Annotated in this window: 51 protein-coding genes, 1 tRNA gene, 1 other RNA gene and 1 pseudogene (1 of these 54 only partly in view); 28 read left to right on the forward strand and 26 right to left on the reverse strand. The window is 65.3% G+C overall.

Features of this window, described 5'->3' with window-relative positions; translation table 11 throughout:
* From tuf to NZ849_RS03425, 7 genes and pseudogenes are all read left to right on the forward strand, one after another.
* Positions 1-145: pseudogene (gene tuf, locus NZ849_RS03395) on the forward strand (elongation factor Tu); the annotation flags it as partial.
* A gap of 75 nt (positions 146-220) precedes the next feature.
* A complete protein-coding gene (gene rpmG / locus NZ849_RS03400; RefSeq protein ID WP_363319596.1) occupies positions 221-385 on the forward strand; it encodes a 50S ribosomal protein L33 in 165 nt (54 codons plus the stop codon).
* A 10-nt stretch (positions 386-395) separates the two neighbouring features.
* On the forward strand, positions 396-611 hold the full coding sequence (gene secE, locus NZ849_RS03405; protein ID WP_295387157.1) for a preprotein translocase subunit SecE: 216 nt from the start codon (positions 396-398) through the stop codon (positions 609-611).
* A gap of 12 nt (positions 612-623) precedes the next feature.
* A complete protein-coding gene (nusG, locus tag NZ849_RS03410; protein WP_295387161.1) occupies positions 624-1,181 on the forward strand; it encodes a transcription termination/antitermination protein NusG in 558 nt (185 codons plus the stop codon).
* An 84-nt stretch (positions 1,182-1,265) separates the two neighbouring features.
* Positions 1,266-1,700, forward strand: a complete 435-nt coding sequence (rplK, locus tag NZ849_RS03415) for a 50S ribosomal protein L11 (RefSeq protein WP_295387162.1) — start codon at positions 1,266-1,268, stop codon at positions 1,698-1,700.
* Positions 1,693-2,394: a 50S ribosomal protein L1 gene (rplA, locus tag NZ849_RS03420; protein ID WP_295387163.1), complete on the forward strand. Its 702-nt coding sequence runs from the start codon at positions 1,693-1,695 to the stop codon at positions 2,392-2,394. The genes rplK and rplA overlap by 8 nt, the downstream gene beginning before the upstream one ends.
* A 78-nt stretch (positions 2,395-2,472) precedes the next feature.
* Positions 2,473-3,375, forward strand: a complete 903-nt coding sequence (locus NZ849_RS03425; RefSeq protein ID WP_295387165.1) for a cation diffusion facilitator family transporter — start codon at positions 2,473-2,475, stop codon at positions 3,373-3,375.
* A gap of 2 nt (positions 3,376-3,377) precedes the next feature.
* Here NZ849_RS03425 and greA read toward each other — a convergent pair whose 3' ends face one another.
* From greA to NZ849_RS03440, 3 genes are all read right to left on the reverse strand, one after another.
* Positions 3,378-3,857, reverse strand: a complete 480-nt coding sequence (gene greA / locus NZ849_RS03430; protein ID WP_295387166.1) for a transcription elongation factor GreA — start codon at positions 3,855-3,857, stop codon at positions 3,378-3,380.
* A gap of 61 nt (positions 3,858-3,918) precedes the next feature.
* Positions 3,919-4,806, reverse strand: a complete 888-nt coding sequence (gene ribF / locus NZ849_RS03435; protein ID WP_295387168.1) for a riboflavin biosynthesis protein RibF — start codon at positions 4,804-4,806, stop codon at positions 3,919-3,921.
* Positions 4,807-4,813: 7 nt separating this feature from the next.
* The gene (locus NZ849_RS03440) at positions 4,814-5,311 is read right to left on the reverse strand and encodes an NUDIX hydrolase (RefSeq protein ID WP_295387170.1); all 498 of its coding nucleotides are present in this window, start codon (positions 5,309-5,311) and stop codon (positions 4,814-4,816) included.
* A 70-nt stretch (positions 5,312-5,381) separates the two neighbouring features.
* On the opposite strand from NZ849_RS03440, the gene NZ849_RS03445 reads away from it, so the two are divergent.
* Positions 5,382-8,042 (forward strand): phosphoenolpyruvate carboxylase, encoded by a 2,661-nt coding sequence (locus NZ849_RS03445; protein WP_295404176.1) that lies wholly within the window; start codon positions 5,382-5,384, stop codon positions 8,040-8,042.
* On the opposite strand, the gene NZ849_RS03450 is transcribed toward NZ849_RS03445, so the two are convergent.
* Positions 8,039-9,214, reverse strand: a complete 1,176-nt coding sequence (locus tag NZ849_RS03450) for an amidase family protein (protein ID WP_295404178.1) — start codon at positions 9,212-9,214, stop codon at positions 8,039-8,041. The genes NZ849_RS03445 and NZ849_RS03450 overlap by 4 nt on opposite strands.
* 34 nt (positions 9,215-9,248) lie before the next feature.
* Between NZ849_RS03450 and NZ849_RS03455 the strand changes: the two genes are divergently transcribed.
* Together NZ849_RS03455 and NZ849_RS03460 are read left to right on the forward strand one after the other, a co-directional pair.
* Positions 9,249-10,211, forward strand: coding sequence for an alpha/beta hydrolase-fold protein (locus tag NZ849_RS03455; RefSeq protein WP_295404181.1), 963 nt, complete (start codon positions 9,249-9,251; stop codon positions 10,209-10,211).
* 13 nt (positions 10,212-10,224) lie between these two features.
* The gene (locus tag NZ849_RS03460; protein WP_295387181.1) at positions 10,225-10,929 is read left to right on the forward strand and encodes a TerC family protein; all 705 of its coding nucleotides are present in this window, start codon (positions 10,225-10,227) and stop codon (positions 10,927-10,929) included.
* Between the two features lie 208 nt (positions 10,930-11,137).
* On the opposite strand, the gene NZ849_RS03465 is transcribed toward NZ849_RS03460, so the two are convergent.
* Positions 11,138-11,215 (reverse strand) — tRNA-Arg (locus NZ849_RS03465).
* A 90-nt stretch (positions 11,216-11,305) separates the two neighbouring features.
* Here NZ849_RS03465 and NZ849_RS03470 point away from each other — a divergent pair.
* From NZ849_RS03470 to NZ849_RS03480, 3 genes are all read left to right on the forward strand, one after another.
* Positions 11,306-12,973, forward strand: coding sequence for a glycerol-3-phosphate acyltransferase (locus NZ849_RS03470; RefSeq protein ID WP_295404185.1), 1,668 nt, complete (start codon positions 11,306-11,308; stop codon positions 12,971-12,973).
* 151 nt (positions 12,974-13,124) lie between these two features.
* On the forward strand, positions 13,125-13,781 hold the full coding sequence (gene mqnB / locus NZ849_RS03475; protein WP_295387186.1) for a futalosine hydrolase: 657 nt from the start codon (positions 13,125-13,127) through the stop codon (positions 13,779-13,781).
* Entirely contained in the window at positions 13,778-14,380 is a 603-nt protein-coding gene (locus NZ849_RS03480; protein ID WP_295387189.1) for a cyclase family protein, read from the forward strand. The genes mqnB and NZ849_RS03480 overlap by 4 nt, the downstream gene beginning before the upstream one ends.
* Here NZ849_RS03480 and NZ849_RS03485 read toward each other — a convergent pair.
* Positions 14,377-16,953, reverse strand: a complete 2,577-nt coding sequence (locus NZ849_RS03485) for an outer membrane protein assembly factor (protein WP_295387192.1) — start codon at positions 16,951-16,953, stop codon at positions 14,377-14,379. The two genes, NZ849_RS03480 and NZ849_RS03485, sit on opposite strands and share 4 nt — an antisense overlap.
* A gap of 88 nt (positions 16,954-17,041) precedes the next feature.
* Between NZ849_RS03485 and NZ849_RS03490 the strand changes: the two genes are divergently transcribed.
* A complete protein-coding gene (locus tag NZ849_RS03490; RefSeq protein WP_295387194.1) occupies positions 17,042-18,013 on the forward strand; it encodes a hypothetical protein in 972 nt (323 codons plus the stop codon).
* A gap of 43 nt (positions 18,014-18,056) precedes the next feature.
* Here NZ849_RS03490 and NZ849_RS03495 read toward each other — a convergent pair whose 3' ends face one another.
* Positions 18,057-20,009 (reverse strand): PhoX family phosphatase, encoded by a 1,953-nt coding sequence (locus tag NZ849_RS03495; protein WP_295404188.1) that lies wholly within the window; start codon positions 20,007-20,009, stop codon positions 18,057-18,059.
* Positions 20,010-20,193: 184 nt separating this feature from the next.
* Between NZ849_RS03495 and NZ849_RS03500 the strand changes: the two genes are divergently transcribed.
* Positions 20,194-21,699: an alkaline phosphatase gene (locus tag NZ849_RS03500; protein WP_295404191.1), complete on the forward strand. Its 1,506-nt coding sequence runs from the start codon at positions 20,194-20,196 to the stop codon at positions 21,697-21,699.
* A 137-nt stretch (positions 21,700-21,836) separates the two neighbouring features.
* Positions 21,837-22,274, forward strand: a complete 438-nt coding sequence (locus NZ849_RS03505; protein ID WP_295387202.1) for a ubiquinol-cytochrome c reductase iron-sulfur subunit — start codon at positions 21,837-21,839, stop codon at positions 22,272-22,274.
* On the opposite strand, the gene NZ849_RS03510 is transcribed toward NZ849_RS03505, so the two are convergent.
* On the reverse strand, positions 22,271-22,600 hold the full coding sequence (locus tag NZ849_RS03510; protein ID WP_295387205.1) for a DUF309 domain-containing protein: 330 nt from the start codon (positions 22,598-22,600) through the stop codon (positions 22,271-22,273). The genes NZ849_RS03505 and NZ849_RS03510 overlap by 4 nt on opposite strands.
* An 89-nt stretch (positions 22,601-22,689) precedes the next feature.
* Here NZ849_RS03510 and trxA point away from each other — a divergent pair, with 89 nt between their 5' ends.
* From trxA to NZ849_RS03530, 4 genes are read left to right on the forward strand one after another with little or no spacing between them, the layout of a single operon-like run.
* Complete coding sequence (gene trxA / locus NZ849_RS03515) at positions 22,690-23,022, forward strand: thioredoxin (protein WP_295387208.1); 333 nt, start codon at positions 22,690-22,692, stop codon at positions 23,020-23,022.
* Between the two features lie 51 nt (positions 23,023-23,073).
* Entirely contained in the window at positions 23,074-24,300 is a 1,227-nt protein-coding gene (locus tag NZ849_RS03520; protein ID WP_295404194.1) for a cytochrome P450, read from the forward strand.
* Positions 24,301-24,317: 17 nt separating this feature from the next.
* A complete protein-coding gene (plsX, locus tag NZ849_RS03525; RefSeq protein ID WP_295387212.1) occupies positions 24,318-25,310 on the forward strand; it encodes a phosphate acyltransferase PlsX in 993 nt (330 codons plus the stop codon).
* A gap of 30 nt (positions 25,311-25,340) precedes the next feature.
* On the forward strand, positions 25,341-26,393 hold the full coding sequence (locus NZ849_RS03530) for a mechanosensitive ion channel family protein (RefSeq protein WP_295387214.1): 1,053 nt from the start codon (positions 25,341-25,343) through the stop codon (positions 26,391-26,393).
* Here the strand turns inward: NZ849_RS03530 and NZ849_RS03535 are convergent.
* The 4 genes from NZ849_RS03535 to NZ849_RS03550 all read right to left on the reverse strand — a co-directional run bounded on the left by NZ849_RS03535 (position 26,390) and on the right by NZ849_RS03550 (position 30,012).
* The gene (locus NZ849_RS03535) at positions 26,390-27,397 is read right to left on the reverse strand and encodes an asparaginase (RefSeq protein WP_295404197.1); all 1,008 of its coding nucleotides are present in this window, start codon (positions 27,395-27,397) and stop codon (positions 26,390-26,392) included. The two genes, NZ849_RS03530 and NZ849_RS03535, sit on opposite strands and share 4 nt — an antisense overlap.
* 33 nt (positions 27,398-27,430) lie before the next feature.
* A complete protein-coding gene (locus NZ849_RS03540) occupies positions 27,431-28,138 on the reverse strand; it encodes a CHAD domain-containing protein (protein WP_295387220.1) in 708 nt (235 codons plus the stop codon).
* A gap of 10 nt (positions 28,139-28,148) precedes the next feature.
* Positions 28,149-28,691 carry a DUF177 domain-containing protein gene (locus NZ849_RS03545; RefSeq protein ID WP_295387293.1) on the reverse strand — a complete coding sequence of 181 codons (543 nt, stop codon included), beginning with the start codon at positions 28,689-28,691 and terminating at the stop codon, positions 28,149-28,151.
* Between the two features lie 94 nt (positions 28,692-28,785).
* On the reverse strand, positions 28,786-30,012 hold the full coding sequence (locus NZ849_RS03550; protein ID WP_295404200.1) for a PEGA domain-containing protein: 1,227 nt from the start codon (positions 30,010-30,012) through the stop codon (positions 28,786-28,788).
* Between the two features lie 275 nt (positions 30,013-30,287).
* Between NZ849_RS03550 and NZ849_RS03555 the strand changes: the two genes are divergently transcribed.
* Together NZ849_RS03555 and gabT are read left to right on the forward strand one after the other, a co-directional pair.
* A complete protein-coding gene (locus NZ849_RS03555; protein ID WP_295387225.1) occupies positions 30,288-31,931 on the forward strand; it encodes a 30S ribosomal protein S1 in 1,644 nt (547 codons plus the stop codon).
* A gap of 105 nt (positions 31,932-32,036) precedes the next feature.
* Positions 32,037-33,338: a 4-aminobutyrate--2-oxoglutarate transaminase gene (gene gabT / locus NZ849_RS03560; RefSeq protein ID WP_295387227.1), complete on the forward strand. Its 1,302-nt coding sequence runs from the start codon at positions 32,037-32,039 to the stop codon at positions 33,336-33,338.
* Between the two features lie 33 nt (positions 33,339-33,371).
* Here gabT and mfd read toward each other — a convergent pair whose 3' ends face one another.
* Positions 33,372-36,323 (reverse strand): transcription-repair coupling factor, encoded by a 2,952-nt coding sequence (gene mfd, locus NZ849_RS03565; protein WP_295404203.1) that lies wholly within the window; start codon positions 36,321-36,323, stop codon positions 33,372-33,374.
* Between the two features lie 72 nt (positions 36,324-36,395).
* The gene (locus tag NZ849_RS03570; RefSeq protein WP_295387232.1) at positions 36,396-36,827 is read right to left on the reverse strand and encodes an OsmC family protein; all 432 of its coding nucleotides are present in this window, start codon (positions 36,825-36,827) and stop codon (positions 36,396-36,398) included.
* Positions 36,828-36,923: 96 nt separating this feature from the next.
* Here NZ849_RS03570 and NZ849_RS03575 point away from each other — a divergent pair, with 96 nt between their 5' ends.
* Both NZ849_RS03575 and NZ849_RS03580 read left to right on the forward strand, forming a co-directional pair.
* On the forward strand, positions 36,924-37,625 hold the full coding sequence (locus NZ849_RS03575) for an SDR family oxidoreductase (protein WP_295387235.1): 702 nt from the start codon (positions 36,924-36,926) through the stop codon (positions 37,623-37,625).
* A gap of 64 nt (positions 37,626-37,689) precedes the next feature.
* Positions 37,690-38,292, forward strand: a complete 603-nt coding sequence (locus NZ849_RS03580; RefSeq protein WP_295387238.1) for a DedA family protein — start codon at positions 37,690-37,692, stop codon at positions 38,290-38,292.
* On the opposite strand, the gene NZ849_RS03585 is transcribed toward NZ849_RS03580, so the two are convergent.
* From NZ849_RS03585 to ffs, 6 genes are all read right to left on the reverse strand, one after another.
* Positions 38,285-38,689, reverse strand: coding sequence for a VOC family protein (locus NZ849_RS03585; protein WP_295387240.1), 405 nt, complete (start codon positions 38,687-38,689; stop codon positions 38,285-38,287). The two genes, NZ849_RS03580 and NZ849_RS03585, sit on opposite strands and share 8 nt — an antisense overlap.
* A gap of 9 nt (positions 38,690-38,698) precedes the next feature.
* Positions 38,699-39,778 (reverse strand): hypothetical protein, encoded by a 1,080-nt coding sequence (locus NZ849_RS03590; RefSeq protein WP_295387243.1) that lies wholly within the window; start codon positions 39,776-39,778, stop codon positions 38,699-38,701.
* Entirely contained in the window at positions 39,775-42,654 is a 2,880-nt protein-coding gene (locus NZ849_RS03595) for an LPS-assembly protein LptD (protein WP_295387246.1), read from the reverse strand. Before NZ849_RS03595 ends, NZ849_RS03590 begins: the two co-directional genes overlap by 4 nt.
* Entirely contained in the window at positions 42,651-43,691 is a 1,041-nt protein-coding gene (locus NZ849_RS03600) for an LptF/LptG family permease (RefSeq protein ID WP_295387248.1), read from the reverse strand. Before NZ849_RS03600 ends, NZ849_RS03595 begins: the two co-directional genes overlap by 4 nt.
* Positions 43,688-44,704 carry an LptF/LptG family permease gene (locus NZ849_RS03605; protein WP_295387296.1) on the reverse strand — a complete coding sequence of 339 codons (1,017 nt, stop codon included), beginning with the start codon at positions 44,702-44,704 and terminating at the stop codon, positions 43,688-43,690. The genes NZ849_RS03600 and NZ849_RS03605 overlap by 4 nt, the downstream gene beginning before the upstream one ends.
* 58 nt (positions 44,705-44,762) lie before the next feature.
* Positions 44,763-44,862: signal recognition particle sRNA small type (gene ffs, locus NZ849_RS03610), an RNA gene on the reverse strand.
* A 60-nt stretch (positions 44,863-44,922) separates the two neighbouring features.
* On the opposite strand from ffs, the gene NZ849_RS03615 reads away from it, so the two are divergent.
* The 4 genes from NZ849_RS03615 (at position 44,923) to NZ849_RS03630 (ending at position 47,729) form a co-directional block, all read left to right on the forward strand.
* Positions 44,923-45,843, forward strand: a complete 921-nt coding sequence (locus NZ849_RS03615; RefSeq protein ID WP_295387251.1) for an ABC transporter ATP-binding protein — start codon at positions 44,923-44,925, stop codon at positions 45,841-45,843.
* Between the two features lie 29 nt (positions 45,844-45,872).
* The gene (locus tag NZ849_RS03620) at positions 45,873-46,646 is read left to right on the forward strand and encodes an ABC transporter permease (RefSeq protein WP_295387254.1); all 774 of its coding nucleotides are present in this window, start codon (positions 45,873-45,875) and stop codon (positions 46,644-46,646) included.
* A 33-nt stretch (positions 46,647-46,679) separates the two neighbouring features.
* Positions 46,680-47,153, forward strand: coding sequence for a cyclic pyranopterin monophosphate synthase MoaC (moaC, locus tag NZ849_RS03625; protein ID WP_295387256.1), 474 nt, complete (start codon positions 46,680-46,682; stop codon positions 47,151-47,153).
* A 159-nt stretch (positions 47,154-47,312) separates the two neighbouring features.
* Positions 47,313-47,729, forward strand: a complete 417-nt coding sequence (locus NZ849_RS03630; RefSeq protein WP_295404206.1) for a CBS domain-containing protein — start codon at positions 47,313-47,315, stop codon at positions 47,727-47,729.
* Here NZ849_RS03630 and NZ849_RS03635 read toward each other — a convergent pair.
* The 6 genes from NZ849_RS03635 to NZ849_RS03660 all read right to left on the reverse strand — a co-directional run.
* A complete protein-coding gene (locus tag NZ849_RS03635) occupies positions 47,726-49,336 on the reverse strand; it encodes a helix-hairpin-helix domain-containing protein (protein ID WP_295387263.1) in 1,611 nt (536 codons plus the stop codon). The two genes, NZ849_RS03630 and NZ849_RS03635, sit on opposite strands and share 4 nt — an antisense overlap.
* Entirely contained in the window at positions 49,333-50,130 is a 798-nt protein-coding gene (locus NZ849_RS03640) for a histidinol-phosphatase HisJ family protein (protein WP_295387266.1), read from the reverse strand. The genes NZ849_RS03635 and NZ849_RS03640 overlap by 4 nt, the downstream gene beginning before the upstream one ends.
* A 7-nt stretch (positions 50,131-50,137) precedes the next feature.
* Positions 50,138-50,710, reverse strand: a complete 573-nt coding sequence (locus NZ849_RS03645; protein ID WP_295387269.1) for a hypothetical protein — start codon at positions 50,708-50,710, stop codon at positions 50,138-50,140.
* Positions 50,711-50,786: 76 nt separating this feature from the next.
* Entirely contained in the window at positions 50,787-53,525 is a 2,739-nt protein-coding gene (gene acnA / locus NZ849_RS03650) for an aconitate hydratase AcnA (protein ID WP_295387272.1), read from the reverse strand.
* 203 nt (positions 53,526-53,728) lie between these two features.
* A complete protein-coding gene (locus NZ849_RS03655; RefSeq protein WP_295387275.1) occupies positions 53,729-53,938 on the reverse strand; it encodes a heavy-metal-associated domain-containing protein in 210 nt (69 codons plus the stop codon).
* A gap of 10 nt (positions 53,939-53,948) precedes the next feature.
* Positions 53,949-55,206, reverse strand: the 3' portion of a protein-coding gene (locus NZ849_RS03660; RefSeq protein WP_295387278.1) for a VWA domain-containing protein. The gene runs 161 nt beyond the window's last position; the window shows 1,258 of its 1,419 coding nt (coding positions 162-1,419); the start codon falls outside the window, past its right edge — the gene reads right to left on this strand; its stop codon occupies positions 53,949-53,951.

The following is a 55,206-nucleotide window of genomic DNA, read 5'->3' on the forward strand; positions in this document are numbered from 1 at the left end:
TGTGGAGATGGTGATGCCTGGGGACAACGTGACGTTTACGGTGGAGCTGATCAAGCCGATTGCGCTGGAGGAGGGCTTGCGGTTTGCCATCCGGGAGGGTGGTCGCACCGTGGGTGCGGGGGTGGTGTCCAAGATCATCGAATAACGTGATAGACTAAAGCCTTGCTGGCCCGGTCAGGCGACGGGAGCCTGGCTGGGCCGAAGGCTGAAAGAGGAACCTATGGCCAGCGAAATCCGGATCAAGCTGCTCCTGGAGTGTACGGGGTGCAAGCGCCGCAACTACGCCAGCGAAAAGAACAAGCGCAACACCACGGCCAAGCTCGAGCTCAAGAAGTACTGCCCCTGGTGCAACAAGCACCTCCCCCACCGGGAAGTAAAAATCTGAGGGGGGACCCATGGCCCAAGAGAACACCGCCCCTAAGCGCTCCCTTGGCGCCCGAATCATCAACTACTTTCGCGAGGCTCGTGCTGAGCTTTCCCGGGTAACCTGGTCAACTCGCCAGGAGATCATCGAGTCCACTCAGGTTATTCTGGTCTTTGCGGCGGTGGCAATGGTGGTGCTGGGGCTCATCGATACCGTCTTCCGCTTCATCACGGTGCGCCTACCGTGACGGGTATCCGCTATGAGCATTGAATGGTACGCCGTTCACACCTATGTGGGCTACGAGGAAAAGGTCAAGGAGAACCTCGAGCAGCGGGTGAAGGCCCTTGGAATGCAGGACAAAATCTTCCAGGTCCTGATTCCTACCGAAGAGGTGGTGGAGCACCGCGAGGGGGGCAAGAAGGAGGTCATTCGCCGCAAACTCTACCCCGGCTACATCTACGTGTTGGTGGACCTGGGTGATACCCCGGGTGAGGTCAACGAGGCCTGGGAGGTGGTGCGGAACACGCCGGGAGTGACTGGATTTGTGGGCACCGCCACCCGCCCTGTGCCCCTAACCCCCGATGAGGTGCAGCACCTTTTGGAGGTTTCCGGCCTGGCAGGCAAAAAGGAAACCCCAAAGGCTCAGGTGGCTTTCAAGGAGGGCGATGTGGTGCGGGTAATCTCGGGTCCGTTCGCCGACTTTACCGGGGTGGTAGGGGAGGTCAACCTCGAGCGGCAGAAGGTTAAGGTGCTGGTTTCCATCTTTGGCCGGGAAACCCCTGTGGAGCTTGACTTTTCTCAGGTGGTTCGGGCTTAGGCTCTTAGGTGAGAGACCGGTTTTGGGCGGGCGATAACACCACGAAGTTCGTGGGAGCCCAGACAGCAAAAAGGAGGAAGCGAAATGAAAAAGGTTACAGCCGTAGTCAAGCTACAACTCCCAGCAGGAAAAGCAACCCCAGCTCCCCCGGTGGGCCCTGCTTTGGGGCAGCATGGGGCCAACATCATGGAGTTTGTCAAGGCGTTCAATGCGGCCAGCGCCCACATGGGCGACGCCATCGTGCCGGTGGAGATTACCATTTACTCCGACCGCTCCTTTACCTTCGTGACCAAGACCCCGCCGGCCTCCTACCTGATTCGCAAGGCTGCGGGGATTGAGAAGGGTTCGGGTAAGGCTGGTCGGGAAAAGGTGGGCAAGTTGACCTGGGAGCAGTGCCTGGAAATTGCCAAGCAAAAGATGCCCGACATGAACGCAGGCGACCTGGAGGCAGCCGCTCGGCAGATTGCTGGCTCGGCCCGTTCCATGGGTGTGGAAGTCACGGGGGTGCCCAATGCCTAAGCGCGGTAAACGCTATCGGGCCATTGTGGAAAGGGTAGACCTCCAAAAGGTCTACAGCATTGAGGAGGCAGCCGCCCTGATTCCGCAGATCAGAAGCGCCCGTTTTGACGAGACGGTGGAGATTCACGTGAGGCTTGGAATCGACGCCAAGAAGTCGGACCAAAATGTGCGCTCCACCGTGGCCTTGCCCCATGGCACGGGCCGTGCGGTGCGGGTGCTGGCTATTGCCAAAGGGGAGAAGATTGCCGAAGCCCAAGCGGCGGGTGCGGACATCGCGGCGGGTGAGGAGATCATCCAGGAGATTCTGGATGGCCGCTCCGACTTCGATGCGGTGGTGGCAACCCCTGATGTGATGGGCGCAGTGGGCTCCAAGTTGGGCCGCATCCTGGGGCCTAAGGGCCTGCTGCCCAACCCTAAGGCGGGAACCGTGGGCTTTAATATCGGTGAGATCGTACGGGAGATTAAGGCCGGTCGGATTGAATTCCGCAACGACAAAACCGGTGTGGTGCATGCCCCGGTGGGCAAGGCCAGCTTTACCCCCGAGCAGATTGCCGAGAACGTGCGAGCCTTCCTCAAGGCGGTGGAGAGTGCTAAGCCAGAGGGGGCCAAAGGCACCTACCTGCGCTCGGTCTACCTTTCGACCACCATGGGTCCCAGCATCAAGGTAAACCCTGCTAGTGTTAGCAAGGCCTAGAGGTGGTCTGGGCCTAGGCTCTGGCCCCCTTGGGGGGCCTCTTTTTGCTGGCCCAAATTGCGTATGCTAAGCGCTGGCATGACCCCTGCCCAAGCCCTAAGCCTGAGCCTGCTGGTGGCAGGTGTGGTGTTTGGCCTCAAGTGGTTGGCCTACCTGCTTACCGGTTCAGTGGCGTTGTACTCCGATGCGCTGGAGTCGGTGGTGAACATCGTGGCGGCCGCTGTGGCCCTTTTCGCGGTCAGGGTTTCCAGACGCCCAGCCGACCACAACCACCCTTATGGCCACACCAAGGCTGAGTACCTCTCAGCGGTGTTGGAGGGGGTGTTGATTGTCCTGGCGGCTCTGGCCATCGTGCGGGAGGCCTGGCCTCGGCTGCTCGAGCCGGAGGCCGTTGAAGACCTGGGGCTGGGCTTGCTGGTTTCCCTGGCGGCCTCGAGCCTCAACGCCCTCCTGGGGTGGTTTCTAATCGCTAGAGGCAGAAGAACCCGCTCCCCTGCGGTGGTGGCCGACGGGAAGCACGTTTTGACGGATGTGCTGACCTCGGTGGGGGTGATTTTGGGCATGGGGCTGGCTGGCCTGACGGGGTGGTGGCTGCTTGACCCCCTGCTGGCTATTTTTGTGGCAACGAACATCTTATGGGTGGGCTGGCGGCTGGTGCGGGACTCCCTGGGGGGGCTGATGGACGAGGGGCTACCCGAGGTGGAGCTGAGCGAGGTTCGGGAAGCCCTGCGCTATGCCTTAGAAGGCCTGGCTGCCGAGGGGAGGGTGCTGGAGGTGCACGACCTCCGTACCCGTCGGGCTGGACCCCGTACCTTTGTGGAGTTTCACCTGGTGGTGCCGGGAGAGACCACGGTGGAGCAGGCCCACCAAATTTGCGACCGGCTCGAGGGGGCCCTGCAGGCCCGGCTGGAGGGCCTGCAGACCACCATCCATGTGGAGCCGGACCACAAGGCCAAGCACGCCACCTTCAGGATTGGTTGAACCTAAGCGTAGGCCAGGTCCACGATTATGTAGGTCTGGCTGCCCTTGGGGCCTTTGACCTGCACCTCGTCGCCCACCTTTTTGCCCATTAGGGCCTGGCCCAAAGGGGATTCGTTGGAGATTTTTCCGCTGAACACATCGGCCTCATGGCTGCCCACCATGGTTAGGCTCATGCGCTGGCCGCTGGGGGTCTCGAGCTCCACCGTTACCCCGATCTGCACCTCGGTGGGTACCCCGTTGCCCGCCTCCACCACCTGCACCCGGCTGAGGATGTCCTCCAGCTCGGCAATTCGGCTGTTGTTCTCCCACATTGCCCGACGGGCTTCGTCGTATCCCGCGTTTTCCCGAAGGTCGCCCTCGGCGATGGCCCGGCCCATCTCTTCCGCAATCTGGCGCATCCTTTCGGTTTTCAAGTAGGCCAGCTCCTGCTCGAGGCGGGCCTTGCCTTCAGCGGTAAGGTACACTGGCTTCTTGTTGGCCATCAAACAAAACCTCCAAGGGCCTATCCCGGTAGGCCCGGCTTCCAGTATAGTGGGCCCTTGGTCATATGCCCAGCTGCCGACGGGCTGCCTCGGCGTCTTGGGCGAGCTGGGCTTTTAGGGCTTCCAGGCTTTCAAACTTCCGCTCCTCCCTCAGCCGGGCTAGAAATTCCACGCTCACCTCCTGCCCGTACAGGTCGCCGGCAAAACCGAAGAGGTGCACCTCCAGCCGCAGGTGCTGGCCCAAAACCGTCGGCCGGTGGCCCACGTTGGCCATGCCCCCGTAGCGGCCCTGGGGGGTTTGGACGCGCACTGCGAAAACCCCCGGAGGCAGGATTTTGAGTGGGGCCACCCCAACGTTGGCGGTGGGGAAACCCAGCCTTCGCCCCAGCTTGTCGCCCTCCTGGACAATGCCCCTGGCCGAGTAGGGACGGCCCAGAAGGCGCTGGGCCTCCTCCACCGCCCCCGCCCGCAGAAGCTCCCGAATCCGGCTTGACTTAACCGGTCCACCCAGGAGTTCGAGAAGGGGCAGGGTACGGGCAGGGGCCACGCTCTGGAGGTCTTCCAAACCCCCCTTGCGCCCCTGGCCGAAGCGGAAGTCAGCCCCTACATAGAAGCACGCCGCCTCGAGGCGCCTTAGCTCTTGCAGGAATTCCTCTTTGCTGCGCTGGGCAAAGGCTTCGGTAAAGGGCACAACCAGAGCTATTTCCACCCCGAGCCCGCGCAGGAGCTCTACCTTCTCGCTGAGGTCGGTCAGAAACCCCTCGCCCCGCGTGAAGACCTTGCTGGGGGGGTCGAAGGTGTAGAGGAGCAGGGGGATGTGGCGCTGGTGGGCCTCGTTTCGGGCCTGGTGGATGAGGTGTTGGTGGCCCAGGTGGAGCCCGTCAAAGCTGCCAATGGCCACCACCTTGGGGCCAGTCGGGGCGTCCTGAGGGTCGTTGATGAGGAGCATGGCCGAGCTAGACCGGGCGCTGGGCGGTTTCCAGCAGGTAGTAGAGAATTCCGGCCATGGCCGGGGCGGAGATCTGCTCCCTTCCCGCCTGGGCTGCGCGGTAGACCTCCTTGGGGTCGTGCCATTCCACCGAGATCTGCTCATCGGGGTCTGGGGTTCCCCGGGCTGGCCGGAGGTCTTTAGCCCGGAAGAGAAAGACCTTTTCGTTGCAGAAGCCAGGGGATACGTAGAAGCTGTTGAGAAACTCCAACTCCCCGCTGAGCTGGGTTTCCTCAGCTAGCTCGCGCAGGGCCGCCTCCAGGGGGGTTTCACCCCGATGGATGAGGCCGGCAGGGAGCTCGAGGGTGCTACCGCCCACCGCTGGGCGATGCTGCCGCACGAACAGGAGCTTGCCGTCGCATTCAGCCAGTATGGCCACTGCGTGGTCATGCTCCACAACCTCGAAGCCGTTCTCTATGGCCAGGTTCAGGATGCGGCCCCGATACAGGTAGTGTCGCGAGGGCATGAGCTCAAGCTAATGGGTGGGGCCACAAACGTCAAATCGGCCCGGTTCAGGTGGCTTAGACTGGGGCGGGATGGAGGACTTGCTCTTCGCAGAGCTGAAGCGGGAGGTGGACCTGCTGGGGCGGGCCTTGGGGAAGGCCATCCGCACGCTTTCGGGTGAACGGGTGTTTGCCTTGGAGGAGCGGATTCGTGAGCTAACCAAGGCCCTGCGGCACGCCCCCAGCGAGGCCGGTCGTCGGGAACTTTTGGGGTTGATACAGGGTCTGTCCCTCCCGGAGGCCGAGGCGGTGGTTCGGGCTTTTTCCGCCTACTTTCACCTGGTCAACCTGGCCGAAGAGCGCCAGCGGGTGCGGGTTAACCGGGAGCGGGAGAAGAGGAGCACCCCTGAGGCGCCTCGAGGTGAGTCCTTTCTAGCCCTGGTGGGCCAGCTCAAGGCCCAAGGGCTTGGCTACGAGGAGGTGGTAGCGGTTCTCTCCCGCCTGCGGCTGCACCTAACCTTCACGGCCCACCCCACCGAGACCCGCCGCCGCACCCAACGGCACCACCTGGCAGAGGTTCAGAGGCTTTTGGAGCGGCTTGAGCGGGGCGAGCCGGTTCTGGAGGAGCTGGAGGCGCGGGTTACGCTGCTTTGGGGCACCACCGAGTTGCGGAAGGCCCGGCCCAGCGTGGAGGACGAGGTCAAAGGTGGGCTGTTCTACGCCACGGGTGCGCTCTGGCAGGCTGTGCCGAGGCTGGTAGAGGGGTTGGAGCGGGCGGTGGAGGCTCACTACGGCAGGCGGCCCGATTTGACCCCTCCTTTGGTCTTCAGAAGCTGGATTGGGGGAGACCGCGATGGAAACCCCAATGTGACCCCCGAGGTAACCGCCTGGGCCCAGAAGTACGCCCGGGAATTGGCGTTGCGCCAGTTTGTGGATGGGGTGGATGGGCAGATTCGCGACCTTTCCCTGACCGAGGACCGGGTGGCCATCAGCCGCGAGCTGAGGCTGGCCTTGGAGGAGCAGGCCCGTCGCCTCAGCCTGCCTGAGCGCTTTCAAGGGGAGCCATACCGCCGATTCGGTATGGGTTTGCGCCGCCGGCTGCGTTCCTTGCTCGGGGAGATGGGTCCAGGTTACGAGAGCACCCAGGAGTTTGCCGACGACCTGCGCAAGATGGAGGGCAGCCTAGAGCAGCTTGGCCTGGGGAATGTGGCGCGAACCTTTGTGCGACCCCTCCGGTTCAACGCGCTGGCCTTCGGGCTGGACCTGGTGGCCCTGGACCTGCGCGAAGAGTCCCGGGTCCTGTCTGAGGCGGTGGCCGAGCTTTTGAGGGTGGGAGGCCTGCAGGAGAACTACCTGGCCCTGGACCCCGAGGCGCGGGAGGTGCTCCTCACCCAGGAGCTGGCCACTGCCCGTCCCCTGGCCCCGGTGGGCTACCGCCCGCAGAGCCGAGCCCTTCAGACTGCCCTGGAGGCCCTGCGGGTCTGGCGGGCTCGAGGGGCCCACGTGGTCTCCATGACCCACCACCCCAGCGACCTGCTCGAGGTCATGCTGCTGGCCCGGGAGGTGGGGCTTTACCGGCCCGGGCGGGGCCTGCCCTTTGATGTGGTGCCGCTCTTTGAGACCCTGAGCGACCTGCAAAACGCGCCCAGGGTGGTGGCCCGGTTGCTTGAGAATCCGGTGTTTATGGCCCATGTGCAGGGTCGGGGGGGGCTCGAGGTCATGATTGGCTACTCCGACTCCAACAAGGATGCGGGCTTCCTGGCGGCCAACTGGGCGCTCTACCAGGCCCAGGAGGCCATCAGCGCGGTGGCCAAAAGCCGAAACGTGCAGGTCTACTACTTCCACGGCCGGGGCACCTCCACCGCGCGGGGGGGTGGCACCGCCGGGCGGGCCATTGCCAGCCTGCCCCCCGGCACGGTAGGAAGCCGGATGCGCCTGACCGAGCAGGGCGAAGCCCTGGCCGACCGCTACGCCCACCCCGAGCTGGCCTACCGCAACCTCGAGCAGATGCTCTACCACCTGGCCTTGGCCTCGGCCCGCGACCTCTACGGTCAGGCCGAGCCTCTCCCAGAGGCGTGGCGAGAGGCCATGGAACGGGCCGCCCAGCGCTCCACCGAGGCCTACCGGGAGCTGCTCTTGCGCCCGGGGTTCTTTGAGTTCTACGAGCAACTCACCCCCATCCGCGAGATTGGGGCCCTCAACATCGCCAGCCGCCCGGTTTATCGCTCGGGGCGGGTGCGGGAAATCAAAGACCTGAGGGCCATCCCCTGGGTGATGTCCTGGACGCAGGTGCGGCTTTTGCTGCCGGGTTGGTATGGCCTGGCCGAGGGCCTGGAGGAGATTCCCCTAGGCCTGCGGCGGGAGATGTTTGAGGGGTGGCCCTTCTTCGCCACCACCCTGGACAGTGCGGCCATTGCCCTGGCCAAAGCCGACCTGGGCATTGCCCGGGAGTACCTTCGCCTGGTGGAACCCAAGCTGGCCGAGCGTTTCTTTCCCTCCATCGCCCGGTCCTTCGAGAGGAGCAGAGCCTTGCTGGAGGAGACCTTCCAGGGTCCCCTGCTCCGCAACCACCCGGTGCTGGCTCGCCAGACCGAACTCAGAAACCCTTATGTCGACCCCATCTCGCTGGTGCAGGTGGAGCTTCTAGCCCGCTACCGCCGAACCCCCCCGGAGTCGCCTGAGCGGCCCGGCCTCGAGCGGGCCCTAATGCTCTCCATCCTGGGGATTGCGGCTGGCTTGCGCAACGCGGGCTAAGGGCCTCCAAAAGCCCTTCGGGCCAGCGCCAGCAGTCCCAGGTCGCTGCCCCAAGGCCCCACCAGCTGGACGCCGATGGGCTTCGCCTCCGGTTGCCCGGCCGGCACCGAGATCACCGGTGCGCCCAGCAGGCTGGCGTAGCAGGTGAGGCTCAGGGTGCGCCAGCGGAAGGCCAGGGCCCCTTCGGCGTCTTGCAGCTCACTGAGGGGTGGGGCGCTGGTGGGGGTCGCGGGCAACAGCACGAGCGTGCCGGGTAAAAGCCAAGCCCCCATCTCGGCCCGTAGCTGTGCCTGATGGCTCAAGGCCCGCCCAACTTCCCCCGGGGTGAGCCGGGAGGCCATCTCCAGGAGCCTGCGCACATCCTCACCCAGGCGCGGCTGCTGCGCCTCGAGCCACTCCTGGTGAAAACCCCAGGCCTCTGCCCCCTGCAAGACCCGCTGGGTTTCGCGGGCCGCCTCCAGCAAGCCCAGCCGCCTCTCCTTGATGGCGATGCCCTGGGCCTCGAGCCTCTGCGCCGCCCGCTCTACCGCTTGCTGGGCCTCAGGGCTGGAGAGTTCCAGGGCGTCGCTCACGATCACCGCCTGTGCAAAACCCACCGCTGGCAGGGCCTCGGAGAGCAGGACTCGGGCAAAGCGCTCCATCACCCCTGGGTCGGCTGCCAGGAGCCCCACGGTGTCGTAGCTGGGGGCCAGGGGCACCACCCCCTGGGTGGGGATGGCCCCGTGGGTGGGCCGGTAGCCGTAGATACCGCAGAAGGAGGCCGGAATCCGCACCGAGCCCGCGGTGTCGCTACCCAGGGCCACTGGCACCAGACCCGCGGCCACCGCCACTGCCGACCCCGAAGAGGAGCCCCCGGGAATTCCATCCGGTACCCTGGGGTTTTTGGGGGTGCCGAAGTGGGGGTTGATGCCGGTTATGCCGTAGGCCAGCTCGTGGGTGTGGGTCTTGGCCACCAGCCTGGCCCCTGCCCGCTTGAGTGCCGCCACCGCCCAAGCGTCCCGGGTTGGAAGGCCCCAGCGTTCGGCAAATTCGGGGTTGCCCGCCCCGGTGGGTAGCCCGGCCACGTCGAAGATGTCCTTGGCGGCGAAGGTAAGCCCAGTCAGCGGACCGCACCCCTGCTCGGGTCCCTCCACCCAGGCCACCACCGCTCCGCAGTCGTCCCTTAGGTTCACCCCGCTATCTTACGCCCGTAAGATAGGGGCCGGTATGGTTGAGGTGCACCACCGCTCCGTAACCTTTTACCCCCCGGCCCGCGCCAGGTTTCTGGTCGGTGACTTCACCGACTGGGATAGGAGGCCCATCCCCATTGAAGGACCTCTTACCCTCGAGTTTCCCCCTGGGGCCTACATTGAGTACGCCTTTCTAGACGAGGACCGAGAGCCCTTCCCCGACCCCGACAACCCCCGCAAGGCCCAAAACCCCTGGTGGAGCTACCCCAGGGCTATCGAACTGCCCGGCTTTCAGTACGCCACGCCGCACCAGCCCTCCCGCCCGGTAGAGGTAGACCGCCACCGGCTGGCGTCCAGGGTCTTTGGCACCCCCCGCCGCTACTACGTGTATAACCCTCAAGAACCGGCCCAGGCCACCCTCTACGTGCACGACGGGGTGGCTTACTATCGCACCGCCAAGCTGGCTGAGGTGGCCCAGGGGCTTCTGGAGCAGGGTCAGATAGACCCGGTTCGCATCGTGTTCATAGAGCCGGAGGACCGCCGGCAGGAATACTGGTTCAGCACCGCCTACGAACGGCACCTGCTGGACGAACTCATCCCCGCGGTGGAGGCCCAGTACGGCCCTACCCCGGAACGGGGTTTGCTGGGCGCCAGCCTGGGGGGGCTGATCTCAGGCTGGCTGGCCTTGCGCCATCCCCAGGTTTTCCAGAAGGTGGCTACCCAGTCGGCCTGCCTCACTGCCTCGCCCAAGGGGGGCGATTCCTACACCGACCCTGAGTGGCTCACCGAGCAGTACCAGGTTGCCGAGACCCTCCCGCTGCGCTTTTACTGCGAGACCGGCCAGATTGAGTGGCTGCTGGCTCCCAATCGTCGCTTTGCTGCTATGTTGGCTGACAAGGGCTACCCTCACCTCTACCAAGAACGCCCTTCCGGCCACAACTGGATGACCTGGCGGCAGGGGCTGGCCCCGGCCCTGCTGTACCTGTTTGGCAGCAGATGATAAGCTCGGGTTTATGGATTTTGGTGCAGCTTTTTTAGCCATTCTGATTATTGTGGCCCTCGAGGCTGTTCTCTCCGTGGACAACGCCATGGTTTTGGCTGTGATGGTGCGGCCTCTACCCGAACATCTACGCTCAAGGGCGTTGCTCTACGGCATCATCGGAGCCTATGTGCTACGCGGGCTGGCCTTGCTATTTGCCACCGTGATCATCCAGATATGGTGGATACAGCTTCTGGGCGGGGCTTACCTGGTCTACCTGGCCCTCAACCACCTGCTGCGCCGCAAGCCTGAGGAGGTTGGGGAGGAGAAGTTCCGAATGCAGCAGGCTGCGGCGGCCAGTTTTTGGCGGGTGGTGGCCATGATCAACCTGGTGGACCTGGCCTTTGCGGTGGACTCGGTGCTGGTGGTCATCGCTTTTAGCCGGGAGTTCTGGGTGATCTTCACCGGTGTTGCCATCGGGATTCTCCTGATTCGGCTGGCTGCTGGCGTCATGGTCGCTATCATCGAGCGATATCCGCGGCTCGAGGTCGTGGCCTACGCGGTGGTGGGGTGGGCTGGAATCAAGCTAACCCTGGAGGGCTGGGCTCACGGTAGCGAGGTCTGGCTGCACCGCCCAGAGTTGGCGCTGCACCTACCGCAGGCCTTCTTCCTGAGCGTCACTCTGGCCATCTTGGTGCTGGGCACCCTGTGGGCCTTCCGCCGCTCTTCCGAATCCTGAACCCGTACTCACCTGAGAGGGTAATCCCAATCACCCTGGGGGTTTACGGGTACCTGCTCAAAGCTAGGGGTGCTGGACGTGGAGGACCTGCTCGGCCCCCGGCCCAGGCCTGAGCCCCCGCTGGGCAAAGCCCGGCCGATAGGCCGTAGAATCGCCACAAGACGACGGACCCGAGGGTAGAGCACCCTCGGGTTTTTGCGTCCTGGGCTGGTGCGCCCGGCAGGACTAGAACCTGCGACCTAAGGTTTAGGAAACCTTTGCTCTATCCACACTGAGCTACGAGCGCAGGGTTGCCCCAGGCGGGCAACCCAGATTCTAGCACCTATGCCGCTTTGCTTCTACAGCAAGCCTGAAGAAATCTGGTAAGTTTGAGCGGATGGGGCTTTTCATGGCGATTCTAGCCTATCTGGTGGGCGCCTTGCCTCTAGGGTACTGGGCGGTGCGCCGTTTGAGCGGATGGGACCCCCGCTGGGCCTCGAGCTACAACCTGGGTCTGGAGAACGCGCTCCAACGCCTGGGGATTGGTCCTGCGCTGTTGGCTTTTGTCCTGGATGCGCTCAAAGGTTTGTTGGCAGTTTGGTTGGGGGGGAGGCTGGGGTTCTCCTGGGGAGTGGTCTTTGCCCTTTTGGTCTATCTAGGCCACCTCTATCCCCTGCGACCTTTTTCCCAAGGAGCGCCGCTGCGGGGGCGGGGAGCAGGGGTGTTGTTGGGGACGATTCTTGGGCTCCACCTGAGCGGTCTGCCCTACCCCCATACGTTGGCGCTTCTGTTGCTGGGGGCGCTCACCCTGCTGACCCGCTATGTTTCACTGGCGGTCTTGGCTCTGCCTCTAGGCCTTGCATTTCTCACCACGTTTTTGCCCATGGAGCCATGGGCCAGGCTCGCTGCTTGGGGCCTTTTTGCTGTGGCCCTGTGGCGCCACAAGGAGAACATTGCTCGGATGCTAGAGGGCATCGAGCCCCGCTTGGGTGAGCCTCCCCCCCTTCCTTCGGAGAAGCAGGTGGTCTGCGCCTTCATGATTCATCCCCTCACCTTGGAAGACCTCTTCCAAAGCCCCCGTTTTCGCTGGGCCAGGCCTTTGATTGAGCGGGGCATCCTTTCGCGTGCTTGGGTAGAGCGCCTTGCGGAGTTTTTCCGACCAATGAAGGTAGGGGAGCTGCGCGGGGTGAGGACCGCGGACGGTCGGGAGATTCGCTGCTATCTAATTTCCGCCCCGCTTTTGCCCCACCAGATTACCGGTAAGCCCGATCTCGCCACCCTGCGGGCCATTCAAGGGGCCCGGTTGGCACGGGAGCTGGGCTGTACGGTGGTGGGGCTGGGGGCTTTCTGGAGCGTGGTGGGCGAGAAGGGCCGGTTGGTGCAGGAGGCGGTGCCCGAGATAGAGGTGACCAACGGTGGAGCCTACACCGCTGGCACCGTCAAGGCGGCCATCCCCGGCATTCTGGCCCACTTCGAGCAGACTGGACGAAGGTTGGGGGAGGCCACCGCTGCTGTGGTGGGGGCCAATGGGGTGGTGGCCTTTGGCATCGCCCGCCAGATAGCGCCCTTGGTGGGCAAGCTAATCCTGGTGGGGCGGAACCTCGAGCGCCTGGAGAAGAGCGCCGCAAGCCTCAGGCAGAATCTGGAGCGCAAAGGGCAGCCTGTGCCCAAGATCGTGACCACCTTGGATATAGCCGCCATCCGCGAGGCCGACCTGGTTTTCAGCGCCACCTCCGACCCCCGGCCGGTCATCTTCCCCGAGCACGTGAAGCCCGGGGCCTGGATTTACGATGAGGGCGTACCACCCGATGTGGACGAGTCGGTCAAGGGGCTGCCGGGGGTGCGGGTGATCCCGGGCGGGGTGGTGCGGCCTCCGGGCAACATGACCGGCAACCTTGATCTGCACTTTGGCGAAGGGGCCGTACCGGCCTGTCTGGCTGAGACCATGATTCTGGCCGCTGAAGGGGCCTACGAGCGCAAGAGCCTGGGGGGTGAGACCAAGAGCGAGAACATCCAGTTCTTCGTGGATCGGGCCGAGGCCTTGGGGTTTCGGGTGGTGGACTAGCCCTTGCGGCCCAGCAAGCTGGGCCAGCAGGTCTGCGCTCTGGAGCAGGTGCCCGCCCTCCACCGCTCGGTCTGGCAGCGGGATTGGTGCGGTTGCGCTGGTGTGGCCGTGCTGCTACGCAGTTGGTAGAACACAGGGAGTGTAGGTTGGCATGATGCTTCTGCTGAGCCCCACCCGGTTTGAAGCCGCTTTCCTGAGAGGCCGCAGGTTTACCTTCCACGGCCGCGCCGGGTTGCGCGGGGAGGGGTGGGTCTGGCTCGAGTCGGGCGTTGGCAAGGTCAACACCGCCGCTACCCTGGCTGCTTTTGCAAGGGGCCGAAAGCTGGAGAGGGTGCTGCTTTTTGGCATTGCCGGGGCCTACCCCGGTGCTGGGCTGCAGCTCGGCGAGGCGGCGCTTGCTGGGGAGGAGGTCCAGGCCGACCTGGGCATCCGGGACAGGGGGATGGAGGGCCTGGGCTTCCCCACCCTGGCCCTGGGGTCGGGCCTGTACCACAACCGCTTCCCCCTGGACAGGGCGTTCACTGCGGAACTGAGCAGGACGCTCGGCCTGCCCGTCAGGACCTTCCTGACCCGCGATTTGGTCTCGGAAAGCCCCAGCGAGGCTCGGCGGCTTCAGCGCAGGTGGAAGGCGGACCTCGAGAACATGGAGGGCGCGGCTTTTGCCCAGACCTGCTTGTGGCTGGGCCTCCGGGGGGGTGAGCTGCGGGCGGTTTCCAACCTCGCTGGGGTGCGCGAAAAAGCCCGGTGGCGCATCCGGCAGGCGGTAGAGAGCCTCGAGCACCACATTCTGCGTATCATCGGGTCATGATGGACATCACCCGCCCCATCTACCCGGGCGTTCCGGTCTGGCCCGGCGATACCCCCTACAGCTACGAACTCACCGCCCGGATTGCTCAGGGCGACAGCGTGAACGTGGGTAAAATCACCACCACCACCCATCTGGGCACCCATCTGGACGCTCCCTGGCATTACGTGGAGGAAGGGGGCAGGCTGGAAAGCGTGCCCCTTGCGGTGCTGGTGGGTCCCTGCCGGGTGGTGGACGCTCAAGGGCAAAAAGCCCTTTCGGTGGAGTTCCTAAGGGGTGTGGAGCTGGCTGAGCGCACCCTCTTCTACACAGGGCAGCCCAACCGCTGGGATACCTTTCCCCGCCGCTTCACGCACGTGCTGCCGGAGGCCGCGCTGTACCTGGCTGAGCGAGGGGTGCGGCTTTTCGGCACCGATGGCCCCAGCGTGGACCCCCTTGACTCCAAAGACCTTCCCGCCCACCGGGCCTTTGCCCGGGGCGGGGTTTTCATTCTGGAGGGGTTGGCCCTAGAGGGGGTACCGGCGGGCAGGTATGAGCTGGTTGCTCTGCCCCTGCGGCTCGAGGGGACCGACGCCGCGCCGGTGCGCGCTATCCTTCGCTAGAAGCCTATTCCCAGCCGCAACGCAAAGCGGCCGGTGGGGTTGCGCTGGCTGAAGCCGTAGTCCAGCCGGATGGGCGGCAGGATGGCCCCCAGCAGGTCCAGGTTGAGCTGCAAGCCCACCCCAGCCCCCAGGAAGAAGGCGTCCAGGTCGCCCGAGGCTGGCCACAGGCGGCCGAAGTCGGCAAAGACGAAGCCGTAGAGATTGGTGCCTCCGGTAGGGGAGAGGCCAAAGTCGTAGCCGTACTCGAGGCTGCCATTCAACACCGTGGTGCCCTTGTCGAGAAAGCGGGGGTCGTAGCCGCGCAGGGTGGAGATGTCGGTGCTGTTTCCGCCCAGGCTGAATTTCTGGCTGTCCTGGGCGGTTCCAAGAATGGTGCCGAAGGAGAGCCTCAGGCCCAAGGCCTGGCGGGCCGCCGCATCGAGGGGGAAGTACTGCCGAGCAGTGATGACCACCGGCACAAACTGGGTGGCCTCGCTGCCCTTGGGGAAGGTGATGCCATAACCGGTGCTGAGGTTGATGGAGAAGCCCCGAGTGGGAAAGTTGGCATCGTTGAGGGTGCTGTACGTAGCTCCCAGGGTCAGTGTGATGGCCTGGTATTCCCGCAGGCTCTGCTCAAAGCGGTTGATGGCATCCTGTAAGAGGGCGTTGCTGCAGGCGGTGTCCTCGGCCACACTGGGGTTGGCGTTGTTGCTCCCGTCGGTGACCCTCACCAAGCAACGTGGGCGGTTGGGGTCGTTGACCTCCAGGATGGGGATGCTCCACTCCCATCCCAGCCCTGCCGACAGCCGGAGGTTGGGGATTTCCTTGCTCAGGGGGCGGGAGATGGAGAAGTTCAGGCCGGTTTTACGCTCGGTGTACTGCCAGGGAGAGGTGGTGTCGTTGCTGTCGATGATCCCGTCGCCGTTGAGGTCAGGGGGAGAGCCATTGTAAAGCTGTTGCAGGGGGAAGTTGATGTTGGCCTGGGGTTGGCTGTAGAAGCTCACGCTGAAGGAGGTGCGCACCTCTTTGAAGTCGCCGAAGTCGATGTAAATCCAAGGGATGCGGTATGAGGCACTAAAGGTAAGGAGCTGGCCTGCATCGTTGGGGTTGATGCCCAGGGTAACGCTGTACTGGTGGGCTAGGCCCCAGAGGTTGGTGTCGCTGATGCTGATGCTGCCTTCCCAACCAGTTAGGCTGCTCCAGGCAATGCCCGGTACAAAGCTTCCAGTCTGAGCTTCGCGGAAGCTCAGCACCAGGATTACATCTTCGGGCCTTTCCCCCTGCTGGGGCCGCACGGTGGGAGGTTCGCGCAAAAGGCCAGTGCGAAGGATGTTGGTAATGCCCTGGCGCACTGCGCTCACAGAGAAAAGGCTGCCCACTGGAGGCATCTCCCGGAGGAAAACGCTGGGGTCGGTGCGGGTGAGCGGTGGGTCAATGCGGTAGCCCGCAATGCGCAGTTCGCGCAGCCGCTGGGTGTAGACCCCGTCCCGGAAGCTGAAGTCGGGCTGAGCTACCAGTTCGTACCCCGCCTCGCGGTACTCCCGCAGTAGCCGGACAAAATCCTCGCTGGCCAGGGCGGGGTTATACTCATCCCCAGCCTTCAGCCGCATGCGGGCCAGCAGCCGCTCAGTGGGAAGGGCGCTGTTGCCCTCGAGCCGCACCTCTCGGATGGGCCCGTAGCGCTGCTCGCCTACCTGAAAGGTGAGCCGCACCCCATCCTGACCCACGCGCTCTGGGCGAACCTCAATGACCCGGCCCAGGCTGCGGGAAAGGGCGTTGACCCCATCTAGAATCCGGTCGAGGTTGAAGGGGTCACCCGCTTTGAGCCCCAGCGGGCTGATATCCAGCCCTTGGGGGTTGATCTCAGCGATCTTGAGCTCGCTGAAGACCACCCTCAAGACCCCCTCTGAAAGAGCGGTGCGGCCCAGGTCCACCCCGCTGCCGCGAAACCCCGCTGCAGCATAAATCTCGGCCGTTCTTCCCACCGCCTCTCGGTAGCGCTCGAAGGAGAAGCGCCCTTCCTCTATCACGCTCCGGAAAAGGGGTTCCAGGCGCTCTTTGGGGACGTAGGTGACGGTTCCGACCTCCACGGCTTTGAGTTCGGGGTTTTCCTCCACTCGGAAGGTGAGTTCCACCCCTTCGGCCAGGTCTTTGGCCTCAGGCGTGACCTTCGGTTCAAAGGGGAAGCCCTCGTTGCGGTAGATGCGGGCTAGGGCCTGGGCTGCCTCGGCGGCCTTTTTAGGGTTGAAGATAGAACCAACCCCGATGGCGTGCTCGCTCTCCAGGTAGCGCAGCACCTCAGCTTCGGGGAAGGCCCGGGAGGTGGCGCTCACCTTGGTGAGGCTGGGGTTGGGAACCACCTCCACCACCAGTTTGCTGCCCTCCAGCCGCAACCGTGCATTGCGGAAGTAGCCGGTCTCCAGCACCGCGGCCCGGGCCTGCTCGAGGTCCCCAGGTTCGTCGCCCACCCCAAAGGGCAAGGCGATGCGCACCAGGGCGGCGAGCACCGCGTCGGCACCCCGCACCTCGACCTCCTCGAGGGGGGCGGCGCAGGCCAGGCCCAGCGGAATCACAAAGGCCAGGAATCGCCTCATGCTGCCAACCATATGCGAGTCGGGTGAAGGGCGAGTGAGAGGCAGGGCAACCCCCAAACCCAAACCTTATGCTAAGGCAGGGGTATTCATGAAACGTCTGGCCAGTGGGGCAGGCCGCGAGAAGGAGGGCTTTTGGCACCGGCTGGGCCGCTGGCTCTCCCCCAGCCGGGCAGCCCCCTGTAGCCCTCCCTCCCCTTCCCTACAGGGGATGCCCCGCCCGCTCAGGCTGGAGGAGGGCGAGCTCGTCGATCTGGGGGAGTGCTGGGGAGAGGCTTCGCTGCGGGGGGTCCTTCTGCGGGGCACCCTCAGCGGAGCCCAGCTCCAGAGCCTGCCCAGGGGTCTTTCCTGCTGGGCCCCGGAGCCCCTCGAGGCCGGGGCCCTGCTGCCCTACGGAGCGCCTGCCTGGCTTTGTGGCCCCAGCGGGCCGCTGGTCAGCCTGCTGCCCGTCATGCCCCGCGCCGCGCAGCCCCTGTGCTGGGGCAAGGCCCTCTGCCTCTGGGAGGGGCGGCTCATCAGCCTCGAGCTCGGCGGGCTGGAGCCTTTCGACCTGGGGCAGAGGCTCAACCTGCCCCAGCTCAGGGGGTTCTGGCTCCTCCTTTCCCAAGGCGGGCTGCGTCTTCTCGAGCTACCCGTAGGGCTGAGGCTCTCCCACGGAGCTCATCCCCTGCGGCCCGAAAGCCACCTGCCCTTCGAGGTGCCCTTCCGGCTGGAGGGCGGGGACCTCCGGGGAGAGCTGCTCTTCCTGGCCTACGAGAACCCCCCCGTGCCCCTCGCGCGCCTGCGCTACCTGGGCGCCCCGCCCGAGGCGCGCCGCAAACACCTGCTGCTCACGGGGGCCATCGACCTCGGTCAGGAACTTCACGACCCCCTGCTCGCCCGGCTCCGCCTGCAGCCGGAGCCGGAGGGGGTGCGGCTTCTGCACCTGCCGGGGCACCTGTGGGCCCTGCTGCGCTTTGAGCCGCTTGGCCCGGGGGCCCTGGCGCCCTGGGGGGAGGCCCTGGCGCTGCTCGAGGTGGGCCAGAAGCGCTGCTTGGGGCTGCTGGAGGTGCTCAAACCCTAAAACACCCCTCCCCGTCCAGAGGAGGGGTGCGCGGGAGCTGCGGCTAGCTGCCAATCAACCCGCCGTCCAGCTTGCGCACGGCCACCAGCGAAGGCCGGGGTACGTTGGTGCCGTCGGGCCAGGTGCTTATGGGCTTCTCGAGGGTGCCGCCCTCACCGGGGTGCTGGATGCCGGCGAAGAAGTTCTTGTTGTCCGGGGTGAAGATGGGGCCGCAGATCTCCGCCCCCACTGGCCCGGACATAAACTGCCGCACGTAGCCGCGCTCGGGACCCTGGGTGGGCACGGCGTAGACCGCGTCGTTCTTGCGGAGGGAGCTGTCCTGCCCGTCGGTGGCAATCCACATGTTGCCGGCCAGGTCAAAGGCGATGTTGTCGGGGCAGGAGAAGGCCGAGACCTTGTCCTTGGGGAAGCCCGCAAAGTAGGTGCTGGGGTCGCTGGGCTCCCCGGCCACCAGGAACAGGGCCCAGCGGAAGGTGGTGGCGGTGGGGTCGTTGCCGGCCTCGAGAATCTCGATGATGTGCCCGTGGCGGTTGTCGGGCCGGGGGTTGGCCGCATCCACCTGGGCTGGGGTACGCCGGTTGTTGTTGGTCATCACCGCGTACACCGCCCCCGTGACCGGGTTGCGCTCCACATCCTCGGGCCGGTCCATCTTGGTGGCCCCCAGCAGGTCAGCGGCCAGGCGGGTGTGGATGAGCACATCGGCCTGGCTGTTGAAGCCGTTGGCTGCGGTGAGGGGCCCGTTGCCGTGCACCAGCGGCAGCCAGACCCCGGTGCCGTCGGGGTTGAACCGGGCCACATACAGGGTGCCCTCGTCCAGCAGGTTCATGTTGGCCTTGCGGTTGCTGGGGTTGAAGCGGCCTTTGGTCACGAACTTGTAGAGGTAGTCGAAGCGCTCGTCGTCGCCCATGTACATCACCACCTGGCCGCTCGGGGCCACGGTGGTCTCGGCCCCTTCGTGCTTGAAGCGGCCCAGGGCGGTGCGCTTCTTGGGCACCGAGTTGGGGTCGTAGGGGTCAATCTCCACAATCCAGCCGTGGCGGAAGGGCTCGTTGGGCTCCTTGGTGAGGTCGAAGCGCTCGTAGAACAGCTCCCAGCGGCGGCTGCTGTTGCCCCCTGGCAGGCCGTAGCGGGTGTGGCTGCGCTTGACCAGGCCGTCGGGCAGGGCGTTGAGACCGGCGAAGTACTGGTTGAAGTTCTCCTCGGCGGTGAGGATGGTGCCCCAGGGGGTGGTGCCGCCCGCGCAGTTGTTGAGCATGCCCAGCACCCGCCGGCCGGTGGGGTCGGCCTTGGTCTGGAGCAAGGGGTGGCCGGCGGCAGGGCCGGTGATCTCCATGGGGGTGGTGGCGGTGATGCGGCGGTTGTAGGGCGAGAAGGGTAGGTAGTAGATGCTCCCGTCGCTGGCCCGGCGCACCTCAATCTGGGTGCCCCCATGGGCGGCCAGCTCGATGTCCACCTGCTCCTTGGTGGGGCTCCCTTGCCTGTAGCCGGGGAACATCAGCTCAGGGTTGGTGTACTCGTGGTTGGCCCAGAGGATGGCCCGGCGGGAGTTGCCCGAGGCGTAGTCGGGCAGGGGCAGCCAGGAGATGTAGTCCACGTTGTAGCCGAAGGCCTGCTCCTGGGAGCGGGCGTCCCAGTCGTTGACGTTGAAGCGCCGGGCCCCCCGCCCAATGGGGTCGCCCCAGCGGATTACGATGTTGGTGGTGTAGCCCTCGGCCACAATCAGCCGGTCTTCGGTGGAGAGGCCGATGGGCTTGAAGCGGAGGGTGCTGCCCCCCTGGGCCCGGCCCATCCCCGCGAGGGTGAAAAGCCCCCCCAGGCTTGCGGCCAGGAAGCTGCGGCGGGTGAGGGCCTCCTCTACCACCTGGCGCAGGTACGCGTTTTCGCTCTGGTTCGGCACCGGCTGGGCGCAGGCGTCGCCGCACTTCCAGTGGCAGGTGGCCGGAGAGCGACCGCCTACGTGGTTTTCCGGGCGGTACTCTTTTTCAAGCTCTATCATGGCACAACCTCCTCTGGGATAGCCATTCCGTGCATCGCTTTTGGGAATGGTTTCCAATCCCAGTAATGAGGCTAGGCCTGCTGTTTCAGGGAAGCGTCATGGGATATCCCCATATTTGGTGAGGAAAACCACAATGACGCGCACCTGACGGTACGGAGGTAGCCTCCCCTCGGAGGTGAGAGGCATGAAACGGAGAGACCTTCTCAAAGCCGGGGTACTGGCTGGCGCAGCGGCCAGCCTCTCTGCCCGGGCCCAAAGCGCCCAGGCCAACCAGCCGGGCATTCTGACCCGCGCCCGCAACCTTATTTTCTTCGCCTACGACGGGATGGGCTGGGAGGATTATGCCATTGCCCAGTTCTACTCGAGGCAGGTGCTGGGCAAGCCGCTGGCCCTCGAGCGCTTTCTTGCCAGCGGTGTGAGCGGCTTGCAGAACACTAACAGTCTGACCAGCTTCGTTACCGAGTCGAGCGCGGCCGGCAACGCCTGGAGCACCGGGGTCAAGACCGTCAACGGGGGCCTGGCCATCCACATTGATGGGCGCAAACTGACCCCCATCTTCGCGCTGGCCAAGCAGCAGGGCAAGGCGGTGGGGGTGGTGACCACCGCCACCGTGACCCACGCTACCCCAGCCAGCTTCCTGGTCTCCAACCCCGACCGCAACGCCGAGGAGGAGATCGCCCAGCAGTACCTGGAGTTCGGGGCCGAGGTGTACCTGGGAGGCGGCCAGCGCTTCTTCGACCCGGCGGTGCGCCGCGACAAGAGGGACATGTACGCGGAGTTCGCCGCCAAGGGCTACGGGGTGGTCAAGACCTTGGGTGAGCTGCGGGCCTCCAACGCCTCCAAACTCCTGGGCGTCTTCAGCAGCAGCCACGTGCCCTACGAGGCCGACCGCCGCTTCCAGGGGGTGAATGTGCCCAGCCTGGCCGATATGACCCGCGCCGCCCTGCCGCGGCTGGCGGCTTACTCCAAGGGCTTCGTGCTGCAGGTGGAAGCGGCCCGCATTGACCATGCCAACCACCTCAACGACCCTGCCGGTAGCCTGTGGGACATCCTGGCAGCAGACGAGGCCCTGGAGGTGGTGATGAACTTTGTGGACCAGAACCCCGACACCCTCCTCATCATCGGTTCTGACCACGCCTGTGGGGCCCCAGCGCTCTACGGCGCAGGGCCTTCCTACCGGGAGAGCAGCGCTGGGGTGCTTCAGCTTGAGGCTCAGAAGGGCACCTTCGAGTTCATGCTGGCCCGTCTGGGCAACAACCCCACCCCTGACCAGGTGGTCGAGATCTTCCGCACCGTGAAGGGCGTGACCCTCAAGCCCGAGCAGGCCCAGGTGGTGGTGGACGCCATCACCAGGCGGGTTTTCCAGCCCGATGGGGTGCGTTACGGCATCCAGCCGGCCAACACCCTCTCCTGGGTGATGCGCCAGACCAACGCCAACAAGCCCGACCTACCCAACATCGGCTGGAACTCCGGCCAGCACACCGCCAGCCCCACCATCTTTGGGGTCTACGGGCGCGGGATAGGGGCGGCCCGGATCGGCCTAATCGACAACACCTACAACTTCACCCTGATGACCCGGGCGCTGGGCATCCGCTTCCAGAACCCGGTGATGAGCGAACAGGAGGCCCTCGAGGTGCTCAAGTCTCGTGCCGGGGCACCCACCCTGCACCCAGAGGACGTGCTGGCCTGAGCTGGTTCTCAATTCTTACCTAGGCGCCACGGGAGGTGCCCTTGGGCGTGGCGGAAGGGGACCGAGTGCTACGCCAGCGGGCGGAACCTCCCGTGGAACGCTTGGGGCGGGGCTTGCCCGTTTACTAGGAGGTTAGGTTGAACCGGAGGGATGCGCACAAGGCTTTGATAGCTGGGGCCATCGGGCTGGCGATGGGCGTACCCAGCCGGGCCCAGCCGCGCCCAGTGCGGGTGGTGGAGCTTGGGCGGCTGGCCCAGGTGGGGGCCGAGGCCGAGTTTACCTTTGCCGGAGAGCGAGCCTTTCTGCTGCGGGTAGCTCCGCCGGAGACGCCCAGCCCCAGGGTGCAGCGCCTGGGGGATGTCTACCTGGTGGCCTACAGCCGCACCTGCACCCATGCGGGCTGCACCGTCCCCCTTCCGGACCAACGGGGCATCATAGAGTGCGGTTGCCACGGGAGCCGCTTCCGGTCTGACGGCACCTTGCTGCAAGGACCCGCATCCACAGATCTGCGGGCCATCCGGCTCGAGCTGCGCGATGGGCTGGTCTGGGCAGTGGGGTGGTTGGATGCCCCCTAGCGGGGAAACTCCGGCAGGCGGGCCAGACCTGTCTGCAAGGCCTGCCGGACCCCCTCCACCAGACGGCCAACGTGGAGCCCTGCAAAGGTGCTAGGCAGACCCCTTAGGCGGACCAGGGCCTTTTGATAGTTGCGCCAGCCCCCCTGGGGGTTGGTGCGGGCCTTGTGCAGGGCGGCGGCCAGGAGGATAACCCCGTGGGTTAGCTCGCGTTCCGGCCCGCTGAGCCTGCGCCAGAGGGGTTCCAGCGCCTCGTGCACCTCCCAAAAGCGGCCCTCTTGCCAAAGGGCGATGGCCTCTTGGTACTCGGGGGTCTCGAGAAGTTCCACTATGAAAAGTGTATCGGGTTTCCCTGAACGTTGCTCTGGGTGCTAGAGTATAAACCTAACGGGCCTTTGGGCCCGGCGAGGTAGCAGACATGGCCAAACCCATCGAAGTGACCGACGCCAATTTTGATACCGTCCTCAAGGAAAACCGACTCGTGCTGGTGGACTTCTGGGCCGAGTGGTGCGGGCCCTGCCGCGTGGTGGCCCCGGTGATGGAGGAGCTGGCCGAGGAGTACGAGGGCAAGGTTACCGTGGCCAAGCTGGACGTGGACCAAAACCCCCAGGTGGCCATGAAGTACCGTGTGATGAGCATTCCCACGATAATCCTTTTCAAGGAAGGCCAGCCGGTGGAGGTTATGGTGGGCGCAGCGCCCAAGAGCAACTTTGTGGCCCGCCTCAACAAGCACCTCCCGGCGAGCGCCTAACCTTGAGGCCGTTTTCCCCTCGCCGCTTTCGGTGAGGGGTATGCTTTTGCCGTGGAGACCTATCACCTCAACATCAACGACCCGGCCTTCGTCTACGACCCCTACCCGCGGCTGGCCGAGCTTAGGGAGCGCCTGCCGGTCTTCTTCGACCCGGTCTGGAATAAGATTTTCTTTCTGCGCTACGAGGATATTGCCGCCTTGTTGCGGGATAGGCGGTTGGGGCGTTCCATCACCCATGTTCTCTCCCGCGATGAGCTGGGCTGGCCCCCGCCTAACCCCCTAACCAAGGACTTCGACCACTTCCAGGAAAACCACATGCTGGACAATGAGCCGCCCAAGCACACCCGGCTCAAGGGCTTGATGCTAAAGGCCTTTACCCCCGCCCGGGGGGAGGGGCTGCGGGGGAGGATTGAGCGGCTGGTGCACGGCCTCATCGACCGGGTTGAAGACCAGGGGCGGATGGACCTGCTCAAGGACTATGCTGAGCCCCTTCCGGTTACGGTTATTGCAGAGCTTTTGGGGGTTCCCGAGGAGGACCGGTACCTCTTGCGCCCCTGGTCGGCCAAGATCGTGAAGCTCTACGAGCTGGGCTACACCGAGGAGCAGGCCCAGGAAGCCAACCAGGCGGTGGTGGAGTTCTCCGCTTACATCCAGGCCCTGGCTGAGGAGCGGCGCAGGAGGCCCAAAGATGACCTCATCTCGGCCCTGGTGCAGGTGGAGGAGCAGGGGGACCGGCTCACCTCAGACGAGCTGGTGGCCAACTGTATTCTGCTCTTGAACGCAGGTCACGAGGCCACCGTCAACGGCACGACCGCAGGGTTTTTGGCCCTCTCCCGCGACCCAGCGGCCCTCGAGCAGGTTAAGGAGGCTGCAGCCAAGGACCAGCCCCAGTTCTTCAAGTTAGCGGTGGAAGAGCTGCTGCGCTACGATACCCCTTTGCCGATGTTTGAGCGGTGGGTGCTGGAGGACTTCGAGTACAAGGGGATTCCCCTCAAGCGGGGTCAGGAGGTGGCCCTGATGTACGCTTCGGGCAACCGCGACCCGCGCAAGTTTGCCTCTCCCGACAAGCTTTGGCTAACCCGTCCAGAGAACCCACACCTGACCTTTGGCTTGGGCATCCACTACTGCATAGGCGCGCCGCTGGCTAGGCTCGAGCTGCAGACCTCTTTCCGTGTCCTCTTCAAAAGGCTGCCCAACATCCACTTGGTCACCGACCGGGTGGAGTACACGGGAGGCTTTGTGATCCGGGGGCACAGGGCCATGCCGGTGGCCTGGTAGGGGTTAGGCTATATTCCATGAAGCCAATCGCCCTGGACGCCATGGGGGGGGACCATGCCCCCAAAGCGATCGTAGAAGGTGCCCTGGTGGCCCAAAAACAGGGGATTCCGGTGGTGCTGGTGGGTCCCACCGAGGTGCTCCAGCAGGAGTTGGAGGCCCAGGGGGGGCATCTGCCGGTGGTAGAAGCGCCGGAGCACATCACCATGCGGGACCACGCTACCGACGTGCGCAAGAAGCGCCGAGCCTCCATCAACATCTGCATGGAGCTGCTTAGACAGGGTGAGGTCTCGGCGGTGGTGGCCATGGGACATACCGGGGCTACCCTGGCCTCGGCCCTGTTCAACCTAGGGCGAGTTCCTGGGGTGGACCGCCCGACCTTGCTCATCGAGCTGCCCAGCGAGAGGGGCCGCACCTATCTGGCCGATGGAGGTGCCAACGTAGACTGCAAGCCCGAGTGGCTGGTGCAGTTTGCGGTCATGGCCACCGCCTATGCCAAGGCCCAGGGGGTGGAGAACCCCAGCGTGGGCCTGCTCTCCATTGGGGAGGAGGAGGAGAAGGGCAACGACCTGATCCTGCGCACCTTTCCCCTTCTGAAGAGCGCTGCTGGGCTCAACTTCTACGGCAACGTGGAGGGACGGGACATCTTCAGGGGCACCACCGATATCGTGGTCACCGACGGCTACACCGGTAATGTGGTGCTCAAACTCTCCGAAGGCGAGGCCCGCGTTCTCTTTGGCTGGATCCGCCAAGCCCTGGCTGAAGGCCCTTGGCCGACCCGGCTGGGTGCCTGGCTGGTGCGCCCTGCTTTGCAGCGGCTGCGGGCGCGGATGGACCCAGCAGAGTACGGGGCAATGCCCCTTTTGGGGGTGGAAGGTGCGGTTTTCATCGGACATGGTTCCGCCGACGGGCGGGCGGTTTTGAGCGCGTTGCGCAAGGCCAGGGCAAGTGTCCAGGCGGGCTTGGTGGAACGGGTGCGCGAGGGCATTGCCCGACTGGAAGGGGTACGCTGAACCCTCTTTGGCGGCTGGTGAGGTTGTGCGATGGAGGATGCGGGTCTTTGGCTTCGTCTGCTGCTCAGTGCGGCCCTTCTTGGGGTAGGGTTTTGGGTGGCCCGGGGTGGAGCCAGGTTTTTTGGTTGGCTGGCCCGCTTTACGCCGGACGCCCGCGACGACCGCTACTGGCGGTTGCTGGGGGGGCTTTGGTGGGTGTTGGTGGGTTTGGCGGTGTTCTCCCTCTTGAGCCATGCCTGGAAAGTTCCCCTGGAGCCCTTCGGCACCTGGGGAAGAACCCTATTTGGCTGGTTGGGCGAGCGGGGCCTGGCCGTATTGCTCATTTTGGGGATCACCTCCTTGGCCCTGCGCCTGGTGCCCCGTTTGCTCCAGCGGGTGCCGGTGGGCTCGGGCGAGTTCACCCGCGAGCAAGTGCGGGCCCAGACCCTCAAGAGCGTGCTCGAGTCGGTGCTGCAGGTCCTGATTGTGGTCCTGGGTGGCCTCCTGCTCCTTTCCAACCTGGGCCTGAACGTAACCGCCCTTTTGGCTGGGGCCGGGGTGGTGGGGCTTGGTATCTCCCTGGCCGCCCAGAACCTGATTCGGGATGTCATAAACGGCTTCTTTATCCTGCTGGAGGACCAGTACGGGGTGGGGGATGTGATTACCGTAGGGCAGTTCGCCGGAACGGTGGAGCGCTTCAACCTGCGCCTTACGGTGCTGCGCGACCTCGAGGGACGGGTGCACTTTCTCCCCAACTCCACCATCCAGCAGGTTACGGTGATGAGCCGCGACTGGGCCCGGGCGGTGGTGGACGTTTCGGTAGCCTACGAGGCCCCAGTAGACAAAGCCCTGGAGGCGGTGCGGGAGGAGGCGCTGGCCTTTTACCACGACCCCGAGTGGCGGCCCAGGTTTACCGACCAGCCCCCGGAGATGCTGGGGGTTCAGCAGCTGGCCGAATCGGGGGTGGTCATCCGGGTAATGTTCACCACCAAGCCCAAAGAGCAGTGGGCGGTGGGGCGGGAGTTTCGCCGGCGCATCAAGCTGCGCCTGGATGCTGAGGGCATCCCAATTCCCTATCCTACCCGCCGGGTTGTGCAGGGCTAGGCGGCCCGGTCCGTCCAGCGCAGCTCGAGGTGGGCCTCAAGGTGGCCCACCTCAAGACCGCGTACGTTCTTGAGGGCTGGCCTGCGCCAGGGCAGCTCCTCTTCGGGCGAAAGCACCCCCAGCTCTTCCAGAAGCCGCACCACCATTGGCTCCCGCGCCTCGTTGGAGCCGCTTTCCACCTTCAGGGCAATCCCAATGGGGCCCCAGCGGCTGTTCTGCAGGGCCATCCCGTAGTAACCGTCGGCTCCCCGCTTGGCCACCAGTCCGGGTACCCTCCGCATCAGCACGGTGTCCATGCTGCGGGGGCCGGCCACCCACTCTGGGTGCTGTTGCATGGCTGCAAACACGCCCTTCAGTCCTTCCCGGTACTGCCTGGGCGCTGCCCCGGGATGGGCCAGCAGGGCGAACATGCGGGCTGTGGAGGCCAGGGGCAGGGCGAAGGTGGGCACGCTACACCCGTCCACTGCCTGCGGAATCTGGGGCTGTCCGGAAAGCTCCCGCAGGGTCTGAAGGATGAGCTGCTGAACTGGGTGTTCGGGCTTTTCGTAGCCATGGGGGGAGGCGTTTAGGGCTAGGGCTGCCGCCAGCATGCCCGCGTGTTTCCCCGAGCAGTTGTTGTGAAGCGGGCTGGCGGCTTCGCCTGAGCGGTGGAGGGCCTGGCGGGCCTCAGGGTCGAGGGGGAGATGAGCCCCGCAGGCCAGGTGCTCAGGGCCCAGCCCAATCTTCTCAAGGTACTGAGCGGCCAGGGCGATGTGCGCGGGCGTGCCGTCGTGGGAGGCGCAGCTCAGCGCGACCTCGGCGGGGGTGAGACCAAAACGCCCCACGGCCCCGCTGAGGTAGAGGGCCAGGGCCTGAAAGGGCTTGGCGGTGGAGCGTAGCGGGGCTACCCACCCGGGAGGTCCGCTGTGGGCCAGCAAGCGGCCCTGCGGCTCCACTATGGCGATGAAGACCCGGTGGCGGTTTTCCAGAAGACCACCCCGGTAGGCATAGGTGTACGAGGCCATCGTGCACAGCCTATTGCCTGGGCGGGCCCTTGCCTAGCTCCTCAGACCCCCTGCGTGCTCCCTCCAGGTGCTCCTGGCCTTTTGAAGGGCTTTTGCTAGCTCCGCTTCCCTTTCCTGAAGGTAGCCGCTGGGAAGGCGGCCTCCTTCCTCTGCAAACCGCTGCAGGTAAGCCAGGGTGAAGTGCAGGTCGCCCACCCGCCCAAAGCTTTCCTGGAGTGACCGGATGGCGCGGCTTTCCCGGCCCAGCCACTCCAGCGCGTAGCGCAGCCGGCGCAGCCCCCGCCGTAGGGCGTGAAGGGCATCAAAGCTGTCCTCCTGGGTCCACAGGGCTGCGCGGCGCTCCACCTGGGCGAGGAAGCGTTCTAGCTGGGGTTCGGCAGCGGCCGCGTCCAGCGGGGGGAGCAGGGAGAGGGCCAGCAAAAGGCTTTCCAGCCGTCTTGAGTCCAGTACCGGGAGGAGTCGCTCCCTGGCGGCTTCCAGCCTGGCCTGGGCCCATTCCCGAAAAGCCCGGGGCAGCTCCATCTGGAGCAGCACCTCGAGGTCCCGCACCTCTCCAGCGGCGCGGACCAACCAGGCCAGGTCATCGTCCAGGGTTCGCATACCGGCCAGGCGAAGCCAGACCCGAAGCCGCCGTCCGGCGACCCGCACCTGGTGGACGCCCTCGGGGTCCTGCCCAGTGCGGGCTAGGGGCAGGTGCTGGCGCAGGTGCCGCAGCCAGGGGTCTAGGGGCACGGCGCGCATGTCGGCGGTCCTAGCCCTTCAGGAGGTGCGAGAGGGCTTCGGCCAACCGGGTGCGGGGTTTCTCCTGGTGCCCGCAGTTCACCTCGTTGCGGTTGGCCCCGCAGATCGGGCAGAGCCCCTTGCAGTCCTCCCTGCAGAGGGCGGTGTAGGGCAGCTCAAGAGCGAAGGCTTCGCTGAGAATGGGGCTCAGATCCAGGATGGGGTGTCCGAAGAGGAGCACCTCCTCCTCATCTTCAACCAGAAGGGGATGGGCGAGCCCTGGGGTGTAACGCAGCATGGTCTGGAAGTGGGCCCGGACCAGCACTGGAGTGGGGCCCAGGCAGCGGCGGCACTCCATGACTGCGTACCCCGCGATCTCCCCTGAAAGCCAGAACTCCTGCCCCCCTTCGCCCTCCAGCCGGGTTACGCTCACCCCCCATTTGGCCGGGGTGTGCAGGGGTATTTCGCCGCCCTCCAGGGCAACGGCCCCCAGGAGTTCGCCTTGGGCCTGTAGGCTACCGCCTTCCCGCAGTAGCCGGGAGAGATTGATACTGGGTAAGTAGCCTGGGTTCATCAAGGACATTAGCCCCTTATGTTACGCCTCCTTTGCCCTGGGGTCAACCCCAGAAGGAGGCCGCAGCCTAGGCTGCGGCCTCGGGCGGCTCCGTTTAGCGGGCGCGGCTCAGGTTGAGCCTGACCTGGAGGGTTCGCCCGGCCTCTACCCGCACCTCACGCACCTCGGCGCGGAAGCCGGGGGCCAGGGCCACGAGTTGGAAGGCGGCGGGCTCGAGGTCGTCCAGCCTCAAAAAGCCCCCTCGGGTCTGCCCCACCTCTTGCCCGTCAAGGAAGATGCGGGCCTCTGTGTTGGTGGAGATCTCCAACGAGCCCCGCAGGGGCTTCAGGTTGGCGCTGACGGGAAGGGTCTGGCCGCTCGCCAGCCGGAGCGTGGCGCGGAAGGGCTGGTAGCCTGCAAGGCGCAGCTCGAGTTCGTACGAGCCTGGGGCTAGGCTCAGGTTGAGCGGTGTGTAGCCCACCAACCGCCCGTTCAGCAGCACCTGGGCCCCTTGAGGGTCGGAACCGACCTGCAGCAGGCCGTTTTGCAGCGCCGGAACCAGGTTGGCGTTCAGGCTGGTGGTTTCGCCGGGCCGGACCTGCACCGTGGTGCGGAAGTTTTGGTAGCCCGGAAGCCTGAGTTCTACCTCCACCCGGCCCGGTCGCAGGGCCAGGTTCAAAGGGGTGCTCCCCACCGGCCGGCCCTCCACCAGCACCTGGGCCCCGGCTGGGTTGGAACTCACGCTCAGGGTGCCGGTGGCCGGTTGAGCGGGTGGGGTTGGGACTACCGGGGCTCGGCCCACGATGAAGAAGGCGGTATCGCTCACCCAGTCCTGCTCAGGAAGCGGGCTGACCACGATGGAGAGGGCTCGAGCCAGGTTGTCGGCTCCCCGCAGGTTTACGCGACCGCTTTGGATATCGGCTATTTGGGCCAGGGAGAGGGGCTGGCGGCTGGCTACGGCCAGCACCCGGTCCTGCCCTTCTGGGCCGGCCACCTCGAGGGTGTAGCGGGCGCCGCTGCCTGGGGGGTAGGTGCGGGTCTCGCCTGCCCGGAGGAGGTTGTTTTGGTCAAAGGCGTTGGGTAGGATCAGGCTTATCTCGCCGGTGGACCTCACGCTGAAGATGTACACGTAGGCATCCTGATTTACCTGGACCGAGACCTGGATGCGCTCACCGATCTGGTAGACGGGGTTGCCCGTTTTGGCCGGGTCTTTGTTCACCCAGACCCGCACCTGCAGCTCGGTGGGTACTGGATTGACGATGATTTGTTGGGGGCTCAGTTCCGGTGCGGCCAAGGCAGCACCTAGAAGTGGACCTAGCGCTGCGAAAAGGGCTCGTTTCATCGCCTACCTCCACCCCTAGCGTAAAGCGCGTCTCCTGTAGGGTGTGAGAGCGGCTTCAGCCCGCATTAACCTGCGGCTTCAGCGATTTTTTAGGTGGCAGGCCTGTGAGGCCCCCGTTGCGTTGGACAAACGCGCCAACCTATGCTATAACTAGCAGGTATGTCTCAGCCTAGCTTGAGACACCCCGCTTGCGCATAAGTTACCCGAAAGCCAACCCGGACCCTCTGGGCGGGGGTTTTGCGCAGGCAAAGGTTATTCGGAGAGGAAGCAGGCGAATGGAAGAGCAAGCAACCCAGACCCCAGTGGAAACTGGAGACGAGCCCCAGGTTTTCAGCATGGAACAGGCCCTGCAGGATGCAGAGGCCCGGCTCGAGAAGACCGTTCAGCGCGGCCAGATTGTCACCGGCACGGTGGTTCTCGTAACCAATGACGGCGTGATGGTGGACATCGGCACGCGCACCGAGGCCATCATCCCCCTCAACCAGCTTACCGAGGAGAACCTGAGCGAGGAAGAGCTCAAAAACCTCCTCAAGCCCGGCGATACGGTAACCGCTTACGTGGTGCGGGCTGACCTGGAAAACGGCCAGATTGTGCTCTCCAAGAAGCGGGCGGAGGCCGACCAGAGCTGGGTCAGGATTCAGGCCCTCTACGAGCGGGGCGAGCCGGTGATGGTTCAGGTCAAGGAGAAGGTCAAAGGCGGTCTGGTTGCGACCCTCGAGGGCATCCGCGCCTTCCTCCCGGCCAGTCAGGTGGACCTCAAGCGCGCCCCGGAACTAGATGTGTACGTGGGCCAGAGCTTTCCGGTAAAGATTATCGAGCTCAACCGCAAGAAGGGCCGGGTCATCCTCTCTCGGCGGGTGGTGCTGGAGAGCGAGCTGAAGGCCGCTCGAGCCCGGGTGCTCTCCAGCCTGAAGGAAGGGGATGTCGTGGAAGGCCAGGTGGTTGAGGTTACGGAATTCGGCGTTTTCGTAGCGCTGGGTGGGGTGGACGGCCTGGTCCACCGCAGCGAGATTACCTGGGGCCGTTTCAGCCACCCCCGTGAGGTGGTGCAGAAGGGGCAGACCGTGAGGGCCAAGGTGCTGTCGGTAGACACCGAGCGGGAGCGGGTCAACCTCTCCATGAAGGCCCTCAGCGAGGACCCTTGGCTCACCGTGGCCGAGCGCTACCCCATCGGCTCTCGGGTAACCGGTAAGGTGGTGGGGCTAACCCAGTTTGGGGCCTTCGTGGAGGTCGAGCCGGGGCTCGAGGGGCTGATTCACATCTCCGAACTCTCCTGGACCAAGCGCCCCAAGCACCCCAGCGAGGTGTTGCAAGAGGGGCAGATGGTGGAGGCCCAGGTGTTGCGCATTGACCCTGCCGAGCGCCGGCTTTCCCTTGGGTTGAAGCAAACCCAGCCCGACCCCTGGAAGAGCCTGCCGGACCGCTACCCGCCGGGCACTCCCGTCAAGGGCAGGGTTACTGGCCTCACCGACTTTGGGGTTTTCGTGGAGATTGAACCTGGTATCGAGGGGCTCGTTCACATCTCCGAGCTGGCCCACGAGCGGGTGGAGAAGCCCTCCGAGCTTTTCAAAAAGGGCGACGAGATTGAGGCGGCCATCCTCCAGATTGACCCCGTGGAGCAGCGCATCAGCCTCTCCCGCAAGCGCCTGCTGCCCCCGCCCGTGCAGAACCTTTCCGACGAGGAGGGTGAGGGGCGGAAGCGGCGTGAGGCGAAGGGGGCCAAGCGAAAAGGGAAAGGAGCAGCCCGCGAAGGGCGCAGCCGTGAGCGCGACCTAGATTATGGGGCGGCTGCCTCCTACACCAGCTACGACCCCAGCGTGGTTGCGCCCTCCACCACCAACGTGAAGCTGGGCGATGTGTTTGGCGATTTGCTGAGCCAGCTTGCCCTTGAGGAAAGCAAGAAGGAAAAAGCCCAGTGAGCGCTGGGAAAAGCCCCTCACCCTTTGGGTGGGGGGCCTCTTCTGGGGGTACACAAGCCCCTCCAGGGGGTTTAGACTCAGGGCTAGGTCTACTTGGAGGAAGCCATGACCCAAGCCCCATCCAAAAACCAAGCCCTTATGGAGCGCCGGCACAAGGTTGTCCCCCGCGGAGTCTCTCAGGTGCACCCGATTGCGGTGGCCCGGGCCCAGGGGGGCAAGGTCTGGGACGTGGACGGCAAGGAGTACCTGGACTGGTTCGGCGGCATAGGGGTTCAGAACGTGGGCCACAACCACCCCAAGGTGGTGGCGGCGGTAGAGAGGCAGCTGCAGCTCTACATGCACACCTGCTTCCCCGCAGTGGCCTATGAACCTTACGTGGAGCTGGCCGAGCGGCTGTGCGCCACCGCTCCCATACCGGGGGATAAGAAAGCCTTCTTCCTGAATACGGGGGTAGAGGCTACCGAGAACGCCATAAAAATTGCTCGAGCCTACACCAACCGCCCAGGGGTGATTGCCTTCCGGGGGAGCTTCCATGGGCGCACCCTTCTGGGTATGACCCTCACCGGCAAGGCTAACCCCTACCGGCAAAACTTCGGCCCCTTCGCTCCGGAGGTCTACCACGCTCCCTACCCCGATGAGTACCGGGGAATTGACACTCGGAAGGCCCTCGATGGGCTCCAAGAGGTGTTTGAGACCCAGATTCAGCCTGAGCGGGTGGCGGCCATCATCATTGAGCCCCAGCTTGGCGAGGGGGGGTTTGTCCCGGCGCCCAAGCCCTTTCTTAAGGCCCTCCGGAGCCTTACCCAGAAGCACGGGATTGTTTTCATTGACGACGAGGTGCAGACCGGCATTGGCCGCACCGGCAAGTTCTGGGCCATTGAGCATGCCGGGGTGGAACCCGACCTGATCTGCTTTGCCAAGAGCATCGGGGGTGGCCTGCCCATCGGGGGGGTCCTTGGCCGGGCCGAGATTATGGATGCGCCCAGCCTTGGGGGTCTTGGCAGCACCTTCGGGGGCAATCCCCTGGCCTGTGCAGCGGCCCTGGCGGTGCTGGAGGTGTTTGAGCAGGAAAACCTGCTGGAAAAGGCCCAGAAGCTGGGGGAGATGCTGCACCAGGGCTTTCGGAGGATTCAGGCCCGCTTTCCCCAGGTGGTGGGCGATGTGCGGGGCCTAGGGCCCATGATTGCCATGGAGCTGGTCAAGGACCCCGCCTCCAAAAGCCCCAATCCCCAGCTGACCCACCGCTTGCTGGAGGTGGCCCGTGAAAGGGGTTTGTTGTTGTTCAAGGCGGGGATGCACGCCAACGTGATTCGCTGCTTGGTGCCTTTGGTGGTGAGCGAGGAGGAGGTGGAAAAGGGGCTGGAGATTCTGGAGGCGAGCCTCGAGCAAGCCCTGAGCGCCGAATAGGGAACGCTGGCCCTGGGGAACGCCGCCGGGGCTTCACCCCACCAGATAGAGCACCTCGCTGATGGCCTGAAGGTATTCCTCAGGCCGCAGCCCCTTTTTGTGGATGCGAAACCCTGGTGGGTACTGGGTGGCCTCTGCCCGGAAGGGCAGGTTGCGCAGGGCCCTGGTGTCGTAGTCCACGCCGGCTTGGGCAAAGGCGATGTGTAGGTACATCAGGTCCTCGGTGATGGAGACCACCCCCCGGGCCTCGGCCAAAAGGCGAAGCCGGGTGAGGGCCAGAAAGTTTTCCACCTCTGCCGGGGCAGGTCCGTAGCGTTCTTTTAGCTCCTTGGCCAGGCGGGAGAGCTGGGCCAGGTTCCTGCACTCGGCCAGACGGCCGTAGTAGCGGCTGCGGGCGGCGGGGCTTGGGATGTACTCTGGGGTCAGGCGGGCCGATAGCTGTAGGTCTAGGGTGACGTGCCGCTCGGGTTCAACGGTTTCCCCTTTGAGCTTTCGGATGGCCTCGGTGAGTAGCTCGGTGTAGATTTCCAGGCTTACTGCCCGGATGTGGCCGTGCTGCTCGGGGCCCAGCAGGTTTCCTACCCCCCGGATTTCCATGTCCTTCTCGGCCAGCAGGTGGCCTGAGCCCAGGTCCGAGAGGTCAGCAATAGCCGAGAGGCGGCGCTCGGCGCCTTCGGTAAGCCGAAGCGGGTGGAAGAGGTAGGCCCAGGCCTCCTGGTCGCGCCGGCCCACCCGCCCCCGGAGCTGGTAGAGGGCAGCCAGCCCCAGCTTGTCCGCCCTTTCGATGAGGATGGTGTTGGCCTCAGGGATGTCCAGGCCGCTTTCGATGATGGTGGTGGCTAGGAGCACGTCAAAGGCTCCCTCGGAGAAGGCCAGCATGGTCTCCTCCACCTCGGCCTCGGCCATCTGGCCGTGGACCACCCCAATCCGGGCCTCGGGGACCAGGCTCTCGAGGTAGCTGCGCCGGGCCAGGATGGTGGCCACCCGGTCGTGAACGTAAAAGGCTTTGCCGCCCCGCTCGAGCTCGTCCATAATCCCTTGCCGCACTAAGGCGGGGTCGTAGGGGGCCAGCACGGTGCGGATGGGTTTGCGGCCCGGGGGTGGGGTCTGGATGCTGCTGAGGTCGCGTAGCCCCACCAGGGCGCTGTAGAGGCTGCGGGGGATGGGGGTGGCGGAGAGGTAGAGGGTGTCCACGGCCTCCTTCAGTTCGCGGATGCGCTCCTTCTGGGCTACCCCGAAGCGATGCTCCTCGTCCACCACCAGGAGGCCCAGGTCCTTGAAGCGCACGTCGGGGGAGAGCAGCCGATGAGTTCCAATGACGATGTCCACCGTGCCCTCTGCCAACCCCTTCAGGATTTCCCGCTCCTCGCGCTCGGAGGTAAACCGGGACAGGGCCGCTACCCTTACCGGTAGGCCGGCCAGTCGCTTTTGGAAGGTTTCCCGGTGCTGTTCAGCCAGAAGGGTGGTGGGCACCAGCAGGGCCACCTGGGCCCCATGCCCCACCACCCGGAAAGCCGCCCGCAGGGCCACCTCGGTCTTGCCGAAGCCCACGTCGCCGGAAATCAGGCGCTCCATAGGGCGCGGAGACTCCAGGTCCCGCAGGGTCTCTTCGAGGGCCTTTTTCTGGTCGGGGGTTAGCTCAAAGGGAAAGTTTTCCTCAACCAGGGAGTCCCACTCCGGCAGGGGGCCGAAGGAGCGCCCCGGCGTAGCCTCGCGCCTGGCGTGTAGCACCAGGAGGCGCTGGGCTAACTCTTCAGCGTCCTTAGCGGCTTTCTCTCGGCGTTTTTTCCACTCCCCTTTGCCCAAGGAGGAGAGTGCCGGTGGGTCGTCGGTGGTGCCGGGATGGCGCTTGAGCAGGGGAAGCTGCTCTACGGGCAGGTACATCCGGGCCTCCCCCGCATACCGCAGCACCAGGTAGTCTCGCCTTACCCCAAGCACCTCGCGGGTCTCTAAGCCCAGGTACTGGCCGACGCCGTGCTCGGGGTGAATCAGGTAGTCGCCGATCGCAAGCGCCCCGGGGTCGGCCCCCTCTGCGCTGAGCACCCGCCGCTTACGCAGCGCCTCTCCTGCACCGAAGGCGTAGAGGTGGGCCTCGCTTAGGTAGACGGTGCGGTTTTCCTCGTCCAGGAAGGCCCCTTCAAAAGGACCGGGAACCAGGGTAAGGGCGCCTGGGCGGCGCTCAAGCGCGGCCGAGGTGCGGGTGGGTAGCCCATCGAGCTTTTGCATGAGGTAGCCGCGGCTTTTTTGGTGGCGGTAGAAGAAGACCGCCGCGTACCCTTTGGCAAGCCAGCTGCGCAGGTCCTCCACGAACTGCGAAACGCGGGCCCGGTAGGGTGGCAGGGGGCGGATGGGCAGGTGCAGAGGGGGCAGTTCGGGGCCGCCCAGGCCGAAGCTGACCTGGGTTCGCCCAGCGAGCAGGGGCCACAGCTCAGCGGGGGCCAGCGAAGGGGTGTCCAGGAAGACCGTGCCCGGGAAATGGAGAATTTTTGGGGAGGTCCATCCCTCCGCCTTGCCGGCCTTTGCGGTGATCACGTAGCGGACCTGGGGGAGGCCCTCGAGCCAGACCCCCTCCAGCTCGTCGCCGAAGAACTCCAAGCGCAGCCTGCCCAGCTCGAGCCTATCCCCCTGCACCTCGAAGTCCTCCCCACGGGCGTAGCCCATGCGGGCCAGGTCCTCCAGAAGCTTGTCGCGCAGGTAGCGCCGACCCGGCTCCAGAACCAGGCGCCAGCCCTCGGGTTGTTCAGGAAAGGGGGCTAGGGCCTCTGGATAGGCCATCACCACCGCCAGCGCCTCTTGGTAAGCCTCTAGACCAGGGTTTACGTAAACCCCCAGCCCCAGGGCCGACAGGTCGGCGTAGAGGGGAAGCCGCTCGGGAGGGCAGAGCAGCACCCGGGGGCCTTTGGCCTGGGCGAACAGAAGCGCCCGGGCTACCTGGGGCAGGCCGGGCAGGTAGCGGTTCTGAATCTCAGACTCGGTGCGGGTCATATTGGAGCCAAAGGCCCGTGAGGGCCCAGAGTCTAAGTCTATACGCGGGCCAGCCAGGGGTGGTTGTGGAGGCTACCGTTGGGGTTCCCTTTCCTCCTGCCAGGGCTCAAGGACCACGCGGGTTTCAATCTGGGCATTCAGGCTGGCTGAAACCGAGCAGTACTTGGTGTGGGAAAGCTCCACGGCCCGTTCCAGGGCTTCACGGGTGACATTTGGCCCTGAGGCGTAGTGCGTTACCACGATGTGCGTGTAGCGCCTAGGGTGTTCTTCGGCCCGCTGCCCCACCACCTCCACCCGGTAGCGGGCCAGCGGCTGGCGTTTTTTCTCCATGATGTCCACCACGTCGTAGGCGGTGCAGCCAGCCAGAGCAGTCAGCAGGAGTTCCATAGGGCGCATCCCGGTGGCGGGTTGGTCGCCGTCTACCATTACCTTGTCGCCCTGTTCGTTGATGCCTAGGAAGCGGTGCCCGCTTAGGCGATGGAGCACAACCCTCTTGGTTGCCATAGACCTCCTCTAGGCCTGATGATACCCTACCCTGGCTCAGCCCTGAATGTAAGTCCAAAGACGTGCGCTTTTCTCGCCAGAAGCGATAATTGAGGCATGTATAGCTTGGAGGGCAAAGTTTATATCCTCACCGGTGGGGGCGGGGCCATTGCTGGGGCCATTGCGGAGTCGTTTGCTCGAGCCGGAGCCCGCCTGGCCTTCGCCGATGCCTACGAGCAGCCCAGCCTCGAGCGGGCCCAGCGCTACGGGGGACGGGCTTTCGTGGTCAACCTTACCCACTACCCCGATGCCGAGCACCTGGTGCGGCAGGTCAAGGCCCAGATGGGCCGGGTGGACGGACTTATTCACACGGTGGGGGGCTTTGCTTACGCGCCTGTTAAGGACGCCGAGCCCGGACTCTACGACCGGATGTTCGACCTCAACATGCGCACCCTCTTCTACGCTACGCGGGCGATTTTGCCGGAGCTCCTCGAGCAAAAAGACGGCTTTATTGCCGGCATAGCTGCGGCGGCAGCTTGGAGCGGGGTAGGGCCGGGAGTGGCCCTGTATGCGGCTGCAAAGGCCGCGGTGGCCACCTACCTGCGCTCGCTGGATGCGGAGCTAGGGGGAACCGCCATCCGGGTGGCGGTGGTCTACCCCATGGGGGCGGTAGACACCCCGGCCAACCGCAAGGAGATGCCCGAGGCCGACCCCATGGCCTGGGTGGACCCGGTGGAGATTGGGGAGAGCCTGGTCTACGCCGCCAGCCGCAGTCCGCGGGGGCGGGTGCTGGAGCTGCAGATATTTCCCCCGCGGTAGGGCGCTGAGGAATCATGCCCCCGGCTGGGTTGTTCTGGGGGGCTTTTTGCCGTAGGGTGAGGGCATGGATGTGAGCGCCTATGTGCAGGCGGTGGGGTACCTGGGCATTTTCGCTACCGTGTTTGTTGAGACAGGGCTTTTGGTGGGATTTTTTCTGCCTGGTGACTCCCTCTTGATTGCGGTGGGGCTCTTGGCTGCGGCCAAGAAGATGCAGCTCTCCTTGGCGCTGCCAGCCCTTTTGCTGGGCTCGGTCTTGGGCAACAACCTGGGGTACTACCTGGGGCGCCGGTGGGGGTTGCCGCTTTTGCGCAGGGCTCGCCTCAGGCCTGGGGACCTCGAGCGCGCCCGGCGTTTCATGGCCCGCTTTGGGCCCCTTTCCCTTCTGATTGGCCCCTATGTGCCGGTCTTTCGGGCGGTGGTGCCCTTTCTCTGCGGCACAGTGCGGATGTCCTGGCCGCGCTTCTTTGTGCTGAGCTTCATAGGCAGCCTCCTCTGGACCCAAGGTCTCACCCTCCTGGCCTACTACCTGGGCTCCAAGATTCCTCACCTGGAGAGGTACATCTACCTAATTCTGCTGGGGGGGGTGGGCTTTGCGGTGCTGCTGGCGGTCTGGCGGGCCTACCGGGCGGGTGGTTTGCGCTGGCCCGGCCGCTCCGCGGCTAGGTAGGGGCTTCCACCTCCTCGACCAGCTCGAGCAGCACACCTCCCAACCAGCTGGGGTGGATGAAGGCCACCCGGTGCCCCCCGAAGCCCGGTCGGGGTAGGGGGTCTACAAGCGGGGCGCCGGCAGCGGCCAGCCGCACCAGCTCAGCCTCCAGGTCTGGGGTGGCTAGGGCGATGTGGTGGAGACCGGGTCCGTGCCTTTCAACGAACCTAGCGACGGCGGAGTCAGGGCGGATGGCCCTGACCAGCTCGAGGCGGCTCCCCCCGCTTCTGAGCATCCAGACCTCCACCCCTTGCTGCCCAACCCGCCCGTGGGCCTCCAGGTGGTACCCCAGCTGCAGGTAGGGCGCCGCGGCCTGCTCCAGGTCTTCCACGGCAATCCCGATGTGGTGGACCCGCATGGTCTTAGGCTACTCTTCCACCGGGATGAAGGCCAGGGCCACCAGTTGATCCTGGAAGCTGCCAATCGTGCTGCTGCGCAGGGCGGTGCTGGTCAGGTTGGTGAAGTTCAGGGTTAGGTCAACCACCGTGAGGGTAGGGGTGCTCTGCTGGGCTAGGTAGAGGAACTGGTCTTGGGCCACTACGCCGGTTCTGTAGGCGATGCTGCGGGAAAGGACGCTTTCTGGGGGCAGCTGGAGGCCGTCGCTGAAGCGGGCCAGGCCGGTACCCAGGAGGAAGATGGGTGGGGCCCCACGGGAGAAGCTCCGGACCGCGAGGTCGCTGGGGAAGGCCGAGGGATCGCGGGCGGCCTCCAGGCTCCAGGCCAGAAGGGTGGTGCCATTGCCCTCCAGCAGGCCCAGGGCCAGGTTGCCCGCGTAGATCAGGTCGGTGGGGGAGGCGGTTCGGGTGAAGGTGCGTTCCAGGTAGGGGTTGACGAAGTCATAGCGGCCGATCTGGCTTGGGGTCAGGTAGAGGAGCTGGTCGCCTGGGCCTAGGGTAAGGCGGGCTGGGGTGTCCAGGCGCACCAGGTTGGGCTCGAGGAAGTTGATTGGGTCGGGCAGGGCGGTGGCGTTGTAGGGGATGCGCCAGGCCCGGTAGTTCTCGATGGGGCGGCTGGGGTCGGTGGGGGGACAGACCAGGAGCAGGTGGCTCTGCCCACCCCGCAGGTATCCCTGGCCGCAGCCGTCTGGGAGGGCCTGGTCAAAGCCGTCCAGGGTGGGGGTGCCCACGCCGGTGGTGCGCAACGAGCCGGTGCTGTAGCGCCGCAGTCGGCTGGAGGTGAGTACCCAGAGCTGGTCGCTACCTCCCTCCAGGCTCCGGCGGTAAAGAGAGTCCACCAAAGGCTCGTCCAGGGACCAGGTTCCGGCTAGGCGGGGGGCTTCGCCGGTGCCGGGTTGGAGGCTGCGGCTTAGGTAAAAGCGGATCTCTGAGGCCTGGCTGCTCTGGTTGACCACCCCTACCGCCAGCAGGGCCCTTACGGGCTCCTCGCTGCTGCCGGTGCAGCCCGCGGCCAGGGCGGCGAGGACCAGGAGGAGGCATCTGCTTCTCACGGGCGGCCTCCGGGTAGGGGCAGGCGGATGTTGCCGGGCAGCACCAGGCTGCTTTGGTCCAACAGGAACTCGGCGGCGCTGCCCCCGAGGGCAAAGGAAAAGCGCAGTTCCTGTTTGGAGGTGTCTGCGCTGGCCTTGAAGGCCCAGCAGCAGCGGTCCACCACCAGGTCGAAGCGGGGGCGGAGGAAGGTGCCCTCTAGATTGGGTAGGAAGAACTCCCGGCCTCCCTCGGGAGCGTTCCACACGATTCGGTAGAAAAGGCGGGTCTTCTCGCGTCCCATAAAGCTAAAGGTGGGGCCGAACTCCCTGAGCGTGAGCCTGAAGCGGCCGCTGCTGTCAGGGAGCCGCTCGAGGCTCAAGAACCCCTGCAGCGAAAGCCCTGGCGGGTCTTCCGGACGCAGGGGGGCCGGCCAGACCTCCCACTCTCCATTGAAGCGCAGGAACCTTAGGAAAGCCTGGGTGTCGTCCTCCGGGGTAAGGGGGTTTTCCGGCTCGGGGAGGTGGAGTTCGGCCGAGACCTCGTTGATGAACAGGTCGGGCTCCCGCACCGCTGCCCGAAGGGTGAGGCGGGGGTTGCGCAGCAGGCCCTGCTGGTATCCCCAGAGCAGGTCGGCCTGGAACTGGTCGGCGCTGTAGAGGTAGCCCAGCCGGAGACGGCTCTCGCTGCCCGCTGCGAAGCCAATGGTGTGGGCAAAGGCAAAGGTGTGCAGCCCCAGGGTGAGCTGGACCAGGCCGTCCAGCAGGGCTGGGGTGGGGGTAGGGCTGGGGTTGGTGTAGGAGGGCAGGGGGATGTAGGGATGGGTGAGGCTTTGGCGCAGCCGGAAGCTGTTAGGAGCCTCCTGCACCACCAGGTTGAGCTCACTGCGGATGGCCTGGCCGTTGTTCAGGTCGCGGCTGTGGCTAAAGGAGAGGGTGTTGCCGGGGGGGTTGTAGCTGGCGGAGAGTTCCAGCGGGTCGTAGCGGGCGATCAGGGGTATCTGCTCCCTGGGGCGGGTCTCCTTTTCCTGGACATCCCAGTAGCGGTAGGCGGTGCGCAAGGAGAGGTTGAACGGCAGAGGGTTGTAGCCCAGGTTTAGGCTCAGCAGGCGGTCGAGGCCCAGCTCGAGCTGCCGCTCGTAGCTCAGGTTCAGGCTGAAGGGGGTGGGGAAGAGGGCCAGGCTGGAGCGCAACAGGTCCCAGCGGCCCAGCTCCAGGTCGCGGCCGGCCCGGGCGGTGAGGTTGAACCAGGGGAAGGGCCGGGAGGTGAGGGTGAGCTCGGCTGGAGGGTCAAAGCGGCGGCTCTCCAGGTCGCGGCTGGCCCGGGCGGTGAGGGAGAGGAGGGGGTCGGGGTTGAAGCCTAGGCTGGCCTCCAGGCGGCTGTTGCGCTGGGGCCGCTCGTAGTCAAACTGAAAAGGGGTCTCGCCCTCCACCAGGTTGCGGCTTAGGCCCAGATTCAGGCTAAATGGCCCTATGGCCTGGCCTAGGCTGGCCCGAGTGTTCCAGGTGATGAGCCGCTCGAACTCGGTGGGGTTGCCGTTCTCGTCGAGGTTTTGAGTGCTGTAGTAGCGCCCGATAAAGGTGTTCTCCAGGCTGAAGCTGAGCCCCGGCCAGGGGGGGGTGGCCAGCCGGTAGCTCTCGCGGTGCTCGAGCCAAAGCCGCCCCGCGCCGATGTAGGGCCCAAGCCGTCGGGCCGAGCGGTTGAGCGGGTTGGAGGGGGCCTGGTAGTAGCCCAGCAGGACCCGGCCGCTCAGCCGGAACGCCCCTTCTATGCCTCGAGGGAAGCTCACCTCTACCTCCGGTGTCCGCTGAGGGGTGGTGCGCTCGTTGGGTAGGGCCAGGGGGTTGTGGTCTATGTAGCCGTCCAGGGTAACCCGGAAGAGGGGCTCACCCTGGCGGGTGGCCCACTCCAGCAGGTAAGTGGTGTAGTCGGGCTGCCCCCCTGTGCCTAGAAAACCGGGTTCGGCCTGTGGGCTGTCGTCCCGCAGCACCAGCCCCTCCAGGCGTTCCTCCGGGGTTTCCAGCTTGTAGCTCAGGCGGTACTTGAAAATGCCGTCCTTCCGCGGGTCGCTGTCCGGGAGCACTACCCCGGCAGGCGGGGGAAGGTAGAGGAACTGGTAGCGCTCCAGCGCAGCCCCTACGCCAAAGTGATCGAGGCCAAAGCCCCATCCCCGCCGCTCAAAGTAGCGCAGCAGGGTAAAGCCCACCCCGAAGTCTGAGACATAGGGTAGATCGGCCCGCACGAAGACCCCCTCGGTGTCGTTTTGACCGAGCTCGAGCCGCGGCCTGCGCTCGTTTAGGAAGAAGAGCAACACCGGCAGGTAGAGCGTGCGCTCCCCCCGCAGGAGCACCCACACCCCCCGCGCGATGACGCGGTCGCCGGGGTAGAGGAGCACTTCCTGGGCCTGGAAGGCGTAGTCGGCCACCTCTTGCTCGCAGCGCTGGCAGGGGGTGAGGTAGCCTTGCTGGAGGAGAATCTGCCCTGCGGCCCGCTGGCAGACCGGACCGGTGAGGTAGAAGTCTCCCGACTCTATCCTGACCTCAATGGCCTCAAAACTCTCGTCGCTGGTGAAAAGCTCCAGCTCAGCGGCCTCTATGAGCTGGCCCTGCTTGTCGCGGTAGCGCACCCCCTCTAGGAGGAGGAGACGCTTGCGGGTGCGGTTGTAGATGACCCGCGGTGCCTCGATCAGCTCGCCATCGCGCTCCATTCGCACCGGAGAGCCCAGCAGCACCACCAGCTCCTCGCCCTCCTCGTTGCGCAGTTCCATCCGCTGGGCCTCGAGGATTTTGAGCCGCTTGCCCTCCTGGGCCAGCCCGGGCGCACAGGCCGCTGCCAGCAGCAAGAGAAAGCATCTCCACATCCCTGCGTTGCCCCAGCCTTTCCACTGCCCCTGGCTCATCGTCTTCCCACCTGCAGCAGGATCAGCCCAGCTAGGCCGTACAGGAGGTTGGGCCCCCAGGCGGCCAGGACGGGGGGGATTACACCCTGCTCGCCCATGATGCGGCCTACGCTCCAGGTGGCGTAGTAGATGAAGGTGAGCACCACCACCCCCAGCATCCCCAGGCTGCGGCTGCCCCCCAGGAGGAAGAAGGCCAGGCCTACTGCGAAAAGGGCAAATGCGTAAACCGCCGCGGGCTCGGCCCATTTGCGTTGCAAGGCGGTCATCTCGGCATGGTAGGGTAGGCCCTGGGCCTTGTACTGGGCGATGCGCTGACGTAGCTCGGCCACGCTCAGACTGAAAAGCCCGCCAGGGGGCTCGAGGGAGAGTTCCACCAGCGGCACCACCGCCCGCTCAAACTGGGCCACCGTGCGGGGCCGTGCACCGCCGTAGGTTACCCGGAGGCCCTCGCTAAGGATTAGTGCTCCCTCCTCAAACCGGCCCTGGGCGGCCACCAGCACTTCCTCTGCAGTGATGACCCGCACCTCCCCAATGCTGCTCTCGTGCACCTGCCCTACGTAGACGATGCGCCCGTAGGCGTCCACCAGTCTTGTGCCGGGCTGGAGCAGTGCCCTGGGTTTTTGCAAGACTGCCTGCCGGAGAATGTTCTGCCCTTGCTGGAGGCTCCGCGGCACCAGGCTGTCGGCGGCTAGAAGGCAGAGGGCGAAGAGAAGGGTGCCGAGGAGCAGCAGGGGAAAAAGCACCCTTACCTTGGAGATGCCTCCGGCCAGCAGGGCCTTGAGTTCCGACTCCTCCCCCATGCGAGAAAGGACCAGCAAAAGGGCAAAGAGGAAGGCCAAGGGCATTCCCCGCACCAAAGCCTCGGGTACCCGGAAGGCTAGGTATTGGCTGACCACCAAGGGGTCGGCCCCGCGCGCCAGCAAGGGGGCCAGCACCTCGTAAAGCGCCCCGCCCAGCAGGGCCAGGACCACCACCGCCAGGGCTCCTAAAAGCGAGGCCCCCACCTCCCGCGTTAGGTAGCGGTCTAAAGTACTCATCGGGCCAGCCTCCAAGTGCCCAGAAGGGCCAGCCCCCCATAGACCAGATTGGGAAGCCAGGCTCCGTAGGCGCTCCACAGGTCAAAACGGGCGAGCTGGGCTGAAAAGGTAAACAGGGTCCAGTAGCCGAAGATGAGCCCCACCACGGCGATAAAGGCCCAGGCCGCTTCCCGCAACGAAAGGCCGATGACCGCCGCTAGCCATGCCAGGACCACCGTACCCACCGCGTTGGCGTAGCGGCGAGCCAGGGGAAAGGCCGCAGCGGGGTCGGCCCGGGCAACAGCGGAAAGCTCGGGTAGCCGCATGGCCTCGTAGGAAACCCCCTTGGGTTGCACCCCTACCGGAAAGGGCAGGGGGTGGCTGGATTCCAGGTGGATCCGGCCGCTGGGGTCTACGCGATAGGCGTTCTCCAGCCGCCAAGCCCCGTTGACCCAGCTCCCAAGCTCCGCGCTCCAGATGGAGCCGTCGGGCTCCACCACCCGCAGCCCCTCCAGCCTCGAGCCCTCCTGCCCCTGGGGGTTTGGGTAGATGCGCTGGGCATAGTAGACCCCAAGTCCTTGGGGGGCATAGGTGCGGTCGGTAAGGACACCAGAGGGCTCAGAGCCGTAGTAAATCTTGTATTGAAGTGCCTCGAAGCGCTCTTGGGCGATGGGCTTAATCCAACCTTCGTTCAGAAAGACCACCCCGCCTACCAGTGCAGACAGCAGCAGCACCGGAGCAATAAAACGGATGGGGGGTACGCCAGCCGCGTAGGCGGCCTTGAGCTCGGACTGGCGAATCCAGCGGGCTAGGGCCACCAACAGGGCAAACACCAGGCCCAAGGGCAACGCGATGCCCAGCGTGTGGGGGACCCGGTAGGCCACCAGCGTGGCAATTTCGCTGACAGGGGTGCGGGCCCTGAGAAAAGCTCCCGACAGGGAGGAGAGCAGGTCAAAGGTGATTAGACCTACAAAGAGGAGCACGCCCAGCAGGTATAGGGAAAGCGTTTCGCGCAGCAGGTAGCGGGGCAGCATTTCCAAAAGCGAAGTATAAGCTCCCCTTGGGTGAGAAGCTCCCCATTTGGACAAAAGGGCGCCCTCGGCTTCCTGACGGCACCCGCTCCGTGGCGCTTAGGGCTGCTGCCTTCCGGCCCTGACCCGGTTCACGCTGGTGCGCTGCGTCAGACCGAGGACGCAAGCTCAAGGATAGCACAAGCCCAAACCCCTGCAAGGGGCTTCGTATAATCACACCCATGGGAGCCCCCGCGGCGAGCAGTTCGGGCGCGGCCCTTGAGGCCATCCAATTGAGCAAGCGCTATGGCCGGAAGCCTGTTTTGGAGGGCATTACCTTTGCCGTGCAGCCTGGTGAGGTCTACGCTCTGGCTGGCCCCAACGGTTCGGGAAAGACCACCCTAATCCGTCTCCTGACAGGGTTAGCCTTTCCCACCTCAGGGGTGGTGCGGATGCTGGGCCAGGACATTTACAACGGGGGGTATGCGGTCCGGCGGGTTTTGGGGGCAGTGGTGGAGGCTCCCGCAGCCTTTTACCCCCACCTTAGCGGCCGGCAAAACCTGGAGATGGTGGCCTTCCTGACCGGGATGTCCAGGCCTGAGGCCCGCATTCGGGAGGTGCTGGCCAAATTGGAGCTGCTGGCGGTGGCCGACCAGCCGGTGCGCACCTACTCCTTAGGCCAGCGTCAGCGCTTGGGGCTGGCCTCGGCCATTCTGCACGAGCCTCAGGTGCTTATTCTGGATGAGCCCACCAGCGGTCTTGACCCGCAGGGCATAGGGAGGGTGCACGAAATTCTGGCCGAGCTGGCCTGGAAGGGTGTGGCGGTGCTCCTTTCCACCCACCACCTTCGGGAGGTGTCGGTCTACGCCGATAGGGTGGGTATCCTGGGGGGCGGGCGGCTTCTGGAAGAGGTGAGGTTGGGGGCGCGGGGTGAGACCTACCGCCTCCGGGTGGACGACCCGGCCAGGGCTGCGGCTTTTCTCAAGACTGTGCCGGGGGTGCGGAACGTGAGCCTGAGGGATGTGAACGTTGTTTTTGAGGGCTCCCCCAACCTGGCGTTGGCCGCGCTGGTCCGGGAGAACTTCCAGGTGCGTTTCTTGGAACCCGACTACTTTGACCTCTACGAATACTATCGAGAAAGGGTGAAGCGTGCGTCTGGTTAGACTCAGCCTGGAGGGAAGAGGGAGGCGGCGTGCTTAGGGTCTTGGTCTGGGAGTTTGGCAAGCTGGTGCGGCTGCGCTCGGTGCAGATTGGCCTCCTGGCGGCTTTTTTGCTGCCCTTCTTGTGGGCCTTTGCCCCGGGTTTGCGGGCTCAGTACCGGATTGAGCTGGTCTCAGGCTGGCAGGTGCCTGCCTTTGCCCTCTTTACCGGCATGGACTTCCTCTTTCCTTTTCTCACCGCCATGGCTGCGGCGGAGGTGCTGGGTTCGGAGGTCTCCATGGGCACCCTAAAGTCGGTGCTGCTGCGCCCCAGCCCCAGAAGCCGTCTGCTGGGGGCCAAGCTGGTGGTGGTGCTCACCTACCCCTTCCTCCTCCTGGGGGTCAGCCTGTTGGGCTCGCTTTTGGCAGGCCTTCCCTTTGGCCTGGGCAGCTTTCTCGGAGGTACTGGCCTGGGGCCGGGTAGCTTTGCGGGCACAGGGGAGCCCCTCACCCCCGGGGCCGCTCTCTCGGAGGTCCTTCGGGCCCATGCCCTAGCCGGGGTGGTGCTCTGGCCGCTGTCGGCCCTGGCGCTTCTGTACGCGGTGATTTTCCTGAGCACCACCGCGGCGGCCCTGGCGGCGGTCTCCACCCTGCTGCTCATGCGGTTGCTGGTGGCCTTTCCGGCCCTGCAGCCTTTCTTGCTCACCAGTTACCTTGACCTCTACGTGCGCTCGGAGGCGGTTTCCCTGGGGTTGCCGTTGCTCTTCATCTACACCCTTGGATTTTCCGCGTTGGCGCTCCTTATCTTCGAGCGAAAGGACGTTTGAGGCCTCCGGCTTCCGATGGTTTAGGCTTAGGGTATGGGTAAGTTGACCCACTTTGAGGACGGCAAGCCGCGCATGGTAGACGTGAGCGAGAAGGTCGCCACCCTACGGGTGGCCACGGCCGAGGCTATGGTCTTGCTCACCCCAGAAGCGGTGGAGGCCTTGCAGGAGGGGGGAGTGGGGAAGGGCGACCCCCTGAGCGTGGCCCAGCTCGCGGGCATCATGGCGGCGAAAAGGACCGGTGAGCTCATCCCTCTATGCCACCCCCTGCCTATTACCGGTGTGGAGGTGCGGCTTTGGTTTGAGCCCCAGGAAGCCCGGGTTCGTATTGTGGCCACCGTCAAGACCAAGGCCGAGACCGGGGTGGAGATGGAGGCCCTCACGGCCTGCGCAGTGGCTGCCCTCACCGTTTACGACATGCTCAAAGCGGCGAGCAAGGGCCTGGAGATTACCGGTCTGCGCCTGCTGCACAAGTCGGGGGGCAGGTCGGGGGAGTGGAAGCGGGAATGAGGGTGCCCACTGCTGGACCTGGGCCTTCGTAAGGGGGCCCGGTCCACAGCCGACCGAGAAGGGCTGGGGTGGTGGCTTGGAGGCCCTGCCGTGACATATGCCCCTCTTGGCCGGGTGTACCCTTAGCTCGAGGTGGTCCCTATGCTGGTTAGGGAATTTATGACCCCCAACCCCCAGGTGGTTGGCCCAGATGTGCCGGTGCCCGAAGCGGCCAGGATGATGAAGCAGGGGGGATTCCGCCGCTTGCCGGTGGTGAAGGACGGGCGGCTGGTGGGCATTGTTACCGACCGCGATCTCAAGGAGGCCATGCCTTCCGACGCCAGTTCGCTTTCCATCTGGGAGCTCAACTACCTGATCTCCAAACTCCCTGTGGGTGAGGTCATGAGCAAGGATCCCATTACCATTGGGGAGAACATGCCGCTTCAAGCCGCCGCCAAGCTGATGCTCGAGCACAAGATTGGGGGCCTCCCAGTGGTTCAGGAGGGTCGGTTGGTGGGCATTGTCACGGTTTCGGATGTGCTCAGGGCCTACCTCGAGCGCGAGGCAGAGCTGCTGGTGGGGGCAGAGAGCGGCTAGGGCCCTTTCTTCAGCCCAATGAGCCGCTCGGCGGGCCAGGTGTTGACGATGCGCTCTGGGCGAAGGCCAGCTTTTTGGGCGAAGAGCAGCCCATACTGAAGGTCCGAGATCCCTTCCGGGCTGTGGGCGTCTGGTCCAAGGGAAAAGTAGAGGCGCTCGCGCCAGGCCAGCATGGCCCGCCAGTCCAGCTCGAGGCGGTGGGGGTTGCAGTTGAACTCCACCGCCTTTTGGTTCCGCTCGGCCCGCTCCAAGACCCTTTCCCAGTCGGCCTGGGCCCCCTTGCGGCGCAGGAGGAGCCGGCCGCTGGGGTGGCCCAGGATGCTCAGGTAGGGGTTGTCCAAGGCCCTCAGAAGCCGCTCGGTCTGCTCCCTCGGGTCCAGGGAGAGCCCGCTGTGCAGGCTGCCCACCACCACTTCAAATTGGGCCAGGAGTTCCTCGGGGTAGTCCAGCGACCCGTCCGGCAGGATGTCCGACTCAATGCCCTTGAGGATGCGGAAAGGGGAGAGCTCCGCGTTGAGCCGGTCTATCTCCGCCCACTGCCGGCGTACCTCCGCCTCCTGAAGCCCCCCTGCGTAGGCCGCGCTCCTCGAGTGGTCGCAGACCACCATGTAGGCGTAGCCCTGGGCTATGGCTGCTTCGGCCATCTGGCGCAGGGAGGCGGCCCCGTCGGAGTAGGTGGTGTGGAGGTGAATTAGACCCTTCAGGGCCTCAGGCCGCAGGGGGTCCTCGGGTGGGGCTAGGCCGATGTGCTCCTGCTCCCTCCAGTAGGCCGGGATGTAGGGCAAGCCCAGCCTAAGAAAAACCTCCTCCTCTGTAGCGCAGCCTTGGGGGATGGAGCCCAGGGCGGAAACCCACTCCCTGGAGCCAGTGGCCGCCACCCAGACCGAGCCAAAAGCGGCCGTCTCGGCGCAGAAAACCCGCAGGGGCAAACCCTCTACCTGGCCCAGCAGGAGGCTGCCCTGAACCTCCCGCACGTGGTGTCCAAGGGCCTTCCGCACTGCTTCCGGTGAGCCCTCCACCACCAGGTCTAGGTTGCCCACCGTCTCCAGGCCGCGCCGGACGCTCCCGGCGACCTCTGCCCTTAGACCCGCGCTCTGTAGGTCGGTCAGGAGCAGCCGCCCCACCTCCAGCCCCACCGGGAGGAGCACCCGGCGGAGGCCCTGCAGGGCGTAGCGGGCCGCCTCCAGGAGGTTGGCCTCGCTTTTGGCCCCAAAGCCCGGAAGGGCCCGTAGACGTCCCTCCTCGGCAAAGCGCACCAGTTCCTCCAGACTTTCCACCCCGCTCTCCCAGAGGGCTCGGATGCGTTTTGGGCCAAGCCCCTGGACCCGGAAGAGCTCCAGCACCCCTGGGGGGATCCGGCCTTCCAGTTCGGCCAGGTAGGGAAACTCCTGGGTCTCCACGATTTCTTTGAGCAATGGGGCCAGGCCCGGCCCAACCCCCTTCACCCCTCGAAAGCCTTGGGCGGCCAGCTCGCTGAGGTCGCCCTCGAGCCGCTCCAGGCTGCGGGCGGCCGCCCGGTAGGCCCGGGCGCGGTACTCCCCCTCCCCCAGCACCTCTATCAGGTCGGCGGCATACTCGAGCAACCCGGCCAGCTCCTTGCGGGTCATAGGTCCTCCAGTGGATAGACCACAGGGCGCCCCTCCTTGAACACCACCGCTTCACGGTAGCCCACCCCTCGGAGCAGGGCCACAGCCTCGGCGAAGCGATGGGCCACATCCTCCGGGCGGTGCGCATCGGAGCCCAGCACCACCGGAATACCCATGGCCCGGGCCTGCGCCAGGAGTTCGGGGCTGGGGTAGATTTCGCCGGCTCTCTTGCGCCAGCCCGCGGTGTTCACGTCCAGGGCCAACCCCTCCCCAGCGATGGCCTCCAGGGCCTCCTGGGCCAGGTCGGCGTAGCCCTCGGGGGGGCGGTGGCCCATCACTTTGGGCAGGTCAAGGTGGCCGATGGCGTGGAAGAGCCTGCTTCGGGCGGCCTGGGCTACCAGCCCGAAGTAGACGCGGTAGACCTCCCGCAGGTCCCGCTCCTCAAACTCATCCGCATAGCGTGGGTTGTCCAGAGGCCAGGCCCCGATGTAGTGAACCGAGCCGATAAGGTAGTCGTACCCGTATTGGGCCCGCAGCCGCCGCACGAAGTACTCGGTGCCGGGATGGAAGTCAGCCTCTAGCCCAATCCCCACGTAAAGGCCATCCGCTTCATTTCGAAGCCGCTCGAGCGTCGCGTGGTAGAAGGGTAGCTCCGCTAGCTCCATGCGCACCTCCGGATCAAACCAGGGGGGCATGGGGCTGTGGTCGGTGAAGACCAGGCCTCTAAGCCCTGCCTGCCGTGCGGCTTGCAGGTACTCGGCGGGGCTGCCCACCGCGTGCTTGCACAGAGGGGTGTGGATGTGGCTGTCGTACATACTTCGTTCAGTTCACCCGTACGGTCTGCCCCGCAGAGGTCCAGACCCGGACCCCCCGGCCCAGCAAGGCGCTGGCCTGCTCGGAGATGGCTTGGTCTAAGACCAGCTCGGCCTCCACCCGCTGGACCAGCGTGGGGGTTTCTGGGGGGGCCAGCCGGGGCTGTCGGTCCAGCACCGCATCGAGTTGCCAACGGCTGGCCCAAAGCCGCTTGAGGGCCCAGAGGGTGGCCTGGCTGCCCACCTCCAAGCCGAAGGGAGCCTCGTTCGCGTAACGAACCAGCAGCCGGGCTTCGGGGAGGGCCTTTCGTATCTCCTCGGCGCGTTCGGGAAGCAGGTAGGACTCCCGCAACAGCCGCTCCGCAAAAGCACAGGCCCGGGCCAGCTTTTCCTCGTCCAACCGGGCGCCGAAGACGCCCTCGAAGGCTCGCTGTATCTGCTCGGCCAGGTTACCCAGCTGGTAGAACTCCGCCTCCACCCCTACCAGCACCAGGGTGGGAGCCACAGCTAGGCCCGCCCTTTGCAGGGCCTGGAGCTGGGCTACCTCGCCCTCGGGAGGGGCTTGCTCGAGGGAGAAGATCACACCGCCTAGTCTACCGCCTGCGCAGGGTTTCCCCAAGCGGCCGGCTGGAAACCCGCCCCACAGAAGGGGCAGGCTTTCACACCGGGGCTTTCTTGGCCAGCATGCCCTTCAGCACAGTTTGCAGAATGCCGCCGTTCTTGTAGTAGTCCAGCTCCACGAGGGTGTCTATACGGGCCTTGACCGGGAAACGCACCTGACTGCCATCGGCGCGGGTGGCGACCACGGTGAGCTCCTTGCCTGGGGCAAGCTCCTCAATGCCCAGGATGTCATATACCTCGTAGCCGGTGAGCCCCAGGCTGGCGGCGCTCTGGCCGGGCTGGAATTGGAGGGGCAGCACGCCCATACCCACCAGGTTGCTGCGGTGGATGCGCTCAAAGCTCTGGGCGATAACCGCCTTGACGCCGAGCAGGTAGGTGCCCTTGGCGGCCCAGTCGCGGCTGCTGCCGTTGCCGTACTCAATGCCGCCAATCACGATAAGAGGAGTGCCCTCGGCCTTGTACTGCATGGCCGCGTCGTAGATGAACATCTCCTCGCCCGAACCCGGCTCTGCACCCCGGTCGGACTTGGGCAGCTTTTTGGTGTAGGGGCCTTCCTTGCCGCCCAGCATGAAGTTGCGGATGCGGATATTGGCGAAAGTGCCCCGCATCATCACCTCGTGGTTGCCGCGCCGGCTCCCGTAGCTGTTGAAGTCGGCGGGGTCAACCCCGTGGCCCATCAAGTAGCGGGCGGCAGGGGAGTTTTTGGCGATGCTGCCCGCGGGGGAGATGTGATCGGTGGTGATGGAGTCGCCCAGCAACAGGAGTACCCGGGCCCCCTTAATATCGGAAAGCTCCCGGTCTTGCCCCAGGTTTTCGAAGAAGGGGGGGTTTTGGATGTAGGTGGAGCTGGGGTCGAACTGGTATAGCTGGCCGGAGGGGGCCGGGAGCGCCTTCCAGCGCTCGTCGCCCTCAAAGACGGTGGCGTACTGCCGCCGGAACATCTCGGGGTCTAGGGTTTTGTGCACAACCTGGCGGATTTCCTCCTGGCTAGGCCAGATGTCCTTCAGATATACGGGCCGGCCGTTGGGGTCGTAGCCCAATGGCTCAGTGGTAAAGTCGATGTCAATTCTGCCGGCGATGGCGTAGGCCACCACCAGCATAGGGCTGGCCAGATAGTTGGCCTTCACATCGGGGTTGACCCGGCCCTCGAAGTTGCGGTTGCCCGAGAGCACCGCGGCCACCACCAGGTCACCCTCCCGCACCGCTTTGGAAATTTCTTCTGGAAGCGGGCCGGAGTTCCCTATGCAGGTGGTGCAGCCGTAGCCCACGGTGTGGAAGCGAAGGGCCTCTAGGAAAGGGGTGAGGCCGGCGGCATCTAGGTACTCGGTAACTACCTTGGAGCCGGGAGCTAGGGAAGACTTGACCCAGGGCTGGGTGTCCAGGCCCGCTTCCACCGCCTTCTTGGCCAGGAGGCCTGCTCCAAGCATTACCGAAGGGTTGGAGGTGTTGGTGCAGCTTGTGATGGCCGCAATTACCACAGAGCCGTGGCGCAACTCGAATTCCTCACGGCCGCGCCGAACCGTTACGGTCCTGTTGAGCTGTTCAGGCTGGAGGCCGAAGCCCCGCTCCTTGGGATCTTTGGTGAGGTGCTCCAGGAAACTCCTCTTCACCTCCGAGAGGTTGACCCGGTCTTGCGGCCGCTTGGGGCCGGCCAGCGAGGGCACCACGGTGGAGAGGTCCAGTTCCAGGTGCTCGCTGTAGACCGGTTCGGCGTCGTCGCTGCGCCACAGACCGTTGGCCTTGGCGTACTTCTCCACCAGATCCACGAGCTCCTCGGGCCGGCCGGTGAGGCGCAGGTAGGCCAGGGTTTCCTCGTCGATGGGGAAGAAGCCCATGGTAGCCCCGTACTCAGGGCTCATGTTGGCGATGGTGGCCCGGTCGGCCAGGGGCAGTTTGGAGACGCCGGGACCGTAGAACTCCACGAACTTGCCCACCGCCCCGTGTTTGCGGATCATCTCGGTTACCCGGAGCACCAAATCGGTGGCGGTGGCCCCTTCCGGCAGTTCCCCGTAGAGCTTGAAGCCGATGACCCGGGGGGCCAGCATATAGTAGGGCTGGCCCAGCATCACCGCCTCGGCCTCGATGCCCCCCACCCCCCAGCCCAGCACCCCGAGGCCGTTGATCATGGTGGTGTGGGAGTCGGTGCCCACCAGGGAGTCGGGGAAGGCGTACAGCCTGCCGTCCTCACCCCGCTGGGTCATGACCACCTGGGCCAGGTACTCGAGGTTGACCTGGTGCACAATCCCCGTGCCCGGGGGCACCGCGCGGAAGCCCTTGAGGGCTTGCTGGGCCCACTTGATGAGGCGGTAGCGCTCGGCGTTGCGCTGGTACTCAAGCTCCACGTTTTTCTCAAAGGCGTAGGTGGTGCCGAAGAAGTCCACCTGCACCGAGTGGTCGATGACCAGGTCCACCGGTACGGTGGGGTTGATGATCTCCGGGTCGCCACCCAGCTTGGCCACCGCGTCCCGCATGGACGCTAGGTCAACCACCGCCGGAACTCCGGTGAAGTCCTGAAGGATGACCCGGGCCAGGATGAGGGGCACGTTTACCTCCCCGGGGTCGGGCTGCCAGCGGGCCAGGTTAATCACGTCTTCCCGGGTGACCTTGTACTCGTCGTGGTTGCGCAACAAGGACTCCAGCATCACCCGGATGCTGAAGGGCAGGCGGGACACCTGGGCGATGCCCTGCCGCTCAAGCTCGAGGATGTCGTAGTAGTAGACCTCACCCATCCGTGTCAGGAGGCTTTTGCGGGTTTGAAAATCGTCCCTGTAGGCCATAGCCGCTCCTTTCTAGGTACGCCAAAAACCGGCCCCACGTTGGCCAAAGAGGCTTCACCTGGTGGTTTGCTCGCCCTCTAGTCTAGCGCAAACGAGCGGAGACGAAGCTCTGGGTTGTGGGGGCTGGTTTATCTGCCTGGGCGGGTGCGCCCTACCTCAGACAACCCCTATATTACCCTAGGCCATTGCAAACAGGAACCATTTCAGAGCATGCCTGCTAGGAACCCCTGTTCCCGCACCGCTCGAATCAGGTCCATCACGGTGAGCCTTTGGGGATCGTAGGCGACCTCGAGCTGTCCCACCTCCGCAGGCCGCACCTCACCCACCCCCTCGAGCCGCTGGAGGGCCTTGCTAACCTTCTCCACCTGGTCGGGGCGTTCCATGCCCCGCACGCCCAGAAGCACCCGGTTCATACCCTACCAATTATGCTCCAGGGATCTGGGCTTGGGGTTCCACCCGGGCCCGCAGGGGGCGGTACTGGAAGAGGTAGAACTCAAGGGCCAGCACCAGGGCCGCGGCCAGGGCCAGCCAGGGGGCCAGCCCAAGGCGCAGGCCAGGGGGTAGGGGGAGGTTGGGAACCGGCCGGGGGAGCAGGGTTTCCTCGGGCAGTAACAGGCCACTGCGTTGTTCGCCCAGGGGGGCCACCAGATTGTAGAGGAGCACGGGGAAGGCCGGGAGGTCTTTTAGGCGGTCCAGGGGCGGCAGGTAGACCCCGCTGGGGTGGTACCAGGCCAGGGCGACGTCCTCCTCGCTCCATGCCAGGGGTCGCCAGCCGGGCGATGAAGGGGGCGGGGGTATTTGCAAGGTGTAGCCGACCAGCTCAACCCCGCGCAGGTAGGGGAGGGTGCGCTCAGCGTCAAAGACGGCGGCCTGCCCTCGGGCTTCCTGGGCGAAGAAGACGGTGAAGCGGGTGGGTTCCCGGCCGGGGGTGCCCTGGGCGAAGACCACCTCTGCGGGGTTGCCGCGGACCGTTCCCAGCAGTTCCAGAAGGCGGTCCAGGGCGGGCGATGGGGGGCTTTCCACCCGGACCCGCCGGCGGCTGAAGCGGGCCTGGTCGTCTAGGGCAAGCGCGTCCTGGACGACCAGCCGCGCGCTGGGGGTGGCGGAGGCTACCTCGAGGCCAGCGAATCCGCGCGCCGGGACCTCCAGCGGGTAGCGCCGCCCGTCCACCTCTACCTCGCCCCGCCAAACCCCAGGCCCGGCGTTGGCCACCGCCACGAACCCCGGCCCAATGGCGCTGATGCCCACGTTGAAGCCGTTGCCGGCCACGTTGAGGTACCCGTCGGCTCCCTGGGGAGGGGGCTTGTCGCTGATGACCAGGGTGCGGGCTTCGGGCAGCAGCGCCCTTCCTCGGGCCAGCGCCTCATCCAGCCGAGCGCTGTGAGGTTTGGGCTGAACCTGCTCCAAAGCCCCCACCAGGCTGCGCCCAGGGGCGGGTCCGAAGGTCTGGGGGGGGTGGTCGGCGGCGACCAAAACCGCGCGGGGGGCGGATGTTAGGTACCTTTGGGCCAGGCTCTTGGCCCGCTCCATGCGGCTTGGGAGGAGGTCGGTAGCGGCCATGGAGGCCGAGGTGTCCAGCACCACCACCAGCGGGCCGGGCCGCTGGAGCCTGGCCTCCGGTCCAGCGAGGGCCAGTAGGGTCAGCAGGGCCGCCAGGAGCAGCAAAACGAGCCTCAAGTCG

Origin of the sequence: Meiothermus sp. (assembly GCF_025060375.1) — a bacterium.
In the GTDB taxonomy this organism is placed as follows: Bacteria; Deinococcota; Deinococci; order Deinococcales; family Thermaceae; genus Meiothermus.

Excerpts from the sequence above, each read along its gene's own strand:
- rpmG (WP_363319596.1), top strand. The coding sequence starts at position 221 with ATGGCCAGCGAAATCCGGATCAAGCTGCTCCTGGAGTGTACGGGGTGC.
- secE (WP_295387157.1), top strand. The coding sequence starts at position 396 with ATGGCCCAAGAGAACACCGCCCCTAAGCGCTCCCTTGGCGCCCGAATC.
- nusG (WP_295387161.1), top strand. The coding sequence starts at position 624 with ATGAGCATTGAATGGTACGCCGTTCACACCTATGTGGGCTACGAGGAA.
- rplK (WP_295387162.1), top strand. The coding sequence starts at position 1,266 with ATGAAAAAGGTTACAGCCGTAGTCAAGCTACAACTCCCAGCAGGAAAA.
- rplA (WP_295387163.1), top strand. The coding sequence starts at position 1,693 with ATGCCTAAGCGCGGTAAACGCTATCGGGCCATTGTGGAAAGGGTAGAC.
- NZ849_RS03425 (WP_295387165.1), top strand. The coding sequence starts at position 2,473 with ATGACCCCTGCCCAAGCCCTAAGCCTGAGCCTGCTGGTGGCAGGTGTG.
- greA (WP_295387166.1), bottom strand. The coding sequence starts at position 3,857 with ATGGCCAACAAGAAGCCAGTGTACCTTACCGCTGAAGGCAAGGCCCGC.
- ribF (WP_295387168.1), bottom strand. The coding sequence starts at position 4,806 with ATGCTCCTCATCAACGACCCTCAGGACGCCCCGACTGGCCCCAAGGTG.
- NZ849_RS03440 (WP_295387170.1), bottom strand. The coding sequence starts at position 5,311 with ATGCCCTCGCGACACTACCTGTATCGGGGCCGCATCCTGAACCTGGCC.
- NZ849_RS03445 (WP_295404176.1), top strand. The coding sequence starts at position 5,382 with ATGGAGGACTTGCTCTTCGCAGAGCTGAAGCGGGAGGTGGACCTGCTG.
- NZ849_RS03455 (WP_295404181.1), top strand. The coding sequence starts at position 9,249 with ATGGTTGAGGTGCACCACCGCTCCGTAACCTTTTACCCCCCGGCCCGC.
- NZ849_RS03460 (WP_295387181.1), top strand. The coding sequence starts at position 10,225 with ATGGATTTTGGTGCAGCTTTTTTAGCCATTCTGATTATTGTGGCCCTC.
- NZ849_RS03470 (WP_295404185.1), top strand. The coding sequence starts at position 11,306 with ATGGGGCTTTTCATGGCGATTCTAGCCTATCTGGTGGGCGCCTTGCCT.
- mqnB (WP_295387186.1), top strand. The coding sequence starts at position 13,125 with ATGATGCTTCTGCTGAGCCCCACCCGGTTTGAAGCCGCTTTCCTGAGA.
- NZ849_RS03480 (WP_295387189.1), top strand. The coding sequence starts at position 13,778 with ATGATGGACATCACCCGCCCCATCTACCCGGGCGTTCCGGTCTGGCCC.
- NZ849_RS03485 (WP_295387192.1), bottom strand. The coding sequence starts at position 16,953 with ATGAGGCGATTCCTGGCCTTTGTGATTCCGCTGGGCCTGGCCTGCGCC.
- NZ849_RS03490 (WP_295387194.1), top strand. The coding sequence starts at position 17,042 with ATGAAACGTCTGGCCAGTGGGGCAGGCCGCGAGAAGGAGGGCTTTTGG.
- NZ849_RS03495 (WP_295404188.1), bottom strand. The coding sequence starts at position 20,009 with ATGATAGAGCTTGAAAAAGAGTACCGCCCGGAAAACCACGTAGGCGGT.
- NZ849_RS03500 (WP_295404191.1), top strand. The coding sequence starts at position 20,194 with ATGAAACGGAGAGACCTTCTCAAAGCCGGGGTACTGGCTGGCGCAGCG.
- trxA (WP_295387208.1), top strand. The coding sequence starts at position 22,690 with ATGGCCAAACCCATCGAAGTGACCGACGCCAATTTTGATACCGTCCTC.
- plsX (WP_295387212.1), top strand. The coding sequence starts at position 24,318 with ATGAAGCCAATCGCCCTGGACGCCATGGGGGGGGACCATGCCCCCAAA.
- NZ849_RS03530 (WP_295387214.1), top strand. The coding sequence starts at position 25,341 with ATGGAGGATGCGGGTCTTTGGCTTCGTCTGCTGCTCAGTGCGGCCCTT.
- NZ849_RS03535 (WP_295404197.1), bottom strand. The coding sequence starts at position 27,397 with ATGGCCTCGTACACCTATGCCTACCGGGGTGGTCTTCTGGAAAACCGC.
- NZ849_RS03540 (WP_295387220.1), bottom strand. The coding sequence starts at position 28,138 with ATGCGCGCCGTGCCCCTAGACCCCTGGCTGCGGCACCTGCGCCAGCAC.
- NZ849_RS03545 (WP_295387293.1), bottom strand. The coding sequence starts at position 28,691 with ATGAACCCAGGCTACTTACCCAGTATCAATCTCTCCCGGCTACTGCGG.
- NZ849_RS03550 (WP_295404200.1), bottom strand. The coding sequence starts at position 30,012 with ATGAAACGAGCCCTTTTCGCAGCGCTAGGTCCACTTCTAGGTGCTGCC.
- NZ849_RS03555 (WP_295387225.1), top strand. The coding sequence starts at position 30,288 with ATGGAAGAGCAAGCAACCCAGACCCCAGTGGAAACTGGAGACGAGCCC.
- gabT (WP_295387227.1), top strand. The coding sequence starts at position 32,037 with ATGACCCAAGCCCCATCCAAAAACCAAGCCCTTATGGAGCGCCGGCAC.
- mfd (WP_295404203.1), bottom strand. The coding sequence starts at position 36,323 with ATGACCCGCACCGAGTCTGAGATTCAGAACCGCTACCTGCCCGGCCTG.
- NZ849_RS03570 (WP_295387232.1), bottom strand. The coding sequence starts at position 36,827 with ATGGCAACCAAGAGGGTTGTGCTCCATCGCCTAAGCGGGCACCGCTTC.
- NZ849_RS03575 (WP_295387235.1), top strand. The coding sequence starts at position 36,924 with ATGTATAGCTTGGAGGGCAAAGTTTATATCCTCACCGGTGGGGGCGGG.
- NZ849_RS03580 (WP_295387238.1), top strand. The coding sequence starts at position 37,690 with ATGGATGTGAGCGCCTATGTGCAGGCGGTGGGGTACCTGGGCATTTTC.
- NZ849_RS03585 (WP_295387240.1), bottom strand. The coding sequence starts at position 38,689 with ATGCGGGTCCACCACATCGGGATTGCCGTGGAAGACCTGGAGCAGGCC.
- NZ849_RS03595 (WP_295387246.1), bottom strand. The coding sequence starts at position 42,654 with ATGAGCCAGGGGCAGTGGAAAGGCTGGGGCAACGCAGGGATGTGGAGA.
- NZ849_RS03600 (WP_295387248.1), bottom strand. The coding sequence starts at position 43,691 with ATGAGTACTTTAGACCGCTACCTAACGCGGGAGGTGGGGGCCTCGCTT.
- NZ849_RS03605 (WP_295387296.1), bottom strand. The coding sequence starts at position 44,704 with ATGCTGCCCCGCTACCTGCTGCGCGAAACGCTTTCCCTATACCTGCTG.
- NZ849_RS03615 (WP_295387251.1), top strand. The coding sequence starts at position 44,923 with ATGGGAGCCCCCGCGGCGAGCAGTTCGGGCGCGGCCCTTGAGGCCATC.
- moaC (WP_295387256.1), top strand. The coding sequence starts at position 46,680 with ATGGGTAAGTTGACCCACTTTGAGGACGGCAAGCCGCGCATGGTAGAC.
- NZ849_RS03630 (WP_295404206.1), top strand. The coding sequence starts at position 47,313 with ATGACCCCCAACCCCCAGGTGGTTGGCCCAGATGTGCCGGTGCCCGAA.
- NZ849_RS03635 (WP_295387263.1), bottom strand. The coding sequence starts at position 49,336 with ATGACCCGCAAGGAGCTGGCCGGGTTGCTCGAGTATGCCGCCGACCTG.
- NZ849_RS03640 (WP_295387266.1), bottom strand. The coding sequence starts at position 50,130 with ATGTACGACAGCCACATCCACACCCCTCTGTGCAAGCACGCGGTGGGC.
- acnA (WP_295387272.1), bottom strand. The coding sequence starts at position 53,525 with ATGGCCTACAGGGACGATTTTCAAACCCGCAAAAGCCTCCTGACACGG.
- NZ849_RS03655 (WP_295387275.1), bottom strand. The coding sequence starts at position 53,938 with ATGAACCGGGTGCTTCTGGGCGTGCGGGGCATGGAACGCCCCGACCAG.